This window comes from Nocardia arseniciresistens, assembly GCF_046764875.1.
GTDB lineage: Bacteria > Actinomycetota > Actinomycetes > Mycobacteriales > Mycobacteriaceae > Nocardia > Nocardia arseniciresistens.
Map to the genome: position 1 here is coordinate 57,205 of NZ_JBKORD010000019.1, position 56,615 is coordinate 113,819.

Annotated in this window: 52 protein-coding genes (2 of these 52 only partly in view); 26 read left to right on the forward strand and 26 right to left on the reverse strand. The window is 66.2% G+C overall.

All coding sequences use genetic code 11. The annotated features are described in order from the left end of the window. From ACLMAJ_RS30720 to ACLMAJ_RS30730, 3 genes are all read left to right on the forward strand, one after another. Positions 1 to 19: the final stretch of a hypothetical protein gene (locus ACLMAJ_RS30720; protein ID WP_412017350.1), read on the forward strand. It extends 308 nt beyond the left edge of the window; only the last 19 of its 327 coding nucleotides appear in the window; its start codon lies off the left edge, out of view; it ends in the stop codon at positions 17 to 19. A gap of 197 nt (positions 20 to 216) precedes the next feature. Continuing rightward, positions 217 to 402 (forward strand): SPOR domain-containing protein, encoded by a 186-nt coding sequence (locus ACLMAJ_RS30725; protein WP_412017351.1) that lies wholly within the window; start codon positions 217 to 219, stop codon positions 400 to 402. Positions 403 to 530: 128 nt separating this feature from the next. Beyond that, complete coding sequence (locus ACLMAJ_RS30730) at positions 531 to 1,250, forward strand: polyprenol monophosphomannose synthase (RefSeq protein ID WP_412017352.1); 720 nt, start codon at positions 531 to 533, stop codon at positions 1,248 to 1,250. A 66-nt stretch (positions 1,251 to 1,316) separates the two neighbouring features. Here ACLMAJ_RS30730 and ACLMAJ_RS30735 read toward each other — a convergent pair whose 3' ends face one another. From ACLMAJ_RS30735 to ACLMAJ_RS30745, 3 genes are all read right to left on the reverse strand, one after another. Next, on the reverse strand, positions 1,317 to 1,766 hold the full coding sequence (locus ACLMAJ_RS30735) for a DUF6069 family protein (RefSeq protein WP_412017353.1): 450 nt from the start codon (positions 1,764 to 1,766) through the stop codon (positions 1,317 to 1,319). A 131-nt stretch (positions 1,767 to 1,897) separates the two neighbouring features. After that, complete coding sequence (locus tag ACLMAJ_RS30740) at positions 1,898 to 3,337, reverse strand: HAD-IB family hydrolase (RefSeq protein ID WP_412017354.1); 1,440 nt, start codon at positions 3,335 to 3,337, stop codon at positions 1,898 to 1,900. Beyond that, complete coding sequence (locus ACLMAJ_RS30745; RefSeq protein ID WP_412017355.1) at positions 3,337 to 5,796, reverse strand: glycerol-3-phosphate 1-O-acyltransferase; 2,460 nt, start codon at positions 5,794 to 5,796, stop codon at positions 3,337 to 3,339. The genes ACLMAJ_RS30740 and ACLMAJ_RS30745 overlap by 1 nt, the downstream gene beginning before the upstream one ends. 118 nt (positions 5,797 to 5,914) lie before the next feature. Between ACLMAJ_RS30745 and ACLMAJ_RS30750 the strand changes: the two genes are divergently transcribed. Together ACLMAJ_RS30750 and ACLMAJ_RS30755 are read left to right on the forward strand one after the other, a co-directional pair. Beyond that, on the forward strand, positions 5,915 to 6,679 hold the full coding sequence (locus ACLMAJ_RS30750) for a DUF2127 domain-containing protein (RefSeq protein WP_412017356.1): 765 nt from the start codon (positions 5,915 to 5,917) through the stop codon (positions 6,677 to 6,679). Positions 6,680 to 6,784: 105 nt separating this feature from the next. Next, positions 6,785 to 8,095, forward strand: coding sequence for a salicylate synthase (locus ACLMAJ_RS30755; protein WP_412017357.1), 1,311 nt, complete (start codon positions 6,785 to 6,787; stop codon positions 8,093 to 8,095). Between the two features lie 55 nt (positions 8,096 to 8,150). On the opposite strand, the gene ACLMAJ_RS30760 is transcribed toward ACLMAJ_RS30755, so the two are convergent. Next, positions 8,151 to 9,764 carry a (2,3-dihydroxybenzoyl)adenylate synthase gene (locus ACLMAJ_RS30760; protein ID WP_412017359.1) on the reverse strand — a complete coding sequence of 538 codons (1,614 nt, stop codon included), beginning with the start codon at positions 9,762 to 9,764 and terminating at the stop codon, positions 8,151 to 8,153. 153 nt (positions 9,765 to 9,917) lie between these two features. Between ACLMAJ_RS30760 and ACLMAJ_RS30765 the strand changes: the two genes are divergently transcribed. Together ACLMAJ_RS30765 and ACLMAJ_RS30770 are read left to right on the forward strand one after the other, a co-directional pair. Continuing rightward, entirely contained in the window at positions 9,918 to 13,529 is a 3,612-nt protein-coding gene (locus ACLMAJ_RS30765; protein WP_412017360.1) for a non-ribosomal peptide synthetase, read from the forward strand. Positions 13,530 to 13,590: 61 nt separating this feature from the next. Beyond that, positions 13,591 to 14,469: an oxidoreductase gene (locus ACLMAJ_RS30770; protein WP_412017361.1), complete on the forward strand. Its 879-nt coding sequence runs from the start codon at positions 13,591 to 13,593 to the stop codon at positions 14,467 to 14,469. Positions 14,470 to 14,529: 60 nt separating this feature from the next. Here the strand turns inward: ACLMAJ_RS30770 and ACLMAJ_RS30775 are convergent, their stop codons facing one another. The 3 genes from ACLMAJ_RS30775 to ACLMAJ_RS30785 form a co-directional block, all read right to left on the reverse strand. Next, a complete protein-coding gene (locus ACLMAJ_RS30775) occupies positions 14,530 to 15,153 on the reverse strand; it encodes a disulfide bond formation protein B (RefSeq protein ID WP_412017362.1) in 624 nt (207 codons plus the stop codon). Then, the gene (locus tag ACLMAJ_RS30780; protein WP_412017363.1) at positions 15,153 to 15,317 is read right to left on the reverse strand and encodes a DUF5993 family protein; all 165 of its coding nucleotides are present in this window, start codon (positions 15,315 to 15,317) and stop codon (positions 15,153 to 15,155) included. Before ACLMAJ_RS30780 ends, ACLMAJ_RS30775 begins: the two co-directional genes overlap by 1 nt. 232 nt (positions 15,318 to 15,549) lie before the next feature. Beyond that, positions 15,550 to 17,049 carry an MFS transporter gene (locus ACLMAJ_RS30785; RefSeq protein ID WP_412017364.1) on the reverse strand — a complete coding sequence of 500 codons (1,500 nt, stop codon included), beginning with the start codon at positions 17,047 to 17,049 and terminating at the stop codon, positions 15,550 to 15,552. 101 nt (positions 17,050 to 17,150) lie between these two features. On the opposite strand from ACLMAJ_RS30785, the gene ACLMAJ_RS30790 reads away from it, so the two are divergent. The 3 genes from ACLMAJ_RS30790 (at position 17,151) to ACLMAJ_RS30800 (ending at position 20,129) form a co-directional block, all read left to right on the forward strand. Then, a complete protein-coding gene (locus ACLMAJ_RS30790; protein WP_412017365.1) occupies positions 17,151 to 18,188 on the forward strand; it encodes an Lrp/AsnC family transcriptional regulator in 1,038 nt (345 codons plus the stop codon). 88 nt (positions 18,189 to 18,276) lie between these two features. Beyond that, entirely contained in the window at positions 18,277 to 18,747 is a 471-nt protein-coding gene (locus ACLMAJ_RS30795) for a carboxymuconolactone decarboxylase family protein (RefSeq protein WP_412017366.1), read from the forward strand. Between the two features lie 290 nt (positions 18,748 to 19,037). Further along, the gene (locus ACLMAJ_RS30800; RefSeq protein WP_412017367.1) at positions 19,038 to 20,129 is read left to right on the forward strand and encodes a 3-deoxy-7-phosphoheptulonate synthase; all 1,092 of its coding nucleotides are present in this window, start codon (positions 19,038 to 19,040) and stop codon (positions 20,127 to 20,129) included. A 163-nt stretch (positions 20,130 to 20,292) separates the two neighbouring features. Here the strand turns inward: ACLMAJ_RS30800 and ACLMAJ_RS30805 are convergent, their stop codons facing one another. Further along, entirely contained in the window at positions 20,293 to 20,862 is a 570-nt protein-coding gene (locus ACLMAJ_RS30805) for a GNAT family N-acetyltransferase (RefSeq protein WP_412017368.1), read from the reverse strand. A gap of 104 nt (positions 20,863 to 20,966) precedes the next feature. On the opposite strand from ACLMAJ_RS30805, the gene ACLMAJ_RS30810 reads away from it, so the two are divergent. Beyond that, entirely contained in the window at positions 20,967 to 21,890 is a 924-nt protein-coding gene (locus ACLMAJ_RS30810; RefSeq protein ID WP_412017369.1) for a sigma-70 family RNA polymerase sigma factor, read from the forward strand. A gap of 62 nt (positions 21,891 to 21,952) precedes the next feature. Here ACLMAJ_RS30810 and ACLMAJ_RS30815 read toward each other — a convergent pair whose 3' ends face one another. Next, complete coding sequence (locus tag ACLMAJ_RS30815; RefSeq protein ID WP_412017370.1) at positions 21,953 to 22,162, reverse strand: hypothetical protein; 210 nt, start codon at positions 22,160 to 22,162, stop codon at positions 21,953 to 21,955. Positions 22,163 to 22,335: 173 nt separating this feature from the next. Here ACLMAJ_RS30815 and ACLMAJ_RS30820 point away from each other — a divergent pair, with 173 nt between their 5' ends. After that, complete coding sequence (locus ACLMAJ_RS30820) at positions 22,336 to 23,514, forward strand: pyridoxal phosphate-dependent aminotransferase (protein WP_412017371.1); 1,179 nt, start codon at positions 22,336 to 22,338, stop codon at positions 23,512 to 23,514. A gap of 18 nt (positions 23,515 to 23,532) precedes the next feature. On the opposite strand, the gene ACLMAJ_RS30825 is transcribed toward ACLMAJ_RS30820, so the two are convergent. Both ACLMAJ_RS30825 and ACLMAJ_RS30830 read right to left on the reverse strand, forming a co-directional pair. Next, on the reverse strand, positions 23,533 to 24,219 hold the full coding sequence (locus ACLMAJ_RS30825) for a trimeric intracellular cation channel family protein (RefSeq protein ID WP_412017372.1): 687 nt from the start codon (positions 24,217 to 24,219) through the stop codon (positions 23,533 to 23,535). A 100-nt stretch (positions 24,220 to 24,319) separates the two neighbouring features. Next, complete coding sequence (locus tag ACLMAJ_RS30830; protein ID WP_412017373.1) at positions 24,320 to 24,964, reverse strand: LysE family translocator; 645 nt, start codon at positions 24,962 to 24,964, stop codon at positions 24,320 to 24,322. A gap of 139 nt (positions 24,965 to 25,103) precedes the next feature. Here ACLMAJ_RS30830 and ACLMAJ_RS30835 point away from each other — a divergent pair, with 139 nt between their 5' ends. The 4 genes from ACLMAJ_RS30835 (at position 25,104) to ACLMAJ_RS30850 (ending at position 29,625) form a co-directional block, all read left to right on the forward strand. Continuing rightward, complete coding sequence (locus ACLMAJ_RS30835) at positions 25,104 to 26,762, forward strand: DNA repair helicase XPB (RefSeq protein WP_412017374.1); 1,659 nt, start codon at positions 25,104 to 25,106, stop codon at positions 26,760 to 26,762. 40 nt (positions 26,763 to 26,802) lie between these two features. After that, positions 26,803 to 27,471 carry a DUF3239 domain-containing protein gene (locus tag ACLMAJ_RS30840; RefSeq protein ID WP_412017375.1) on the forward strand — a complete coding sequence of 223 codons (669 nt, stop codon included), beginning with the start codon at positions 26,803 to 26,805 and terminating at the stop codon, positions 27,469 to 27,471. A gap of 48 nt (positions 27,472 to 27,519) precedes the next feature. Continuing rightward, positions 27,520 to 28,158 (forward strand): LysE family translocator, encoded by a 639-nt coding sequence (locus ACLMAJ_RS30845; RefSeq protein WP_412017376.1) that lies wholly within the window; start codon positions 27,520 to 27,522, stop codon positions 28,156 to 28,158. A 72-nt stretch (positions 28,159 to 28,230) separates the two neighbouring features. Next, positions 28,231 to 29,625, forward strand: coding sequence for a M1 family metallopeptidase (locus ACLMAJ_RS30850; RefSeq protein WP_412017377.1), 1,395 nt, complete (start codon positions 28,231 to 28,233; stop codon positions 29,623 to 29,625). A gap of 6 nt (positions 29,626 to 29,631) precedes the next feature. On the opposite strand, the gene ACLMAJ_RS30855 is transcribed toward ACLMAJ_RS30850, so the two are convergent. Then, a complete protein-coding gene (locus ACLMAJ_RS30855) occupies positions 29,632 to 30,453 on the reverse strand; it encodes a hypothetical protein (RefSeq protein WP_412017378.1) in 822 nt (273 codons plus the stop codon). Between the two features lie 378 nt (positions 30,454 to 30,831). Between ACLMAJ_RS30855 and ACLMAJ_RS30860 the strand changes: the two genes are divergently transcribed. After that, a complete protein-coding gene (locus ACLMAJ_RS30860; RefSeq protein ID WP_412017379.1) occupies positions 30,832 to 31,359 on the forward strand; it encodes an LppU/SCO3897 family protein in 528 nt (175 codons plus the stop codon). Between the two features lie 16 nt (positions 31,360 to 31,375). Here ACLMAJ_RS30860 and ACLMAJ_RS30865 read toward each other — a convergent pair whose 3' ends face one another. Next, the gene (locus tag ACLMAJ_RS30865) at positions 31,376 to 33,673 is read right to left on the reverse strand and encodes a helicase-associated domain-containing protein (RefSeq protein WP_412017380.1); all 2,298 of its coding nucleotides are present in this window, start codon (positions 33,671 to 33,673) and stop codon (positions 31,376 to 31,378) included. A gap of 193 nt (positions 33,674 to 33,866) precedes the next feature. On the opposite strand from ACLMAJ_RS30865, the gene ACLMAJ_RS30870 reads away from it, so the two are divergent. Beyond that, the gene (locus ACLMAJ_RS30870) at positions 33,867 to 34,055 is read left to right on the forward strand and encodes a hypothetical protein (RefSeq protein ID WP_412017381.1); all 189 of its coding nucleotides are present in this window, start codon (positions 33,867 to 33,869) and stop codon (positions 34,053 to 34,055) included. A 76-nt stretch (positions 34,056 to 34,131) separates the two neighbouring features. Here ACLMAJ_RS30870 and ACLMAJ_RS30875 read toward each other — a convergent pair whose 3' ends face one another. Next, positions 34,132 to 34,767, reverse strand: coding sequence for a transglycosylase family protein (locus ACLMAJ_RS30875; RefSeq protein WP_412017382.1), 636 nt, complete (start codon positions 34,765 to 34,767; stop codon positions 34,132 to 34,134). A gap of 372 nt (positions 34,768 to 35,139) precedes the next feature. After that, positions 35,140 to 35,382 carry a hypothetical protein gene (locus ACLMAJ_RS30880; protein ID WP_412017383.1) on the reverse strand — a complete coding sequence of 81 codons (243 nt, stop codon included), beginning with the start codon at positions 35,380 to 35,382 and terminating at the stop codon, positions 35,140 to 35,142. Between the two features lie 198 nt (positions 35,383 to 35,580). Between ACLMAJ_RS30880 and ACLMAJ_RS30885 the strand changes: the two genes are divergently transcribed. Beyond that, entirely contained in the window at positions 35,581 to 36,006 is a 426-nt protein-coding gene (locus tag ACLMAJ_RS30885) for a cold-shock protein (RefSeq protein ID WP_412017483.1), read from the forward strand. Between the two features lie 265 nt (positions 36,007 to 36,271). On the opposite strand, the gene ACLMAJ_RS30890 is transcribed toward ACLMAJ_RS30885, so the two are convergent. From ACLMAJ_RS30890 to ACLMAJ_RS30900, 3 genes are all read right to left on the reverse strand, one after another. After that, positions 36,272 to 36,862 (reverse strand): DUF2771 domain-containing protein, encoded by a 591-nt coding sequence (locus ACLMAJ_RS30890; RefSeq protein WP_412017384.1) that lies wholly within the window; start codon positions 36,860 to 36,862, stop codon positions 36,272 to 36,274. After that, positions 36,862 to 38,679 (reverse strand): MFS transporter, encoded by a 1,818-nt coding sequence (locus ACLMAJ_RS30895; RefSeq protein ID WP_412017385.1) that lies wholly within the window; start codon positions 38,677 to 38,679, stop codon positions 36,862 to 36,864. Before ACLMAJ_RS30895 ends, ACLMAJ_RS30890 begins: the two co-directional genes overlap by 1 nt. 84 nt (positions 38,680 to 38,763) lie before the next feature. Continuing rightward, positions 38,764 to 39,537: a glutaminyl-peptide cyclotransferase gene (locus tag ACLMAJ_RS30900; RefSeq protein ID WP_412017386.1), complete on the reverse strand. Its 774-nt coding sequence runs from the start codon at positions 39,535 to 39,537 to the stop codon at positions 38,764 to 38,766. An 8-nt stretch (positions 39,538 to 39,545) separates the two neighbouring features. Between ACLMAJ_RS30900 and ACLMAJ_RS30905 the strand changes: the two genes are divergently transcribed. Beyond that, a complete protein-coding gene (locus tag ACLMAJ_RS30905) occupies positions 39,546 to 40,562 on the forward strand; it encodes a DUF3027 domain-containing protein (protein ID WP_412017387.1) in 1,017 nt (338 codons plus the stop codon). Next, the gene (locus ACLMAJ_RS30910; protein WP_412017484.1) at positions 40,559 to 43,501 is read left to right on the forward strand and encodes a sacsin N-terminal ATP-binding-like domain-containing protein; all 2,943 of its coding nucleotides are present in this window, start codon (positions 40,559 to 40,561) and stop codon (positions 43,499 to 43,501) included. Before ACLMAJ_RS30905 ends, ACLMAJ_RS30910 begins: the two co-directional genes overlap by 4 nt. Positions 43,502 to 43,523: 22 nt before the next feature. On the opposite strand, the gene ACLMAJ_RS30915 is transcribed toward ACLMAJ_RS30910, so the two are convergent. Then, complete coding sequence (locus ACLMAJ_RS30915) at positions 43,524 to 44,138, reverse strand: TetR/AcrR family transcriptional regulator (protein ID WP_412017388.1); 615 nt, start codon at positions 44,136 to 44,138, stop codon at positions 43,524 to 43,526. Between the two features lie 127 nt (positions 44,139 to 44,265). On the opposite strand from ACLMAJ_RS30915, the gene ACLMAJ_RS30920 reads away from it, so the two are divergent. Further along, positions 44,266 to 46,332 carry a neutral/alkaline ceramidase gene (locus tag ACLMAJ_RS30920; protein WP_412017389.1) on the forward strand — a complete coding sequence of 689 codons (2,067 nt, stop codon included), beginning with the start codon at positions 44,266 to 44,268 and terminating at the stop codon, positions 46,330 to 46,332. A gap of 10 nt (positions 46,333 to 46,342) precedes the next feature. Here the strand turns inward: ACLMAJ_RS30920 and ACLMAJ_RS30925 are convergent, their stop codons facing one another. Beyond that, positions 46,343 to 46,582: a DUF2530 domain-containing protein gene (locus ACLMAJ_RS30925; protein WP_412017390.1), complete on the reverse strand. Its 240-nt coding sequence runs from the start codon at positions 46,580 to 46,582 to the stop codon at positions 46,343 to 46,345. A 63-nt stretch (positions 46,583 to 46,645) separates the two neighbouring features. Between ACLMAJ_RS30925 and ACLMAJ_RS30930 the strand changes: the two genes are divergently transcribed. Further along, complete coding sequence (locus ACLMAJ_RS30930) at positions 46,646 to 47,083, forward strand: MarR family winged helix-turn-helix transcriptional regulator (protein WP_412017391.1); 438 nt, start codon at positions 46,646 to 46,648, stop codon at positions 47,081 to 47,083. Positions 47,084 to 47,116: 33 nt separating this feature from the next. Here the strand turns inward: ACLMAJ_RS30930 and ACLMAJ_RS30935 are convergent, their stop codons facing one another. Next, positions 47,117 to 47,518: a YccF domain-containing protein gene (locus ACLMAJ_RS30935; protein WP_412017392.1), complete on the reverse strand. Its 402-nt coding sequence runs from the start codon at positions 47,516 to 47,518 to the stop codon at positions 47,117 to 47,119. Between the two features lie 100 nt (positions 47,519 to 47,618). Next, entirely contained in the window at positions 47,619 to 48,824 is a 1,206-nt protein-coding gene (locus tag ACLMAJ_RS30940; protein WP_412017393.1) for a GNAT family N-acetyltransferase, read from the reverse strand. Between the two features lie 232 nt (positions 48,825 to 49,056). Between ACLMAJ_RS30940 and ACLMAJ_RS30945 the strand changes: the two genes are divergently transcribed. From ACLMAJ_RS30945 to ACLMAJ_RS30955, 3 genes are all read left to right on the forward strand, one after another. Further along, positions 49,057 to 49,704 (forward strand): MspA family porin, encoded by a 648-nt coding sequence (locus tag ACLMAJ_RS30945; RefSeq protein ID WP_412017394.1) that lies wholly within the window; start codon positions 49,057 to 49,059, stop codon positions 49,702 to 49,704. Positions 49,705 to 49,715: 11 nt separating this feature from the next. Then, entirely contained in the window at positions 49,716 to 50,414 is a 699-nt protein-coding gene (locus ACLMAJ_RS30950; protein ID WP_412017395.1) for an MspA family porin, read from the forward strand. Positions 50,415 to 50,748: 334 nt separating this feature from the next. Further along, positions 50,749 to 52,449: an ATP-binding protein gene (locus ACLMAJ_RS30955; RefSeq protein ID WP_412017396.1), complete on the forward strand. Its 1,701-nt coding sequence runs from the start codon at positions 50,749 to 50,751 to the stop codon at positions 52,447 to 52,449. 45 nt (positions 52,450 to 52,494) lie between these two features. Here the strand turns inward: ACLMAJ_RS30955 and ACLMAJ_RS30960 are convergent, their stop codons facing one another. The 4 genes from ACLMAJ_RS30960 to lxmK all read right to left on the reverse strand — a co-directional run. Next, positions 52,495 to 53,430: a T3SS effector HopA1 family protein gene (locus tag ACLMAJ_RS30960; RefSeq protein ID WP_412017397.1), complete on the reverse strand. Its 936-nt coding sequence runs from the start codon at positions 53,428 to 53,430 to the stop codon at positions 52,495 to 52,497. After that, entirely contained in the window at positions 53,427 to 54,389 is a 963-nt protein-coding gene (locus ACLMAJ_RS30965) for an LLM class flavin-dependent oxidoreductase (protein ID WP_412017398.1), read from the reverse strand. The genes ACLMAJ_RS30960 and ACLMAJ_RS30965 overlap by 4 nt, the downstream gene beginning before the upstream one ends. Then, positions 54,386 to 55,405, reverse strand: coding sequence for a T3SS effector HopA1 family protein (locus tag ACLMAJ_RS30970; RefSeq protein ID WP_412017399.1), 1,020 nt, complete (start codon positions 55,403 to 55,405; stop codon positions 54,386 to 54,388). Before ACLMAJ_RS30970 ends, ACLMAJ_RS30965 begins: the two co-directional genes overlap by 4 nt. A gap of 76 nt (positions 55,406 to 55,481) precedes the next feature. Continuing rightward, a protein-coding gene (gene lxmK, locus ACLMAJ_RS30975) for a class V lanthionine synthetase subunit LxmK (RefSeq protein WP_412017400.1) crosses the window boundary here: on the reverse strand, positions 55,482 to 56,615 show its 3' portion. Its footprint extends 57 nt past the window's final position; 1,134 of the gene's 1,191 nt are visible here — the last part of the coding sequence; its start codon lies off the right edge, out of view — the gene reads right to left on this strand; its stop codon occupies positions 55,482 to 55,484.

Sequence of the window (56,615 nt, forward strand, 5' to 3'; positions counted from 1 at the left end):
CACGCCTGCGGGCCGGTAAAGACTGCCACTGTGGGGTGCGCCCGTATCGGCCCGCATCGACGCTCTCGATCAGGCTGGGGGCGTCGGTGCCAATCGATATCCATGGTGGGCTAGACGGTCGTTCTCGCCGCTCGACGACTATCTCGTGAGAGCATGGGTAACTCATCGGGTACGGCCGGAACCTGGCCCGTCGAATACGCGGAGAGGCGGACGAGCATGGCTGAGCGCTGGTATTACTGCCTGAAGCATCAGCGGGCCGAGCAGGGCCGGCAGTGCTGGTTCCGGGATCGGATGGGGCCGTATCCGGATCAGACGACGGCCGAGCGAGCGTTGGATATCGTCAAGGCCCGCAATGTGAGTGAGGATGCGAAGGATCGCTCCTGGCGTGACGGTGACAACTGAGTATCGAGCCTCCGGTGCATGCGCTCAGGTGCCCTTTAGGTCGATCAAGTACGGTTTCCTGAAATCAGACGAATACTCGGGGTCCTGTCGTGGGCTCAGGGCTGACAGGTGAGCAGGGAGGGCGACCCTTGAGGGTTACCGTTGTTGTGCCGACCTACAACGAGCGGGAGAATCTGCCGGTTGCGGTGGAGCGGCTGACGGCGCTGCCAGTGCCCGACCTGCATGTGCTCGTGGTGGATGACAATTCGCCGGACGGGACCGGTGAGGTCGCGGACAAGTTGGCGGCGGAGCTGCCCAACGCTGTCGGCGTGCTGCATCGCACCGAGAAGGACGGACTTGGCAGGGCCTACATCGCAGGGATCACGCGTGCGCTCGACGAAGGCGCCGACGTGGTGATCCAGATGGACGCCGACCTATCCCATCCGGCCGAGGTGATTCCGGCGATGCTGGAGAAGCTGACGACAACCGACGCCGGCGTGGTCCTCGGATCGCGGTACGTGCCGGGCGGGTCGACCGCCTCGGAGTGGAAGTGGTACCGCAAGGCGCTTTCGTCGTGGGCCAATTTCTATGTGAACCTGATCCTGCGGCTCGGGGTGAAGGACGCCACCGCCGGATTCAAGGCGTGGAAGGCGGATACGCTGCGCGCGATCGACGTCGCCTCAATCCGCAGCAATGGCTACTCGTTCCAGGTCGAGATGAACTACCGGACGATCCAGAAGGGCATCGAGATCGCCGAGGTGCCGATCCGTTTCGAGGAACGCACCATCGGCGCGTCCAAGATGAGCCTCAAGGTGCAGCTGGAATCGGCCCTGATGCCGTGGAAGCTGCTTTTCGGCCGCAAGGTATAGCCGCACAGTCGAACAGCGCAGGGCCCCGCGATCCATTCGGATGCGGGGCCCTGCGCTGTGTCGGGCTCAGGACGCACTCAGTCCGCGCCGCAACCCCTCCAGGCCGACGACGATGACCGGCGCGAGCACCACGTGCATCATCGACAGCGCGACCGTGGTCGCGGTATCGAAATCGGCGGCGACGGTCAGGCCGATGGTGGCGATGGAGAGCGCCGCGCCGACGATCTCGGCCACCCGAAGCACGCCGACCCAGCGGTAGGACAGCAGCGCGGCGACGGTCAGGCCGATCAGCAGCGGGACGGCCGACATGATGATCACGCCGCCGGGTGCGACGCTCTGCACGTCGGCGCCCTTCATGACCTCGAAGGAGCCGCCCGCCGCTGCCCCGATGAGCCAGACGACGACGTTGGCGGCGACAGCTGTCGCGGCGGCGCCGAGTATCGCGGTCGGACGGTTGAGTGCGGGGATGCGGAGGGTGCCGCGGACGGTGGTGGTGTGGGTGGTTGCGGTTGTCATGACGTTCTCCCTCATCGGAATCTGTGAACTTGTCCGACTCCAGGATGGAACCTCAATAATTGTTCAGGTCAAACTCGCGCGAAGTGAAGCAACCCACAGTGCGGCAGGGAATGAAAACGGATCCCGAAGCGCTAGACCGCGTCCGGTTTCGGCCAGTTCAGCAGGGTGTCGATGTACAGCTGCCGTACCGCTTCGACCTCGTCGTCCATGTCGTCGGGATCCCAGCCGCTCACATCGATGGGTGCGAGGATCGCGACATCCACCGTGCCCTTGCGCGCGATCATCGAATTGCGCCAAGAGATTTCGCCCGCATTGCGGATCACCACCGGGATCACCGGCACACCCGCCTGCAGTGCGATATGGAACGCGCCTTTCTTGAACGGCAGCGGGCTCGGCGTGTACGAGCGGTGCCCCTCTGGCGCGATGGCGATGGACAGGCCGCCGCGCAGGGTCTCGACCACCGGTGCGAGCGCCGCCTTCGCCTGTTCGGTATTGGAGCGGTCGATGAATGTGACGCCGACAAACCGCATCAGCGGCCCGAATACCGGATTGCGGGTCAACTCCTTCTTCCCGATGCCGGTGACGCCACCCTCCAGGACTTTGGGCACGATGATGACGTCGAATTGGCTCTGATGGTTGAAGAGGAAGACGGCGGGCCTCGGCGCGCGCGCATTCTCCGCGCCGGAGACGCGGATTCGCACGCCGATAGCCCCGAGGGTGCCGCGCGTCCCATAGGCCATCAGTCCATCGGCCATCTTCCTGCGCTGCCTCGTGTATGACTTGGCGATCACGCCGAGCAGCGCGCCGCCGAGCAGCGCGACGAAACCCGCCAGCGTGCGGCCATAGTCGGTTGGGCGGGGGATCTTCCTCGGCCGAAAGGACAGCTGCGGCCAATCCTGTTCGGCGGCGATAACACCGAGTCGCCTATCGGGGTTGACCGCCACCGGGTGGCCGACCAGCGACAGCAGTGGCAAGTCGGCCAGTGCGTCGGAATAGGCATAGCTGCGGCCGAGGTCTATGCCTGCCGCGGCGGCGAATTCGCGGACCGCGTCGGCCTTGCCGTTGCGCCACAACGGCTTTCCCTCGACATACCCGGTGAGAACGCCGTCGCTCGTCGCCATCGAGGTGTACAGGACGTGCTCGATGCCCAGCTCGGCGGCGGCGGGCGCCACCTGAAACCGGGTCAGCGAGGTGGCAAGCACCACGGTATGACCTGCGGCCTCGTGGGTCCGAATGAGCTGCCACGCTTCGGGATACAGACGCCCGTAGATGGCCTTCTCGAAGAGTCGCTTGCCGAGTGCGTCGAGCTCGGCCTCCGTCTGCCCGGCCAGTGACTGCATGGAAAGCTGCACGAACCGCCCGTATTCGCCGTCGGTGAGGCCGTTGCGGATACCGCCGAGCAGCGTTGCTGCCGCGGCTCGTGGTGCGTTCGGTCCGAAGGCGCGGCGCGGCAACGACGGCCGGTCGAACCCGTCGACGATGGTGCCGCCGAAGTCGAAGACGGCGGCGATATCGGGTCCCTGCGGTCCGGAGCGAATCGCGGCGATGGCCGATTCGAGATCCGCACTCATCACGGCTCCCGCACTAGTCGGTTCGACGGATCCAATGCGGCCGCCTGCGAAATGCGATGGCCGATGGCGCGCAGCCGGTCGGCGAACTCGATTCTGCGCTTGGTCAATTCGGCCCTCCGCTTGGCCGAATCCTGCTCGACCGGTACCAGCAGACCGTGATTGTCCGCGAGTTTCAGTGCACTGGTGAACAGTTCGGTCGAGACCGATTCCGGGCTGTGCAGCCGCTGTTGCAAGATCATCTGTTTACCGACGCGGACGCATTCGTCGATGAACAGCTTGCGGTCGATCTCCTCGGCGGGGTCACGGGCGGCAAGGCGCTCGGCCACCACCAGCTGCGCGTCGAGGAACGAGCGCAGGGTGCGGTGCGCCATCATGAATCCGGATCCGGTGAGTGTGGCGAGCACGTCCGTGCCGAAAGTGTCCTCGGTGGTGTGGCTGTGCCAATCCTGGTCGAGTACAAGCATTTCCGTGGTCATCTGTTCGGCGAACTCCGACCGTTCGGGGAAGAAGAAGTCGAATTTCAACAGGTCGCGCAGCCGGAAGGCCTCGTCCCAGCCTTCCTTCAGTTGATTCGGAGCGGGCGTATCGACCGCTGTCAGGATGGCGAGTTCGAGGATCGCGCGGTTGATGAACCAGTGCACGGCGCTGTTGCGGTAGAAAGCGGCCTCCAGGTGGGCGCCCGCCTCGATCGAGTAGACCGGTTCCAGGCCGCCGCGATAGACGGTGACCACCTTGGCAAGCGAAAGCTGTTCCAGCACTACCGCGAGACTTTGTTCGTCACGCAACGCGTCGATCTCACCACGCGGCAGATTGCGCTTCTCGATGTAGTTCAGTACCGGAGCGAGCACCGTGCGCACCTCGCCGAGGGTGAGCGCGCGCTCGTGCACGCCCAGCAGTGCGAGGGTGGCCAACGCGTTGACCGTGATCGGGGTGACCGCGTTGATGCCGACCGCGACCTCGAACGCCAACCGCTGCACGGCTTTTCGCTCGAGCTCCACGACCTTGTCCTCGGCTGTGGTGGTGCCGGGGACGTCCGGAGTCGCATCGGTGCTGTGCAGCGGGATGGACAGTGGTGGCGTGGTGAGCGGATCGCCGTAGGCCGCGAGCCTGTCGCGAGCCGAGAGCGGCTCGCCGAATCTCACATAGACGTGTCCGGCCGAATGCTGTTGGCTGCGAATATAACGCGCAAGCCAGCCGAGGCCCTCGGGCTTCTTCTTCCCGCCCGACTGCTCGGTGGCGATGGCGCCGAGCTCGTTGAGCCGCTCGTAGGTGATCGACACCGGAACCAGCATGACGTCGTCGACGCGATTCGAACGCACGGCGGCGGCAAGGTAATTCAGCAACCCGTAACGCGGCGGTCGCAACTTGCCGGTTCTGGTGCGGCCGCCCTCGAAGTACCACTCCAGGTTGAATCGTTTGGCAAGCAGGTAGGCGAAGTATTCCTCGACAACCGCCTTGTAGACCTCGTCGTCACCGAAGCTGCGCCGAATGAAGACGGTGCCGGTGCGCCGCGCGATCGGACCCATCGGCCAGAAGCTCAGGTTGGCGCCGCCGATCACATGGTTCGGTGGGAAATCATTTCGGGCCAGCACATCACCGAGCACGAAGGCATCGACGTAGGAGCGGTGCGATGGCAGGAAGACCAGCGGATGGCGCCGGTTGAGCGCCCGTAGATCGGCCAGCCCGGACTCCTCGGTGTGCACCTTCCAGGTGGAGGCGTGCACCGGCCGCATGGCCTGGGTGAACAGATCCGAGACCAGCCTGCTCTGCGCGGCAACGAGTTCCCGCAGCCCCTTCTCCGCCCTGCGATACACCTCGTGCGGGCTTGCGCCGATCTGATCGGCGATGACGTCGAGCCGGTGCAGGAATTGAGGGGAGTCGAGGATTTCCTCGGCGACCAGTCGTGGCACCTTGTACCGATCGCCGATCACATTGCGTTCGGCGCGCTCGAGCACCACGAGCGCGGCGCGCACGATGGCGCGCGCGAACGGCTCGGCGGAGCCCGCTGTGACCAGCGCGGCGGCCTCGGGATTGTTGTCGCGCAGCTCGCTGAGCAGCGCGGGCTGGCCGGTGAGCACGACATGGCGGTCGGGTGATTTGCCGATGAGCCTGCGCTGGGCGAATCGGTGCGGATTGCGCGGATTGCTCAGCAGTGCCAGATCGGCGAAGGTGACGCGGCGGACGCCGTCGCGTTCGGGTGGCAGCCACAGCACCCGTACCGGGACGACGAGCGGATCGTCGTTGCGGCCGACCAGCCGGGTGGCGATGGCGCCTGCGTCCAAATCGAGCTGGGTGACGGGTGCGTGCACGCCGAATTCCTTGGCGATGCCGCCCTCGGTGAGCCATGCGCCGACGAGTTCGCGCTCGACTCCGGATCCCGCGTCGACGAGAGCAACCACCGACTTGGGTGTCGTTGCTCGCTGAGCTTGCGCGGGTGAGTCCCCGCGGTGATCGATCATGACCAGATCCCTCCGCAACTGACGTTCCCCCTATTCAAGCCCGCCAGCGGATTCCGCGCAGGAACTCCGGCCCGCGAGTTCGCCGTTGGTCGGCTGGTGCGCGCATTAGGCTGCGCGGATGGACTGGGCGTTGCGCGCGTGCGGCTGGCGTGGTCACTACACCTATGCGCCGGACGAGGCCGATCTGCGAGACCGGCTGCGAGTGGCGACGGTCGCGGGGGAGGCATGGCGCTGCCTGCGGTGTGGCACCTTTGTGCCGGGCGACCCGATCGGTTCCGGACCGGCCGATCATGCGCCGGAGGTGCCGCGCGGCAGACTGCTGCGCGACCGCTGGCTGATGCGCGCGCTGGCGATCGAGCGCTTGCTGCGCGGCCTGCTCCTCGTGGTCGCGGCGGTGGTCGTCTTCGAATTCCGTACCTCCCGCGAGACCATGCGGGCGGCGTTCGACGAGGATCTGCCGCTGTTGCGGCCGTTCGCCGATCAAATCGGGTGGGATATCGATCGATCCAAGCTCGTGCGTCTGGCGGGTGAGGCGTTCGACCTGTCGAGTACGGCGTTGATGTGGATCGGGATCGGGATCCTTGCTTATGCGGGCATGCAGGCGATCGAGGCGGTCGGGCTGTGGCTCGTCAAGCGCTGGGGTGAGTACTTCGCGGTCGTCGCGACGAGCATATTTCTACCGTTGGAGATCTACGAATTGACCGAGAAGATCACCGCATTGCGCATCGGCGCGCTGGTGATCAATATCGTGGCCGTGGTGTGGCTGGTCTACAGCAAGCGACTGTTCGGCTTGCGCGGTGGTGGCGCGGCGTATCACGCCGAGCACAGTGCGGAGAGCCTACTGAGCGTCGAAAGGTCGGCGATCGCGCTCCCCGGTAAATGACCCGGTGGCGGGTCAATTGTTGTGGTTGTCAGCACAGTTCCCGCTAAGCCAGGTAATGCTAACCTTACCTCTCAAAGTTAGGTCAGCTTTACCTTTGGAGGATCGTTGTCGACTACGGAACGCTTGCGCCTCGAGTATGTGACCGATCCGGCGGCAGCGATGTCCCGGCTTGCGGCGGCCGGTCTGTTCGGCGAGTACGTCATGTACGAGCGCCCGGGTGAATGGGTCTTCGCGGCCGACCCGCTCGGCAGCGTGGAACTGGACGTCCACGAGCTGCGCATGGTGTGGGAGGGGCAGACGACAACCAGTGCGTGGGAGGGCAGCCCCGCGAGCGTGATCGACCGCGCGCTCGCCACACTGCCGCTCGACGAACGACAGGCCTACGGCTGGATCGGATTCGAATTCTGCGCGTGGGCGCTCGACGCGACCGCGCACCTGCATCCGCGAACGGCCCTCGCGCACCTGATGATTCCGCGCATCGAGGTGGCGCTCGGTGAATTCGGCGTCCGAATCTCCGGTGCGACCCCGGCCGAAACCTGCGATATCCACGATCTCATCGCCGCCTCGCAGGAAAGCGAACTGCCGCAGCCGCATCCGGCCGATATTCACCTCGACCCGACCGGATACCGCGATCGGGTCACCGAGGCGATCGGCGAAATCCGCTCGGGGCGCTACCAGAAGGTCATCCTGTCCAGGAAGGTCGATCTGCCGTTCGTGGTCGATGTGCCCGCCACCTATCGGCTCGGCCGGGCCAACAACACCCCGGCCAGGTCCTTCCTGTTGCGGCTCGGCGGACTCGAGGCGGCGGGATTCAGTCCGGAGCTGGTCGCTTCGGTCGACGAGGATCGCGTGGTCACCACCGAACCGCTCGCGGGCACCCGCGCCTTCGGCCGCGGCCACGACCTCGATATGGCGGCCAGGGCGGATCTGATCACCGATCCGAAAGAAATTGTCGAGCACGCTATTTCGGTACAGACATCGTTCAGTGAGATCGCCGCGGTCGCCGCTCCGGGCACGTCCGCGGTCTCGGACTTCATGGCGGTGCGCGAGCGCGGCAGCGTCCAGCACCTCGCCTCCACGGTGCGCGGCAGGCTCGCCGCCGACCGCTCCAGCTGGGACGCGCTGGAGATGCTCTTCCCGTCGGTCACCGCCTCGGGCATCCCGAAGCGCGAGGGCGTCGACTCCGTATTCCGTCTCGACGGCGCCCCGCGTGGCCTGTATGCCGGTGCGGTAGTGACGATTTCCCCCACCGGTGCCATGGAGGCCACCCTGGTGCTGCGCGCGGTCTACCAGAACGCCGAGGGCGCCTGGCTGCGCGCGGGCGCGGGCATTGTCGGTCAGTCGGTTCCCGAGCGTGAGTTCGAGGAGACCTGCGAAAAGCTCGGCAGCGTAGCGCCTTACGTGGTGAAGGCATAGCGTCGAAAAGGGGCGCGGCCGAGGGGATCTCGGCCGTGCCCCCTTGTTTTCGCCCTCAGCCTTCGGCGCGCAGAACTTTCTTATCGATCTTGCCGACGGCGGTGAGTGGGAGGGCCTCGGCCTGCCGCAGCACGTCGGGAAGTTTGTAGGTGGCCAGGCCACGGCCGGAGAGGAAAGCCTTGATCTCGGCCAGGGTCGGCATTGCGTTGTCGACTACCAGGACGGCACAGACCTTTTCGCCGAGCGATGCGTCCGGCAGGCCCACCGCGGCGGCGTGGCGGACGGCGGGGTAGGCGAGGAGATGTTCTTCGAGCTCGTCGCAGGAGATGTTCTCGCCGCCGCGGTTGATGACGTCCTTGATGCGGCCGGAGACGATCAGGTGGCCGGTGGGAAGACGGCGGACCAGGTCGCCGCTGCGGTAGTAGCCGTCGGGAGTGAAGGCGCGCGAGTTGTGCTCGGGTGCGCGGTAGTAGCCGCGAATTGTGTAAGGCCCCTTGGTGAGTAGCTCGCCCTCGGCACCGGGGGCGACGTCATTGCCTTCGGCGTCGACGACGCGGACCTCATCGGCGGGCGAGAGCGGGCGGCCCTGGGTGGTGCACACGATATCGGCCGGATCATCGAGGCGGGTGTAGTTGAGCAGCCCCTCGGCCATGCCGAAAACCTGTTGCAGTTTCACGCCGAGTGCGGGCTCCACATCGCGAGCATTGACCTCTGCCAAGCGGGCCCCACCGACCTGTAATAGGCGCAGCGAGCCGAGGTCGGCATCCTCCCATTCGGTTGCCGCGCACCATAACTGAGCCAACGGCGGCACCACCGCGGTGACCGTGACCCGATGCCGTTGGATCATCGCGAAGGCATTCTCCGGACTCGGGTCGGTGAGGAAGGCCATCGCGCCGCCGACACCGACGGTGCCGAGAATGCCCGGGCAGGCCAGCGGGAAGTTGTGTGCCGCGGGCAGCGCCGCGAGATAGACATCTTCCTCGGTCAATCCACAGACTTCCGCACTCGCGGTGGCGTTGTAGACGTAGTCGTCGTGGGTGCGAGCGATCAGCTTGGGCAGCCCGGTCGTGCCACCGGAGACCAGCATCAGCGCGACATCGCTTGGGTCGATCTTCGGGAGCGAATCGCCGTCGCGTGGAATCGAGTTCAGGTCGGTGTGAGTTCCCGGGGCGCCGAGGACCAGCACGTGCCGCACCGCCGGAACGGATTGCCGGACCGTCGCAGCGAGGTCTCGGTAGTCGAAGTCGCCGAGGCGGTCGGCGATGAGATAGGCGACCGCGCCGGAAAGCTGGGCCAGGTGCTCGATTTCGGCCCTGCGGTGCGCGGGCAGGGTCAGCACCGGGATGATCCCCGCGCGCAGCAATCCGAACAGCACCGTCGCGAATTCGGGCACATTCGGCAGCTGTACCACGACGCGATCGCCGGGCGCGATGCCGAGCGCGAGCAGTCCGTGCGCCATCCGGTCGGCATCGGAATCGAGCTCCGCGTAGCTGCGCGCGACAGCGCCATCGAGCAGCGCGGTGCGAAGCGGGTGCTGCCGCGCCGTATCCCGCAACAGGTCGCCGATCGCTCGACCGGTCCAGTACCCGGCCGACCGGTAGGCGTCGGCCTCGGTGGGCGGGAAAGGGACATAGCCGTCGCGATGAGTTGTGTTGTCTGTCGTAGTCACGGATCTGCCTCACAGAATCGGAGCAAGCGGATAGATGCCGCACGAGTCGGGTCTAGTAACAAAGGTTAGGCAACCCTATCTCAATGCGTTAGGCTGCTGCGGAGCAGTCTCGATCCGCCGATGACGGCGGCAACCAAGGAGTGACAGCGGTCTATGGAGCCAGCACAGCGACAGGGTGACGGAGCCGAACGCGCGGGGGTAGCAGCGAACGGCCCGGTGATCGGCCGGGATGAGATCCGTGCCGCGATCGCCGGGCAACTCGACATCACCACCGACGCGATCATCGACGGCGACGACCTCATCGAGCTGGGCCTCGACTCGATCCGAACCATGAAGCTCGCCGGTGCGTGGCGCAAGCGCGGCATCGACATCAACTTCGCACTCCTGGCGGCGAATCCGACGGTCGACGGATGGTACGAGCTGCTCGGCGGCTCGGATCGGTCGGACGATGCGGCACCGCTTGCGACTGCTGGCGGGTCGCTCGAAACAGCACCGCTTGCGACTGCTGGCGGGGCGCTCGAAAACGTTCAGCAGGATGACAGTCAGGTGGCCGGCGCGCAGCAAGACGGTCAGTCCGAGGACGCCCCGTTTCCGCTCGCACCGATGCAGCACGCGTACTGGATCGGGCGATCGGAATCACAGGACCTCGGGGGTGTCGCGGCACATCTGTACGTTGAATTCGACGGCGCCGGTGTCGATCCGGTACGGCTCGAACGCGCCGTCGCCGACCTCGTCGCCGCGCATCCGATGCTGCGCACCAGATTTCTGCAGGATGGGACGCAACAGGCCATGGCCGCACCGGGTCGGCCGGTGTTCAGCGTCGTCGATCTGCGTTCGCACGCCGTCGACGACGCCGAGGCGGAGCTGGCCGGTTTGCGCGACAGCAAGACCCACCAGCGGCTGGCGATCGAGGACGGGCAGGTCCTGGACGTCTCCCTCACCCTGCTCGCCGACGATCGGACCCGCCTGCACCTCGACGTCGACATGTTGGCAGGCGACGCGATGAGCTACCGGGTGCTGATCACCGATCTCGCCGCGCTCTATCACGGTGGCACGCTGGCGCCCCAGACCTACAGCTACCGGCGCTACCGCACCGAACAGCACCTCGACGCCGTGACCTTCGAGCGCGATAAGCAGTGGTGGCGCGACCGGCTCCCCGAGCTGCCCGACGCGCCCGAGCTGCCGACGATCCCGGTCAGCGAACGTACCGAACCGCACCGGACCGTACGCTATAACCACTGGTTGGAGCCCGAGGCCAAGGCGCGGCTGCTCGCCGCCGCGCACGCGCGCGGCATCACGCCCGCGATGGCGCTTGCCGCGGTGTTCGCCGAGACCATCGGCGGCTGGTCGGCGCAAAGCAGGTTCCTGCTGAATGTGCCGCTGTTCCATCGGGAACCGGTGCACAAGGATATCGACCGCGTCATCGGCGACTTCACCTCGTCGATCATGCTCGAGGTGGACGTGAGCGACGATGTGACCGTCACCGAGCGAGCCAGAAGGCTACAGCGCGCCATGCACGAAAGCGGTGCGCACACCGGCTATTCGGGCCTGGAGGTACTGCGCGACCTCGGTCGTCATCGCGGCGAGCCGGTGCTCGCGCCGATCGTCTACACCAGTGCCCTCAATCTGGGCGAGCTGTTCGCCGACTCGGTGACCGGTACTTTCGGTGAGCCGGTGTGGATCATTTCGCAAGGGCCGCAGGTCCTGCTGGATGCGCAGGTCACCGAGGTGCGTGGCGGATTGCTGCTCAACTGGGACGTCAGGGAGTCCGCGTTTCCGGCGGGGGTGGTCGATGCGATGTTCGCCAGTTACACCGATTCCATCGGCCGACTCGGTGCGGGCGAGGCTGGCTGGAACGCCGAAGCCGCTGTGCGCCTGCCGGTTTCGCAGGCTTCCGTGCGTGCGTCGGTGAACGCGACGGATGGACCGGTGACCGGCCGCGCACTGCACCAGGGCTTTTTCGAGCATGCCGCCGCGACGCCGGACGCACCGGCCGTGCTGTGGCGCCGCGACGGCCTCGACGGGGCATGGAGCTATCACGAGTTGTCGGAGCAGGTGCTCGCGGTGGCGGGTGCGTTGCGGGACAACGGGGTTCGGCCCGGTGCCACGGTGGCGGTACAGCTGCCCAAGGGGCCGGATCAGATTCTTGCGGTGCTCGGCGTGCTCGCCGCGGGTGCGACGTATGTCCCGATCGGCTTCGATCAGCCTGTCGGACGGCGGGCCGAGATCCTGCGCACGGGTGAGGTGGTCGCGGCGCTCACTGTCGACGGTGCCGACATGGGACAGTCCGACCTCACCGTGGTGCCGTTGTCGGTCGCGCGCAAGCATTCGAATCCGCTGCAGGACCCGGTGATACCGGAGCCGGACGCGATCGCCTACGTGCTGTTCACCTCCGGCTCCACCGGGGTGCCCAAGGGAGTCGATGTGCGCCACAGCGGCGCGATGAACACCATCGACGCGGTGAACATCTGGTTCGATGTCGGCCCGAATGACCGGGTGCTCGGCCTTTCGGCGCTGGAGTTCGATGCCTCTGTGTACGACATGTTCGGCATGCTGTCGGTGGGTGGCGCCGTAGTCGCTCTGAGCGTCGAACAGCGCGAGGAGGCGACGAGCTGGGTGGATCTGCTTCGCCACTACCGGGTTTCGATCCTGAACTGCGTGCCGAGCATGCTCGACATGATCCTGGAGATCGGCGGCGACCAGCTCGGGGATTCGCTGCGCGCGGTGACCCTCGGCGGCGACTGGGTCGGTGCGGACCTGGCGCGCAGGCTGGCCAGGCAGGTTCCAGGGTGCCGCTTCTCCGGACTCGGTGGCGCCACCGAAACCTCGATCCACAACACCATCTGCGAGGTGACCGACCCGCCGGAGCACTGGGCGACGGTGCCTTTCGGGGTACCGCTGCGCAATGTGCGGTGCCGAGTGGTCGGCCCCACCGGCCGCGACCGGCCCGATTGGGTGGCAGGCGAGTTCTGGGTCGGCGGTGCGAATGTCGCTGCGGGATACCGCAACGACCCCGAGCGAACCGCCGAACGATTCGTCGACCACGACGACATCCGCTGGTACCGGACCGGTGATATGGCCCGCTACTGGCCCGACGGCACCATCGAATTCCTCGGCCGCGCCGACCATCAGGTGCAGATCCGTGGCTACCGAGTGGAATTGGGCGAAGTGGAAAGTGCCCTGCGTACCGCACCAGGCGTCCGGCATGCTGTTGCAGCGGTGGTGGGCAGCGGCGCGCCTAAGCTGGTCGCCGCGGTGTCCGGTGATGCGGGAGCGACCGTCGACCTCGTCGGCGCGATCTCGGACCTGTTGCCCGGCTACATGATTCCGACGCGGATCGAATTTCTCGAGTACATGCCGCTCACGGCGAACGGGAAATTGGATCGTCGTGCGGTAATGGCGCTGCTGGAACCGGTTGCCGATGAGACACCGGATATCGCACCGCGTAGTCCTCTGGAGGCGGCGCTGGCCGCCGTTGTCGCCGAGGTGCTCGGCGTCGAACGCATCGGTGTGCACGATGACTTCTTCGGTCTCGGCGGTGACTCGGTGCTGGCGACCACCGCCGTCGCGAGAATCCGCGAATGGCTCGACGCCGACCACGTTCTTGTCGCCGATCTACTCATCGGCCGCAACGTAGCGGGTTTGGCCGAGCGCCTGGTCATACGCGAGGAGCGCCAGGGTGCGACCGGGCGGCTGGACGCTGTCGCTGGTATGTACCTGGAGGTCGCCGCGATGAGCGACGACGAGGTGCTCGCTCAGGCATGAGGGCTGTGATCCGCTGCTCGGAGGGGGTGCGATGGTGCCGCATCGGACTAGAATCCAGAGTATGAGCAGGTGGGATACCTCGAATATTCCTGACCAGAGCGGCAGGACCTTCATCGTCACCGGCGCCAACAGCGGGCTGGGGGCGGCGGCGGTCCGGGCGTTGGCCGGCGCGGGGGCGCAGGTGATCTTGGCCTGTCGGAATATGGCCAAGGGCGAGCGGGTGGCCGCGGAGATCGGGCCGCGCGCGCAGGTCCGCAAGCTCGATCTCGCGGACCTGGCCTCGGTCAGGGAGTTCGCCGATTCGGTGGACAAGGCCGATGTGCTGATCAACAACGCGGGCGTGATGGCGGTGCCGCAGGGGCGGACCGCCGATGGCTTCGAAATGCAGGTCGGTACAAACCATCTCGGGCATTTCGCATTGACCGGGTTACTGCTGGACAAGATTTCGGATCGAGTCGTCACCGTGTCCAGCGGTGCGCACCGCACCGGCAAGATCGATCTGGAAGATTTGAACTGGGAGCACCGCAAGTATCAGCGCTGGCCTGCCTACGGCCAGGCGAAGCTGGCCAATCTGATGTTCGCCAACGAGCTGCACCGCAGGCTGACCGCGGCGGGCTCGCCGAAGATCTCGGTCGCCGCGCACCCCGGCTACGCCTCGACAGAGTTGCAGTCGCACACCGAGTCGATCCTGGACACGATCATGAAGTACGGCAACCGGTTGCTGGCGCAGAGCGCCGAGATGGGCGCGCTGCCAGAGCTTTTCGCGGCTACAGATAATGTCGAGCCGGGCGCTTACTACGGACCGGATGGCTGGTTGGGCATGCACGGATATCCGGCACGCTCCAGTTCGAGCGCGGCGTCGAAGGACGAGGAAGTCGCCAGCGGTCTGTGGGAGTTGTCGGAGAAGCTGACCGGCGTCACCTTCAGTATCGGCAACTAGCGGACAGCCGGACATCCTGATGCACTGTGGCATCCGGCCGACTACGTTCGATGGCGACGCTCAGCCCAGGATGTGCAGGTCGTAGAAGAGTTGGTATCGGTTCGGATCGTCGGGCAGGAACCAGTGGAGTCCCTCGAGGAAGAAGACCACTACCAGGTTGACGGCCAACACGATGCCGAGGAACCACAGCGCGATCAGTCCGGCCATGCGATGCGGCATCGCGGGAATCGCCGGTGCCGCGGTGTTATGCGAAAACGACAGCACGACACCGATTGTCGCGATCGCGACGACGAAAAGTATCCAAGCCCAGACATACAGGTGCAGACCGAGCATCGGGTCGCCGTAGCCGGGATCGCCGGGCAGGATGTGCAGCACGGTCTGCCGCCAAGAGGCGAATCCGCCTGCGACGCAACCGACTATCGCCAGCCCCCAGCCGGTCGTGTAGTCGGGGGCCTCGATGGTTCCGTTCATGCCCTCGCGCACGATGAACGCCGCGCCCAGCGCCGCGAGCGCCATGAACATGCGCTGCACGATGCACAGCGGGCACGGGTATTCCCATGCGCCGAACTGGAAGGCGAGCCCGCCGCAGATGATTGCGGTCCAGCCGATCACGAAGATCACCGCGAGCCAGTACTGGATCTGGCCGAGCGCTGTCCGAACCGTCGAAGCCTCGGTGGCGACCATCAGTAATTCAATCCGAGTCCGAGACCGCCGGTGATGTGGTGCGCGAGCAGCAGCACCGTCGCGACCAGCAGCACCCACCACGCACCGATCACCGCCCGCCGGGAACGCTGCTGGAATAGGGCGACCATCGTCGCTAGCAAACCGCCGAAGATTAGCGTGTCCATGGAAAAACGGTACTTGTTTCCGGCTTCTACCTGTCCGAATAGAGCGCTGACACGCCGCTTGTGCGCATTGCTCGACAGTTCGGCAATTATTTAGCACCGATTGTTGGAGCAGTCGACAATCGCCCTGCCGAACCGACGGACGCTTGCCCGACGAACCGCTCGGCCGTCCGGTCGATTCATCGCGATGTCAACGGTCCCGCCCCAACGTGGGCAGCGGGACCGTGGAACACCGCTACGCGCCTGTGGACTCGCGCGCGAGTTCCGCATCGATGATGTCGGAAGGGGTCCTACCTGCGGGTCGGATCAGCGCCATGGTCAGTGCTCCACCGAGTAGGCCGACCACCCCCGAGACGGCGAGGGTCCCCTGCACTCCCGCCACAGCGGCCGCGTGTATCGCGTCCTGCATCGGCAACGGCGCCGAGCGCCCACCCGCCACGGCTTGCGCCGCCGTCGCCGCGCCTGGCACGCCGCGGTCGGCGAGCACATCCTGCGCACGCGCGGTGAAAACGCTGCCGAGCACAGCGATTCCGAATGCCATGCCGAGCTGTTGCGCGGTATTCATCGCACCGGTCGCCATGCCGCCGCGCTGCGGAGCAACGGCCGACATCGCTGCTGAACCCAATGTGGCGGTGGCCAATCCGACACCGGCGCCGACAGCCAGGTAGCCGGGGATCAGCGCAGTCCACCCGGCATCGCCGTGCACGAGCACCCCGCCGAGCAACCCACCAACGCCGATGGCGAGCAGTCCGCCACCGATGATCCGCCCGGGATTCCCACCGTGCAGGTAACGGCCGAGACCGCCGGACACCACAAAAGCCATGGCCGACAACGGCAGTCCGACCAAGCCGGCCTGGACGGGGCTCATCTTGAGTACCGACTGTAGCCAGATCGAGGTGTACATCAGTGCCGCGAAGGCGGCGAGAAACAGTGAAACCGCGGCAATCAGCACACCTACGAAGGCGCGCTCGCGCAGCAGCGAAAGATCGAACATCGGCTCCTTCGAACGTCGCTCGATGGCCACGAAGGCCGCGAGTGCGAGCCCGGCGGCCACCAGCATCGACCAGGTCCCGGTGTCGGACCAGCTGTGTTCGTTGGCGCGGATCAGCGCGTAGGTCGCCGCGGCCGCGGAAAACGCGAACGTCACCATTCCCGCCAGATCGACTCGGGCTCGGTGGGTTTCGGCCACATCGGTGAGCGCAACCGCGCACAGCAGTAGCGCGACGACGCTGACGGGCAGGTTGACGAAAAAGATCCAGCGCCACGACGCCGCCTCGGTGAGTACGCCGCCGATGATGGGACCGATGGCGGAAGAGGCCCCCGCGATCGCTCCCCACATGCCGTAGGCGACCCCGCGATCGCGGCCGGAGTACGAGCTGTTCAGCAAGGGGAAGGTTGTCGCGGCCATGGCGGCGGCACCGACGCCCTGTAGCACGCGGGCGACTATGAGTACCAAGGGATTCGGCGAGATCCCACAGATCAGCGACGAGGCCGCGAACAAGACGAGCCCGCCGATATAGATGCGCCGGTGACCGGCGAGATCGGCGATCGAACCCGCCCCGAGCAATAACGCGGCCATGGCCAGCGCGTAGCCGTTGACGACCCATTGCAGCGAGCTGAACGACGCGTCGAGGTCACCCGCCATATCCGGTAGGGCGACGTTCACGATCGTCACGTCGATCAGCAGCATGAAGGTGCCGAGGCAGATCGTCAGCAGCGGAAGCCACTTGCGCATATGCCGTTGTCCTCTCTCGAGAGCCGGTAGGTGGGCGTCGAGTTTGCGTCCTAGGGTTGATCGAAGTCGTGTGCACGAGAGTTCGGCGTAAATTTCCTCCTATGGCCACGGTGACGCCGAAAGAAACCTCCATTCTCGACCCGGTGGACAAGCAGATCGTGCATCAGATGCAACTCGATCCACGGGCTTCGTTCAGTCACATCGCGGCGGAACTCGGCGTCGCGGAGCAGACGATCGCCCGCCGTTATCGACGGCTGCGCCGCGACGGACTCGTCCGTGTGATCGGTTCGGTAGACGCACCGGCCGTCGGCGAGAACGACTGGCTGGTCCGGGTGCGCTGCCGGCCGGACGGCGCGGTGCAAGTGGCCGAGGCACTGGCGCGCCGTGATGACGCGGCGTGGGTCAGCATCGCGGCCGGCGGCGCCGAGGTCACCTTCTCGCTGCATCCGCGCACCCAGCAGGATCGCGACGACCTGCTGGTGCAGCGGTTGCAGCGCAGCGCGCCGGTCATCGACATCACCGCGTCGATGATCCTGCACCGTTTCGTCGGAAGGAATGCCGTCGACTGGCGCGGCCGCCGCGACATCCGCACCTCCCAGCAGCCCGGGCAACCAACGATCGAGTCCCCTATCGACATTCAGCTCGAAGACGGTGACGGCGCGCTGTTGGAATTGCTGGCTCGCGACGGACGAACCAGCTACGCGGTGCTCGCTCGCGCCACCGGGATGACTATCGGGCGCGTCATCCGACGGGTTGCCGCGTTGCAGGCGGGTGGCATCCTCTACTTCGACCTCGATATGGCCCCTGCCGCACTGGGATCGGGGCTCGCATCATTCTTGTGGCTCAATGTCGGTCCCGCGCACCTGGATTCGGTCGGTCGCGCGCTGGCCGACCACGACGAGACGACCTACACCGCCGCGGTCACCGGCCCGTTCAATCTGTTCGCGACGGTGTTCTGTGAAAGTGCCGACCACCTGTACCGCTATATGGCCACCGAGATGGCCGCACTCGACGGCGTGCACAGTTTCGAACTCTCACCGGTATTACGACGTCTGAAGCAGGCGGGATCGCTCACCGACGGTGACCGTCTCGCTCAGCCTGCCCCGGCTCCGGTCCGCCGCCGACGTCGACAGCCCTGAGTGGTCGAGCTCATATTCGGTGGTGTCACACGTGGTCGCGCTGCGTCGTCCTCTTTCCGAAGCCGACAACAGCAAAGGAAGTCACATCATGGACGCTCGAATGAATCTCCACAGCAACCCCGTCGCCACCAGCTTCATCAAGCGACTGAACACGGCGGGCCAGGTCGTCGGCAATTCCACGCTGCCAGCGGCCACCTACGAGCTGGTCAAGATTCGCGCCAGCCAGATCAACGGCTGTGGCTACTGCACCGATATGCACACCAAGGATGCGGCGCACGCGGGCGAGACCTCTGTGCGGCTCAACCTCGTCGCCGCGTGGCACGAGTCCACCGTGTTCACCGAGGCCGAGCGGGCCGCGCTCGCGCTCACCGAGGAGGCCACCCGGATCGGCGACGGCCGCGGGGTCAGCGACGAGGTGTGGGAGCAGGTGCGCAAGCACTACGACGAGGACCAGACCGCCGCGCTCATCGCCGCCATCGCGATGATCAACGCCTGGAACCGCATGAACGTCATCGTCCGCACTCCGGCGGGCGACTACGAGCCCGGTCAGTGGGGGTGACGGGAGCTTCGGGTCCGCGTGGAATCGAACGTCACGGTTGGTAGCGTCAGGTTGCCGATCGTGACGTTCGGCTCATCGGGTGCGATCGCGCGGCGCCACGCGTTCACCGATTGGTACATGCCTGGTACAGTCACCGACGTGCAGCGAGTGTATTTCTGGTTTAGCAAGTCGGCCCCGGGTGGGTCGGTCTGCGGCAACCTCCTGCGCTGATCAACCTTCCACCTCGAGCCGGATAACGACCGGCTCGACGGGTTTCCGTCAGTGAGTCGGCCTGACGTAAAGGAACCATTATGACTACCGCTGCTGATATCGACGCGCGGCATTCCGATCTCGATGATCAACGCACTCTCAGCGTGAGCCCGTTGCGCTCGCCGGCCGAGGTACGTCGGGTGCATCCGATCACCGATGAACTCGCCGACACCGTCCGCGCGGGCCGTAAGGAAACCGTCGACGTCCTCGACGGCGACGACGACCGCCTGATGGTGATCGTCGGTCCGTGCTCGGTGCACGATCCCGCCGCGGCGCTGGATTACGCGCGCCGACTTGCCGCCAAGGCCGCCGAACTCGACGACCGGCTGCATGTGGTGATGCGGGTGTACTTCGAGAAGCCGCGCACCACCCTCGGCTGGAAGGGGCTGATCAACGATCCGCACCTGGACGGCTCCTTCGATGTCAACACCGGTCTCGGATTCGGACGCAAGCTGCTGGCCGACATCACCGCGCTCGGCCTGCCGGTGGCGTGTGAGTTCCTCGATCCCATCACCCCTCAGTACATCGCGGACCTGGTGTCCTACGGCGCCATAGGCGCGCGCACCGCGGCGAGCCAGGTGCATCGCCAGCTGAGCAGCGCGCTGTCCATGCCGGTCGGCATCAAGAACGGCACCGACGGCGACGTGCAGGTCGCCGTCGACGGCGTGCGCGCCGCGGCGGCGAGCCACGTGTTCCCCGGTACCGACCTCGATGGTCGCGCCGCGCTCATCAGGACCTCCGGCAACCCGGACTGCCATGTCATCCTGCGCGGTGGCAGTACCGGAACGAACTACGACGCCGTCTCGGTCGCCGAGTCGTGCAAACTGCTCGAGAAGGCAGCGCTGCCGCAGCGGATCGTGGTGGACGCCAGCCACGGCAACAGCAAAAAGGACCACAACAAGCAGGTCGACGTGGTCACCGATATCGCGACGCGACTGGCCGCCGGTGAGCGGGGCGTCGTCGGTGTGATGCTGGAGAGTTTCATTGTCGCGGGTCGTCAGGACCTGACCCTCGGTCGCGCCGCCGAGCTGACCTACGGTCAGTCCATCACCGACGCCTGCCTCGATTGGGAGACCACCGCCCGCCAGCTCGATCACCTTGCCGAGGCGGTCGCGCTGCGTCGCGACAGCTGACGTCGGCGCACCGGTTGCTCCCGGCGAAATCCATCGCGGGCCCCGGCGAAAGCCGGGGCCCGCGATGGATCTCGGAGTTCGTTGCGACGGTGGGTGTGGCGGCGGCCGAGAAGTGTTGCAGCTGTATCGAACTCTGCCGCCGATGTGCCGCCGACCGATCGGATCAGACTCCCGGTGGCCAGTCGTCCGCGAAGTCCGGTGGGTCGGTGGCCAGGCGTGCGGCCAACCAGCTGTCGCGCCGGACACCACGCTGCATATTGCCGAGCCTGGCCAGACCCTCATAGCGAAAACCGTTGCGGCGGACCGCCGCTGCCGAAGCATGGTTTCCCGCGAAGGCGTGCCAGCCGATGCGGGCAAGGGCCAGGCCGTCCTCGGCGAAACCGAAGGCACAGACCAGCGCGATCGCGCGTGACATCAATCCGCGTTCGCGATATTCGGGTACCAGCCAGAAGCCGATCTCGCGCGCCGACTCGTCTACCGCGCCGAGGGCGATCATGCCGATAACCGGACCGTCCGCACGCAACCGAAGCGCCCATGTGGGGTTGTCCGCAGCCCAACCGCGCGTCACGAACTCATCGACGAACCTCTCGGCGTGCCCCCGGTGATACGGCACCGGAATCGTCACCCATTCGCCGATGGACGGGTGCTGGCAGCATTCGACGATGGTGTCGATGTCGGCCGTTGTCGGCGGCGACAACCACACCATTTCGTCGAAGAGTGGGCGTTCCTCCATGCGAGCATGGTGTCACGCGGGGCGCACCCGATCATCCGGTTTTCGCATCACCCGCCCCGGAGCCGTGGTAATGGGGCCGTGATGCAGACCGTAGAATCGGACCGGTGGTTGCCGCTCTTCTCGCCGACTCGTTCGAATCGCATCGGGCACATTTGCTTTCCGTCGGGTATCGACTGACGGGCAGTGTCGGCGATGCCGAGGATGCCGTGCAGGAGAGTTGGCTGCGTCTGGCGGGTGCGCACCAATCGGAGATCGAGGATCTGCGCGCTTGGCTGACGACTGTGGTGAGCCGAATCTGCCTGGACCGTTTGCGCAGTGCGGCCGTCCGCAGGGAAAGCTACGTGGGGCAATGGCTACCGGAGCCGATAGTGACTGCCGTCACACCGTCCGGTGTGCCGGACCCCTTGGACGCGGTGGTTCGCAAGCAGGAGTATCGCTTCGCCGCCATGGTCGTACTCGACACTCTGACGCCGCCGCAGCGGGTGGCATTCGTTCTGCACGATGGTCTTTCGGTGCCGTTCGACGAAATCGCCGAAATCCTCGGTGTCACGGCGGACGCGGCGAGGCAGCTCGCGGTGCGTGCGCGCAAATCCGTGGCCAACACTCCTGCGCCCGTGTCCGACGGCGAGCACGATGCTGCGGTGCAGCGTCTGCTGGCGGCGTTGAGTGCTGGCGACATCACCGCGGTTACCGCTGCGCTGCACCCGGATTCGGTGATGATCGGCGATGCGAACGGCACCACGGCGACCGCGGTCAACGTGCTCGGCGGTGCGGATCGCATCGGCCGCTTCCTGCATGGCCTCGCCCGCAAGTACGGGCTGGACGGATCGCAGGAGATTCCGGCGATCGAGCTCGAATTCGCCGTGGTCAATGGGCAATTGGGTCTGGTGATGCGGTGGACTGTCGCGGGTGATTGGCCGAGCACGCATCGGACCAGGGTCATGGGGTTCACGGTTCGTGACGGATTGGTCTGGGGCGCTTACGATGTGGCCAATCCTGCCAAGCTTTCGGGAGTTCATCTCGGGTGAACGACGCCAGACCGGGCCCTCATCGCCGGGCCTGGCGCCGCCGGGTCAGTGCGGCCCTGTCATCACGGCGTAGGCGAGCCGTTGAACCAGTTTCCCGTAGACGAGCCGTTGAACCAGTTCCCGGTGGAGGACCCGAGGCCGCCGCTGCCGGTCGATGAGCCGAGGAAAGAGTCGCCGATCAGCAGGTGTGCGATATCGCGAAGGAGACCAAGTGCTGATCCGGCGACCTCCGACGCGGCCGGATGCAGCAATAGGTCGAGGTACGCGGCCATAATCGCCCCTTTCGAGGATCGCCGAGCGGCGATACCTGAGCTAGAACACGGGGGACGCTAGCTGCGGCCGAGGCAACGCACAACTGTGCAGGTAGACGGCTCGAATGCAAAGTGAAACATAGCCATTCGCTATCTAATGGCAACGATAGCGACCGGTGGGCTACCCTCCGAATATGCCCACGCGTTCCACCACCGTCGCCCGCCTGCGCCCCTTTGCCTCGACGATCTTCGCCGAGATGACCGAACTCGCCGTCCGTCACAACGCGGTCAACCTCGGCCAGGGCTTTCCCGACACCGACGGGCCCGCCGGGATGCTCGAGGTCGCTCGCCGCGCCATTGCCGATGGTCTGAATCAGTACCCGCCGGGGCGCGGCATGCCGGTCCTGCGGCGCGCGATCGCCGACGATCGGGCGCGCCGCTACGGCACCCGGTACGACCCGGACACCCAGGTGCTCGTCACCGTGGGCGCGACAGAGGCGATCAGCGCCGCGATGCTCGGTCTGGTGGAACCCGGCGAGGAAGTCGTGCTGATCGAGCCCTATTACGACTCTTACGCGGCCGCGGTCGCGCTGGCGGGTGCGCGGCGGCGGACCGCGCGCCTCGTTCCCGAGGGTGACCGGTTCGTCCTCGACTTGGACAGCCTGCGCGCGGCGATCACGCCCGCCACCCGGATGCTGGTGGTGAATTCGCCACACAATCCGACAGGAACGATTCTCGACCGCGCCGATCTCATGGCGATCGCCGAAATCGCCTGTGCACATGACCTTCTGGTGCTCACCGACGAGGTGTATGAACACCTCGTCTACGACGGCGCCGAGCACATCAGCCTGGCCACACTGCCGGGTATGGCCGAGCGGACGATCGTGGTATCCAGTGCGGCGAAGACTTTCAGTGTCACCGGATGGAAAACCGGCTGGGCATGCGGCCCGGCCGATCTCATCGACGGAGTACTTGCCGCCAAACAGTTCATGACCTTCGTGGCAGGGGGCCCGTTCCAGCCCGCCGTCGCGCACGCGCTGAACAACGAGCTCGGCTGGGTGGCAGGACTGCGAGACACGCTGTCGGAGAAGAGACTTCGGCTCTCGGCTGCGCTCGCGGACACCGGGTTCGAGGTGAAGTACAGTGCGGGCGGCTATTTCGTCTGCGCCGACATCACGCCGATGGGGGCGACCGATGGGCTGGCCTTCTGTCGGCAACTTCCCGAACGAATCGGCGTCGCCGCGGTTCCGGTCAGTGCGTTCGTGGATAACACCGACGACTGGAATCGGCTGGTGCGCTTCACCTTCTGCAAGCGGGACGAAATCCTGGACGAGGGTGTCCGGCGTCTGCGTGCGGGCGTGCGCGTGAGCTGAGGGCGCAGTCCGGAGCTCTCAGCCCAGCGTTCCGTCCGGGCGCATGGTGTGCCTCGCCAGCGGCGCGCGCCATTGAAAACGGCGCGCCAGCAACCGCACCGCGATGGCGACCAGCGCCGCGAGGAAGCCGGTCCAGGCGCGGTACGCGCCGAAATGCAGCAGCGCGGCGGTGGTCGCCGCGCCGAAAAGGGCCGGCACCGCATACAACTCCTGATCCGGGCGCAGCACGCTGGGCACCTGTCCGCTGAGCACGTCCCTGATCACGCCGCCGCCGATGGCGGTGACCATGCCGAGCAGTGCCGCGGTCGGCGCGCCGGTGCCGTGGGAGTAAGCGACGACGGTGCCGGTCACGCAGAACAGTCCGAGCCCGATCGCATCGGCGACCTCCAGGGGGCCGCGGGTCAGCCTGCTCGTCGGGTGCCGGAAGAAAATGACGAGCGTGATCAGCAGTGACGCGCTGAGGTAGGTCAGGTCGGTGAAGGCGGCGGGCGGCGTGCGGCCGACGAGCAGATCACGGATTACGCCGCCGCCGAGCGCGGTGCTGCAAGCCAGCACGGCCATGCCGAAGATATCGAGGTTCTTGCGGACCGCGAGCAGCGCACCGGAGGTCGCGAAGGCGATCACGCCGAGCAGCTCACCGATCCGTTGCGCGGCATTGACCGCGGAGTCGAGCTGTGTCGCCATGATGTCGAGTTCGGGCCCCATGAATCCGTTCCTTCCGCGTGCACTCTGCTCGAGCAGGTTTGCACGACGGGGGAGGTGTGAGGTCCGCGACACCCCCTGGTTACCGATCAGCGGGGCGCGATCACGCCGGGGTCGGCCGAGCGCGGTCGGTCGCGAGCAGAATCGCGATGGCGCCGAGCAACGAGCCCATCACATACCGCTGTGCGCGCAGCCACAACGGTCTGCCGGTCAGGAAGGCGGCGATGCCGCCCGCGCCGAGCACGATAAGGCCGTTCACCGCGAGCGCAACTGTGATCTGCACCATGCCGAGGCACAGACTCTGTAGCCACACCCGTCCGTGGTCCGGCGCGACGAACTGGGGAATCAAGGCCATGTACATGATCGCGATCTTGGGATTGAGCAGATTGGTGACCATGCCCATGGTGAACAGCCGCCGCGTCGGATCGGCGGGCAGCGCGGCAGGCGCGAACACCGAGGCGCCACCGGGGCGCAGGGCCTGCCAGGCCAGCCATCCGAGGTAGGCGGCGCCGGCCGACTTCACCGCCAGGTACAACCCCGGTACCACCGCGAACACCGCGGTGACGCCCACCGCCGCGGCCGCGAGGTACACCGCGAACCCGGCCGCCACTCCGCTCAGCGACACCAATCCGGCCCGACGTCCCTGTGAGACGGTCCGCGAGACCAGGTACATCATGTTGGGACCCGGTGTGAGCACCATGCCGAGTGCCGCCGCCGCCACCCCGAGAATCGCTGCCGTCTCGATCATGGTTCTGATCGTCGCCGATGAGCCACGTGCTCGTCTCGGTCCAGTTCGATGCCACTGGACATGTGAGCAGGACCGTTCCGCCCGCCGAGCTGTCGGTGGGTTCAGGGAGAATGGTCGCCGAGCCAAACAAGGAGGCACCGTGACCGACGGTCCGCTGATCGTTCAGAGTGACAAAACCCTGCTGCTCGAGGTCGACCACGAGTTGGCCGATGCGGCGCGGCAGTCCATCGCGCCGTTCGCCGAGTTGGAGCGCGCGCCCGAGCATGTGCACACCTACCGGGTGACGCCGTTGGCGCTGTGGAATGCGCGGGCAGCGGGCCACGATGCCGAGCAGGTGGTGGACGCTCTGGTCAATTTCTCGCGGTATGCGGTGCCGCAGCCGTTGCTCGTCGACATCGTCGACACCATGGCCAGGTACGGGCGACTGCAATTGGTGAAGCACCCCGCGCACGGACTGGTCTTGATCAGCCTGGATCGCGCGGTGCTGGAGGAAGTGCTGCGGCACAAGAAGATCGCGCCGATGCTCGGCGCCCGCCTCGACGACGACACGGTGGCGGTGCACCCGTCCGAGCGTGGGCGGATCAAGCAGATGTTGCTGAAGATCGGCTGGCCCGCCGAGGACCTGGCCGGTTATGTCGACGGCGAGGCCCATCAGATCGACCTGGACTACTCCGGCGGCAAGTGGCACCTGCGCGACTACCAGCAGATGGCAACGGATTCCTTCTGGGCCGGTGGCTCCGGCGTCGTGGTGCTGCCGTGTGGCGCGGGCAAAACGATGGTCGGTGCCGCGGCGATGGCCAAGGCGAAGGCGACGACGCTGATCCTGGTCACCAACACGGTGGCAGGCAGGCAGTGGCGAAGGGAACTGCTCGCGCGGACCTCGCTGACCGAAGAGGAGATCGGCGAGTACTCCGGTGAGCGCAAGGAGGTCAGGCCGGTCACCATCGCGACCTATCAGGTGATCACCCGCCGTACCAAGGGTGAGTACAAGCATCTGGAGCTGTTCGACAGCCGCGATTGGGGCCTTGTCATCTACGACGAGGTGCACCTGCTGCCTGCCCCGGTGTTCCGGATGACCGCGGATTTGCAGTCGCGCCGCCGGCTCGGCCTCACCGCGACGCTGGTGCGTGAGGACGGCCGCGAGGGCGATGTGTTCTCGCTGATCGGTCCGAAGCGCTACGACGCGCCATGGAAGGACATCGAGGCGCAGGGCTGGATCGCACCGGCCGACTGCGTCGAGGTCAGGGTGACGCTGACCGACGCGGAGCGGATGTCCTACGCCACCGCGGAGCCGGAGGAGCGCTACAAGCTGTGCTCGACGGCGCGCACGAAAATTGCCGTGGTGGAATCGATTCTGGCCAAGCACGCGGGCGCACCGACGTTGGTGATCGGCGCCTACTTGGATCAGCTCGACGAATTGGGTACCGCCTTGAATGCTCCGGTGATCCAGGGATCGACGAAAACCAAAGAGCGCGAAGAGCTTTTCGATGCATTCCGGCGCGGTGACATCCCTGTCCTCGTGGTGAGCAAGGTCGCCAATTTTTCCATCGATCTGCCGGAAGCATCTGTTGCGGTGCAGGTTTCGGGAACATTCGGATCGCGTCAGGAAGAGGCGCAGCGCCTCGGCCGATTGCTGCGGCCGAAACAGGATGGTGGCCAAGCCCACTTCTATTCGGTCGTCGCGCGTGACACGCTTGACGCCGAATACGCCGCACACCGCCAGCGTTTTCTCGCCGAACAGGGGTATGCCTATCGCATCATGGATGCCGACGACTTGCTGGGACCGGCCATCGGTTAAGCGGAGGCGAATACTCCACAACGTGTGTTAGGAATGGGACGTGCGACGCTTCGAATTCGTGGTCGACCGCGGGCATGCCCATGCGGTCAACGAGGTCTTCGCCGACCTCCGTCGACTGCGCGTTATGGCAATCGCGGCCGCGATCATCGCCGCGACCGCTACGGCCTACCTGATCTGGCTGAACCACCCGTGGGCCTACCTGCTTGCCGTCGCATTCGCGCTGGGTGCGGTGACCGCGCTGTGGGTGGGGCTGTGGGCGCCACGCGGGTCGACCATCGACAAGCTGTACGCCGACGGTGAGCTCGTCCCCGCCGTGATTTCCGAGATGCACCCGAGCGGAGCGGTGCTGCTCGCGCTGGTAGACGTGTCGAAACCGGAGGCGACCGATCCGCACTATGCCTTGGTGATCAGGAAGGTCCGCGATCTGCCCGGCCACGAGAAGCGCGTCGGCGAGCGGGTGCCGTCGGTTGCGGTGCGCACCGAACGCGCACCACGGCAGGTCGGCGAGCGATGGCAATCGGTCAACGCCATGCCGATCGCGTGGGGCACCCGCGACGACACGATCATCGAACGGGCACGCGCCACGATCAGCGAGGCCGAATGGCGGCTGCTCACCGACAATCTCGGGCTCGCCGACAAGTTGCGCCGCACCTCGGCCAAACGCCTGCTGCTCGACCCGCATCAGCTACCCGACGATCTCGGTGCGTGAGTCGATCTGCTCCGGAATTCGGCTTGCGCGGGCGCCTAAACTCGGAAGATGGTGCCCACAACCAATCTGCTGGCGTTCTGTGCAGCATCGCTCCTGATCATCGTCATTCCCGGCCCCGGCGTCCTGTTCACGATCGGCAGGGCGCTCGCGCTCGGCCGAAGGGCCGCTCTTGTCTCTGTGCTCGGGCACGCGGCAGGGGTTTTCGTCTCGCTGCTGCTCGTCGCCGTCGGCCTGGGCGCACTTGTCGCGGCGTCGGCGCTCGCGCTCACCGTGGTGAAGGTCGTGGGCGCGCTGTACTTGATGTATCTCGGGATCCAGGCGTTCCGGCAGCGCAAGGCGCTGCGGGAGGCATTGGGTGCGCGGGTCGATCCGTCCTCCGGCACTCGGGTATTCCGGCAGGGCGCACTCGTCGGGTTGACCAACCCGAAGTCGATCGTCTTCTTCTCCGCGGTGCTCCCGCAGTTCGCTGATCCGGACGCGGGCGCGATGCCGCTACAGTTCCTGATCCTCGGCTGCATCTTCCTCGGTATCGCATTGGTCTCCGACAGCGCTTGGGGATTGCTCGCCGCCACCGCGCGGTCGTGGTTCGCGCGCTCGCCGCGGCGGCTCGAAGCGGTCGGCGGCGCGGGCGGGGTGATGATCTTCGGTCTCGGCGCGTCGGTGGCGCTCAGCGGTACCGCCGACTGAAGCGACTACCATCCACCGAGGTCGGTACGCCGGTACCGGAATCCGGGGGTGGTGGAAAGGGGTGGTGGTCGAATGAGGTTGTCCGGCATGGTGTGCGTCGCGGTGGTCGGTGCGCTCGTCACGGTCTCGCCTTCGCCCGCCAACGCGGACCCGCTGTCGGGCGCACCGGGTCTCGGCGATCCGTACTACCCGCTGGACGGCAACGGCGGCTACGACGCCCGCCACTACGACGTCACCCTCGACTACGACCCGCCGAGCAGGCAGCTCACCGCGACAACCAGAATCGATGCGACCGCGACACAGCCGCTGCGGCTGTTCAACCTCGACTTCAACGGCCCCGATGTGCGAATGGTTTCGGTGAACAACCTGCCCGCCGCCTTCGACCGCAACGGCGAGCACGAGTTGACCGTGACACCGCTGCTGCCGCTGCTGCCCGGCCTGCCGTTCACGGTCACCGTGGACTACGCGGGCCCGGCGGGGGATGTCGTGGGGGAGGGCTGGACGGCCGCGGCGAGCGGCGGCGCGTTCGTCGCCGGTGAGCCGCATTCCGCGGCCACTTGGTATCCGCTCAACGACACACCGCTCGACAAGGCCACGTTCGCACTGCACGCGACAGTGCCCGCGGAGTGGGAGGTCGTCTCCAACGGCGTCCGGACGCAGAACGCCGTCACCGGCGCCGAGCGGACGGTGACCTGGGAGTCACATCAGCCGGTGCTCGGCTACCTCACCACCGTCGCCATCGATCGGTTCACCTACCTCGAGCAGCGTCGAGCCAATGGAACACCGCTGCTCAGCGCATTCGCGCCGGACGCGGAGGGCAGCAGGGAGACCGAGCAGCGGTTACCCGAGATCCTCGACTTCATCGAATCGCTGTACGGTCCCTATCCGTTCGAGGCGGCGGGCGGGATCTACGTCGACACCGACCTGGAGTTCTCGCTGGAGACCCAGACCAGGCCGATTTACGCACCGTGGACCGACCTGCAGACCGTGGTGCACGAAATCGCCCATCAGTGGTGGGGTGATTCGGTATCGGTGCGCCAATGGTCCGACATCTGCTTGAACGAATGTTTCGCCAGCTATACCGCCGACTACCTGTGGCCGGAGCGGATGGAAGGCGCCGATGTCGACGCCGATTACCGTGAAACCATCCAGAAATACCGTGATAGGCAGAGTTTCTGGGATATTCCGCTGGAAAACCCCGGTGTCGGGAACGAATTCACCTCCGTCTACTACCGTGGCCCGCTATTTCTGCACGCCCTGCGCAAGCAGCTCGGCGATGACGTATTCTTCGCCGCCGTCCGGGAATTCAATGTCGCCCACGCCTACGGCAACGCTTCGATGCCGGAGTTCCGCACCTTTATGCAATCGAAGTCCGCGAGCGATCTGACCGGCTTCTTCGATGCCTGGCTCAACCAGCAGGCAGTGCCGCCGGAAGAGTATCTCTTCCCCGGGGCGCTGCGCGGCTGAGTGGCGTCACTCCGAGTCGAGGTGCTCGCGTGCCTTCTCCACCCGACGCTCCACTCGGTCGAGTTGCTTTTGCGCCGAACGCAATTGATCCTGCGCGGCCCGCTCCGCGGTGCGCGCGAACCGCTTCTGTTGTTCGGCGTGCGCCAGCTCATCACGCAGGGCCGTGAGCCGAGATTTGCTCTCGGCCAGTCGATTTACCGCGGCGTCTGCATCAGATCGAGCTGAATCCCTTGCTGTGCGAGCGGATTCGAGTGCTTCGAGCGTCTCGTCGAGTTCTCGGCGTGCGGTGTCGGCTGGTGCGTCGGCCACGGGTTCGGTGGCCGCGGCGTCTGCGACCGCGGCCAGCGCCGGGCCCGAGGGGCCGAAGCCCTCGTAGGTCGCCGAGGTCGCCAGCGTTCCGGTGCGGACCTGCTCGGCGATGTCGGGATCGGCCAGCGCCGCGTTCAGCGTCTGCCCCACTGCGCGCAGCACTGCCTCGCCGACCGGATGCCCCCGCTCGGCGGCCAGCACCCCCGCCTGCTTCGCGAGGGCATTCACCACCTGCTGACGCTGTGCGGTGAGGCTGCGCAGCTGGTCAGCGGACAACTCCCGCTGCGCGGTGCGCAGAGCGGCGCCCAGGCGCAGCAGTGCTTCGACATCCGTGGGAACCGCGCGGGCCAGCAGGTTCACCGTCCATGCCGCGACCGTCGGCCTGCGCAGCTTGCCGATGGCCGCGGCGAGCTCTTTCTCGCCCGCATCCTTGGCGGCTGTGACCCGATCGGTCCGCGCGGCCACGAACGCAGCGGGGTCGAGCCCGTACAAGTCGACGGCAACGTCCTCCAGGGTCATACTTTCCAAGCGTAACGACCTAGCCTCTTCGGGCGACACAGTGCTCGGATTGCTCGATCGTCCACAAGGTGGGCGAACTGCGAAAGGCATTGACAGTGGACTATTTTGGGATTCAAATCCTCGGTCGCCTGCTCCCATCCATCCTCGGCTATTCGATGCTGGGGATGCACGGCCTCGGGATGTACTGACCCGATGGGCGCAGTCGGATGAAGCCCGTCCCCGGATTGCGCATGGCCGGAGCGAAGGCGGAGGTACGCCTCGGCCCGAAACCGGTTGTACCGAAGATCGTCCGAAGTGTAGATGCGTTCCGGTAATCGTGCGGGTATCCTCACCGCGTTCACGACTGACGTGAACGCGTTCGGTGAGAGAGGTTTTCAGGTGAAGTTCCCAGGAACGAGGCTGCTGGCACGGATCGTGCTCGGCCTCCTGGCTGTGGTCGCCGTCGCGATCGCGGTGACCGGTTGTTCGGCGGTCAAGGACGCGAGCAAGTCCGATACGGCCAAGTCGCAGGTCGGTGACTGCATCAACGTCATCAAGGGCTCGGCTGTCGACTCCAAGACCGAGCCGGTCGATTGCTCGTCGGAAAAGGCCGTGTACAAAATTGTGCAGACCTACGACAACAAGACCGAGTGCTCGGCGGATTACACCTCCTACGAGGAGACTCTGAACGGCGGCACCACCGCGTTCCTCTGCCTGGCGCCGAACTTCAAGCAGGGTAGCTGCTATATCGACAACACCCTCACCGGATATCAGTTCAGCGATTGCGCCGCTACCGAGGCGACTTTCCGGGTGATGCAGCGGATCGACGGCGAGGTCGACGAACTGCTCTGTGGCGCGGATTCGGAAAAGTTCATCACCGTCGCGGACCCCAAGACCACCTTCTGCCTCGGCAGTCCGAAGGGTTGATCGGGAGCTGAACGTTTTATTCGAGTAGGGCGACCGATGCGATCCGGTGCAGGGTGAAGTGCCGGACCGCGCCGGTTACCGGATCCATCGCATCGAGTTGACCGTTGCCTACTTTCAACGGCTCGACAACGCGCTGGGTCGCGATGCCGGAGGCATCGACATAGCCGATATTGACCGACCGCCGCACCCGCGCCGCCAATTGCAGCAGCGCAAGGGTTGCGGCGGTACTGGTTCGGGTGCCATCGTGGCGCACCGCCTGCCCGTTGCGCGCACTCGCGGCGCGATCACCCGCCCGCAATTCCGCGACAAGCAGTTCCAGTTGCTCGCTGCTCGGCGGGGTCGGCCGATAGGGCTGCCGCGCATTCGGCCGGATCGTGATGCGCGCACCACGCGGCCGCAGGTCGACGATCGTGCCCGCTGAGTCCTCGCCCGCGGGAGCGAATCCGGCCGCGCGTAGCTGCTCCAGCAGTTCGCCCATCGGGGCTTGGGCGATCGCGACGGTGGGAGCGATTCCGCGCAGCGCCAGTGTTCTCGCCACGGGTGCGGCAAGGACCTGCGCCAGCAGCGTCGGGTCGTCGCTGCGCAGGAACGACTGCGCCATCCCGGCCCGCAGCTGTCCGTGCCTGCGCGCCACATCATCGATCAGATAGGTCAGCGCCTGCGGAATCGGCGTGCGCGAGTGGGTGGTGAACAGCGCGTGCAGTTCCGCCGCCGTCATGCCGCCGTCGAGCGCGCGCCGCACCGAGGTCTCCCCGATCCGGTAAACGGTTGCCGCGCCCGCAGATTCGATATCGGCGACCAGCGCCATCTGCTGCTGTAGGTCCGCCGTCAGCGGGCCGGGTGCGATCACCGTCAGATCCGCCTGCACCAGCACATGATCGACGGGAGCGGGCAGTGCCGCCTCCATCGCGGCCTCTGCGTCGGCCGCGCTGGTCGGTGCGCCGTGCAGTAGTGCCCTGGCGGGTGAGCCGAGGGCGCCACGGCCGACGAAACCGAGCGCCGCCGCCTCCAACAGCGTGTTCTCGACCGCCTCCGAGCGAAAATGTCTGCGCCAGCGTGGTTGCCGCCAGGCCATGATCCTGCCGATGTCGGCGGGTTCGAGTGCCGTGCCGGTGGGGTATTCGCCGAGCAGGTCGAGCACGGCGCGTCGATCGCGCGGCGCGTGCGGTGTGCGTAGCTCGATCGCGAGCGCCGCGAGCGGCTTGTCGTTGGCGTCGCGCATCCCGATCATCCACGGCATCCGGTCCAGGTCGAGCCAGGCCAGCGCGAGGGTCACCCAGCGTCGGGACAGCGGTGCCTCGCGCCAGGCGTCGGCCGCAGGCGTCGGCGCCCAGAAGTCGTCGGCGGAGTCGAGATCCGGCGGCGGGTCGGGCAGCCCCTTTTCGATCAGCTTCGCGGCCGCGAGCAGTTCGACGAGCAGCCCCGCTCGCGCTTCGTCTACTCCGGTCTGTTTGGCGATGCGCCGCAATTCCCGCACGCCTAGCCCACCCGCCCGCAACGCCGGTGCGGGCGCCTGGCCGAGCGTCTCCAGTACGTCCGCGCAGTGCCGCAGTAACTCGCCCACTTCGCCCGCCGCGACCGCGTTGACGTCCGAGGGGGTCTGTTTGCTCAGCCGCGGTTGCGGCGGGCTGAGTGCGTGCGGGTGGGTCACCGGCTCGCGGCGAAGCACCTGGCCGACGGTGACCGGCAGTTCGACCGTCTCGTCGTCGATCCAGTGCAGGAGCCTGCGGGTCAGCAAACGTTGGATCGGGCGGTCGGCCTGTGTGCCCGGCGCCGCGTCCTTGCTGCGCCCGCGCGGGCCGGTGGTGGCGAGCTTGTCCAGCAGCGCGCGCTCGGCGGGTGTCGTCTCGGCGAGAGCGGCAACCACCTCCGGTTCTGTGAGCGCGTCCGGGATCTCGGTGGTGCTCCCGATCGGCCACGGCAGTGCATCTGTGGCGGTCGGAATCAGGTGTAGGTCCTCGCCGTCGGTCCAGATGAGCGCACGGTCGGTCAAACGCTCCAGCGCGGCGTCGACGGCCGCGGCGCTGACGCGTTCGCTCAGCTGCACGTGCAGTGCGCGGCGCGGTAGCGGGGTGGCATGCCGGTCGGAGTGAGTGACGCCGTGTACGGCAAGGGTTTCCACGATCGCGAACTCGAGCGTGTCGAGGTCATCGGTGGCACGCAGCACCGACGCACGCTGCTCGGCGCGCGCGGCGAGCACCGCCATAGACGAGGGCAGTGGCACCGCCAGATCGGGCCGGAGTTCGAGGAGGGCCACAAGTTGCGCATCGCTGCGCGCGCCCAGCCATTCGGCCAAGGAGTGGGTCGCGGTCAAGCTCGTCCGCCTCCCTGCGTCTTCTGCCGGCCGTTGGTGCCGCGGAAGTCACGGCGCGGGCCGGGTGTCCGTGCCTGGCTGAGTTCTGGGCGTGCCCCACGAGTTACCCATGTGCTCTCGAAATCAGTCATTGCGAATTCGACCTTAGACGCGGCGGATGAGCGGTGCAGGAGCGGCGTGCCAGAATGAGGGTGTGGTGAATAAATCTAAGAAACCCTACGTCGACAATGGCTGGCCCACGGTGGCCGAAGGTGATCACGCGGTCACCGAACTCTCGTCGACTCGTTCCGGCGGTCTCTCCCCCTACGGTGAAGACACCGAGTTCCCGGTTCCGGCCGAACAGTTGCCGTACATGCACCCGAACACGGTGATCAATCGCTGATCCCGGACCGGAATGCCCGCAGATACGAAAAGGTCCCCGCATCCTGAAGATGCGGGGACCTTTTCGTATCTGAGGTTCAGGCAGGGAGAAGTCCCTTGTTGGCCTCGAAGAAGTTCACGATGGTCGGATCGAGCTTCGTGTTGCTCGACTTTGCGCCGCTCAAGAAATCGAGGGCTTCCTGCGGAATCTGCACACCCTGCGCCTGGACGACGGCAACGGCGCGGTCTACGGCGGAGAAGACCTGCTGCGAGCTGTCCGGCGCTTCTACTTGCAGCGGAGACTGCTCGGCGGGCTGCCAGCGTGGGGCGGCATCGTGCGACTTCGGTGCGGTGCGCTCGCTGGGTCCGCTGCTCAGGCCGAGGTTGGACGAGCAAGAGGGCCAAGCGCCCCAGCCTTGGGTGGCGAGGACCTTCTCGGCGACAACGATCTGCTGTTCGCGGCTGGCCTGGTTGGCGGTCGAGGCGTACTCGCTGCCTCCGTGTGCGGACCAAGTTCCGGGTGAGAACTGCAGCCCACCCTGGAAACCGTTGCCGGTGTTGATGCCCCAGTTGCCGCCTGCCTCGCACTGCGCGAGACGATCCCAGTCGGAGTCCGGTGCCGCAGCAGCGTTGCCGGCGAGGGCTACACCGGCGGTGCCGATAATGGCGCCGGTAACGGCGACCTTGGCAACAGTGCGCCCGGTGGAGGTTGGCTTGCGATGGCGTCCACTCATGTCGGGTTCTTCTGCCTCTCCTACGCACCTGCAAATGGTCCGGACTGAGAGGTCGTCCGTCCGCCCTCACCCCTATTTCCGTCGGGGTCCGGTACCCGCGGGGTGAGGATTTGGTGCGGCGGGCCGGTGGTTGCCGGGTGTCCCGGCTGGGTAAGACCGTACGACGATCTCCGCGAAAAATCACTATTTGGTAACCGGCGGGTCCCCGAGGGTCTCGGAGCGGTCTCGGTGCGCACCCGAATGCTTTCGCGCAGATGAGAAGTGGTGCGAACCGGCCGATAGAGGTCCGTCACCACTCTGTGATCTCGCCGTTATGTGACGAGGATCACACTGTTGATTTGGTAACGATCGACTCGGGTAACCCATCTCGCGTCACCGGGATCGGCGACCGGACCACAGCGCGTACACCACGCCGACCAGGAATCCGAGCGGTGCGAGCATGGCGACGAGGTACAGCCAGAGCCCCGGCGAGGAGTCGCTGAGGATCGATGTCAGAAAAATCGCGACGATCGCCAGCAGTCCGATCGCGAACAGGCCGAGTGCGAAGTGCAGTAGCCCGTCGCTCGAGCGACGCGCGGGCCCGCTCGGTGGCGGCGGCGTGGAAGGATTCGTCACTCGAAGACCGTAAAACTCAGGTGCTTGCGATATCGGCACCGGGGTAGACTCGGTGCCTATCGCGTCCTGCATGCTGTGGGGCGCGTTCTTTTCGCAAACTGAGCGGATCTCCCTCGCGACACCTCGCGGTGGGGTCCGGGCAGATGGATGTGCTCGGACCGCCAGGGTTCGAGTTTCGATGATGAACGGGTGATGGCAGTGCCTACCGGCAGGGTTAAGTGGTACGACGTCGAAAAGGGCTTCGGCTTTCTTTCCCAGGAGGAGGGTGAGGACGTCTACGTCCGTTCCTCCGCGTTGCCCGAGGGCACCGAATCTCTCAAGCCTGGCCAGCGTGTCGAGTTCGGGATGGCCGCGGGCCGTCGCGGACCGCAGGCGCTGAGCCTGAAGGTGCTCGAGGCGCCGCCATCGGTCCGTCAGGGCCAGGAGCGCGAGCGTGGCGCACACAGGGAGCCTGTTGTCCGCAAGCACACGCCGGACGAGCTACACGGGATGGTCGAGGACATGATCACCCTGCTCGAGGCGAAGGTGCAGCCGGACCTGCGCAAGGGTAAGTACCCGGATCGCAAGACCGCGCAACATATCTCCGAGATCGTCCGCGCCGTAGCGCGCGAACTGGATCACTGAATCTTCGGCAGCGCCTGCGGCGCTGCGTGTTCGCGGCCCTGAGGGCTCGCTTCCGAGCACTCGAGACTCGCGCCTTCGGCGCATGCGCTTCGAGTGCTCGGAAGCGAGCCGGCCGCGAACGTCGCTCGTAAGACTCGCTCCGTGGTGGTCCGGTCAGTCGGTACGGTTCAGTAGGCACGGCTACTGGCTACCGGCTACTGGCTACTGGCTACTGGCTACTGGCTACTGGGGGCCGGGGGCCGGTCTGTCGGGGAATCAGTCCGAGTTACAGCGTGCTGATCGACCAGGCTGCGTGCGGGAGGTAGAACTCCTGGCCTGTCTCGTCTTTGGCGAGAATGGGGAGCTGCATTTCGACGCCGATGAGGCGCAAGTCCGGTTCCGGCGTCGAGTCGATGGTCAGGTTGAGCGCGCCGTCGGGGTAGTCGTTGTGGCTGACGACGCGGTCCACTGTGTCGCCGTTGGGCAGCACGTAGACCAGTCGGGCGATCCAGGGTGCGTCCGCGATCTGTTTCGGCAGCGACATCTGCAACGGGTATCCCGCGGGCACCTCTAGTCGAACCGTCTTGCCGCTCTGGCATTCCGGCGTCGCCTCACCGCAGGGGAGCCGAGAGAAGATCGAGCCCGAGTCGGCCTCCGCACCGCGCTCGGGCAGGATCCGGCAGTCCTGCATCAACGGTGTGCAGTACCCGTACGGCCGCACGGTGACGGCCGTCCCGTGTGCGTAGGCGGTGATCTCCGGCTCCCGCTCGGGTGCGTCGCGAATCAGCACCGCCAGGACACCGACGAACGCGGCCACGAACACCAGCCCGGCGGCTGCGCCGAGCGCGACGATGGTCCGGGTACTGGGCTTGTTCACTAGATGGGATCTCCTATCCCTCGTTGAATGCGTTGGGTGTCTCCACCACGTTGTCTGCGTGTCTCCTGGGTGTGCGGCCGATGCGGAACTTCCTGCTCCGCGTGCTGCGGTCGATTACCGCCGAGCCCTGGCAGCAGCGAGTGACCTCGGAAGCTCACGAAAGTCTGCACCAGTCCGACAACGAGTATCGCCGACACGACCGCGAAGCCCTTCCAATAGTCGGTCGGCAGCAGCACACCGGCTGCGCCACCGACGACCCAGCTCAGCTGCAGCACGGTCTCCGACCGGCCGAAGCCGGAGGCGATGGACTCCGGCGGCAGGTCGTCCTGGATCGAGGCGTCGAGCGATACCTTCGCCAGCGCGCTCGCACCGGACGCGACCAGCGTCGCGATCGCCGCGCCGAGCAGATTGTTCGCGAACACGGCGACCAGCGCGACGAGGGTGCACGCGGCGGTGCAGTTCAGCACGATCAGCGAGGGCTTGCCGAGCTCGATACGGGCGCCGGTGGCGTTGCCGGTGAAGTTGCCGACGGCCGCCGAGACGCCGACCACGCCGAGCATGGCCGCCTGCTGCACGCCACCATGCTCGGTCGCCTTGGCGACGAAGGCGATATAGAAGGTCAGGAACCCGGTCAGCACCCGGATCGCGCTGTTGCCCCACAGCCCGGTCACGACCGTTCGTCCGAGCGGTTGCCTGCGTTTGCGCGGCGGGATGGCGGATTCCGTTGCCGGATCGAGTACTTCGGTGTTGGCGTGGTAGCTGAGGGTCGCGGGGACCTCGCCCTCGGTGACCTCGACCCACCGTGGGATGCGCAGACTCAGATAGGTTCCCGCGATGGCGATCGTGGTGGCGAAGATCAGTGCGCCGGTGGAGCTTGCGATCGCGGCGGCGATCGCGGCGATCGCGCCCGCACCGATGGTGCCGCCGACAAGACCGAACACGGTGAGCCGAGAGTTGGTGCGCACCAGATCAATATCCGGTGGCAGTACGCGCGGCGTCACCGCGCTCTTGAGCACCGAGAACGATTTACTGCCGACCATCATGCACAGCGCGAGCGGATAGAGCGCCCAGGTGTCGAAGGTCACGATGAGCGCGACGGTGACTATCGCACGCAGCGCGAACGAGGTGGCGAGCGCGAGCCTGCGGCCGCGCTGCAAACGGTCGAGCATCGGACCGATCAGCGGCGCGATCAGCGCGAACGGCGCGATGGTTATCAGCAGATACAGCGCGACTTTCGACTTGCTCTCCGCGCTCGCGCTCGCGAAGAAGAGCGTGTTGGCCAGCGCGACGGCGATCGCCGCGTCGAGGGCGAAGTTCGCGATCGTGGCGTAGGTCAGCGCGGTGAGACCCGACTTGTCCGCGCCGTCGGCCTTCGCGGCGCGCTGGAAAGACGCGATACCGCGTTTGGTCAGCTCTTGGCCACGCATGGCCGCGACTCTGGTGACGGTCAGTTTGCGGGGGATGTGTTGTGCGTCTGGTCCGCTCGCTGCGGTGCTGTCTTCCACCGGTTCGGCGTACCCGTCTCGGCGCTCGCTATGCGGCGGTTTACCCATGTCGGGCGCGGAGTGGTCGGGTTCACCGTGCGCGCTGGGCATGCGGCGGGTTTCGAAGTCGGCGGGGTCGGCGGGTTCCGGCCGTGTCTCGGGTAGTCGTCTGGTGCCGGATTGCGGTCGGCGGTCGCCGCGCGCCTGCTGTCGCGCTGTCGGTGCGTTGGCGGGCGGATATCGGTCGAAGCCGGGGTGGCGTTGGATCGGAGGAGCCTCCCCGCCGTCCCACGGGCCATTGTCAGGACCGGAGGGATCGCGAGGAGTAGTCACGCATTCAATTCTGACTCATCCGCCGCCGCGCGTCTCAGGCCGGACGTCGGGTGCGTCGGAACCGTGGTGTCCTGAGGTCCGCGTTCACGCGGGCACGAAGCGGACTTCGAACATGGTCGGCCAGTATTTGCCGGTGAGCAGGAAGCGGTCGGTGCCGGGGATTTGCGCGATGCCGTTGAGTACGTCGGTGTGCGCGCGGGTGGTGGGTGCGAGCAGGCCGCCGGCAGCTATCTCGTCGAGCACCCTGCCGGTGTCGGGGTCGATCCGCAGGATGGTGTCGGTCGGGTAGTCGTTGGCGTACACCGAACCATCTGCGGCGCAATCGAGCTCGTTCAGGTGCGCGGTGCGGCGATTGCGGAGGGTCACGGTGCCGGTCGGCGCGAAGGTGACCGGGTCGCGAAAGGTGAGCTTGCCGGTGCCGTCGCTCATCACGAGTCGGCCGGCACGGGTGCAGATGCCCCAGCCCTCGCCCTCGTAGGGCACCCGTCCGCGCTCGACAAGGGTCACCGGGTCTCGGGCGAAGGCGACGTGGTTTCGCCAGGTGATCTGCCAGAGCGTGTCGCCTGCCAGCGTCACGCCCTCGCCGAAGTACGGAGCGGGCAGATCGACGCGGGCCAGTTCGGCTCCGGTGTTCAGGTCGGTCGCGCGGATACTCGACGCGCCCGGCTTGCCGGTGCCTTCGTAGCGCACGGTGCCGTCGATCTCCAGGCCCTGGGTGAACGCCGCCGAATCGTGCGGACCGGTGCCGATGACCTCGATTTTTCTGCGTTGTGGTTGGTCGTCCGCGCCGCCACAGCCGGTCATTGTGAGCACGCTGACCAGTACTATGGCGGCCAACGAACGCTGATTGCGCTCCATACGGCAAAATGTATGCCGTGAGCGCAGTTTCTGTTTCGGAGTCCGGCGTGTGGCCGATCCTGGCCGACGCCGTCGACGTGGCCCGTCGAGCGCTCGTGGCGTTGGAGCCCGCCGGGGTCGGCGCGCATTTGGGGGTGACCGCGGAGGGCGAAAGTGCGGCGACGCATCGCTTCGAAGCCACCCTCGCCGGCTACCACGGCTGGCAGTGGGCGGTCGTCGTCGCGGCCGCACCAGGTGCGGCCTACGCCACGGTGAGCGAGTCGGCGTTGCTGCCGGGACCGGACGCGTTGATCGCGCCCGATTTCGTGCCGTGGGATCAGCGGGTCCGCCCTGGTGATCTCTCGCCCGGCGACCTCCTCACTCCCGTGCCCGACGATCCACGGCTGGTACCCGGGTATGTCCTCAGCGGCGACCCTGCGGTCGACGACGTCGCCCGCGAGATCGGCCTCGGCCGCACCCAGGTGCTCAGCCTCGAAGGCAGGGACGAGGCGTCCGAGCGCTGGTACTCCGAGTTCGGCCCCGACACCGATATGGCCAAGGCGGCGCCGTCGACCTGCGGCCTCTGCGGCTTCTACCTGCCGCTGGCGGGCGCCATGCGGGCCGCTTTCGGCGTCTGTGGCAATGCGATGGGCGCAGACGGCCGAGTAGTGCACGCCGAGTACGGCTGCGGCGCACACTCCGACACCATCGTCCCCACCGGCGGCGGCTCCCCGCTCTACGAGGCATACGACGACGCGGCATTCGACGTGATCCAGCAAGCCCCGCGCAAGCAGGTCGAACAGGCGCCGGTTGCCGACGCGGCCGACGCGGGCACCGTCGCTGATGACTCGGCGGGTGGCGTTGTGGTCGAGCCGAACACAGTCCCCGAGTCGAACGCTGCGGCATCAGTGACTGCTGAGGCGACTGCTGAGGCCGAGCCGAGCTCTGAGCTGCCGAGTGATGTCGCGTCCGAGGCGTCGCGGTCGGGCACCGATCCGATCGAGTCGGAACAGGAAAAGGGTGCCGAATCATCGGCACAGAGCTGAGCGACGCCGCCGAGGCGTCCGATCCGTTCGGTACCTCGGCGCTGCGCGCTGCGGTCATCGCCGCATGGCGTGATTCGCCGACCCGGCTGCGCGAGGATTGCGCCACCGAGGCGGATCTGGTGCGGGCCGGGTATCGGGATCGGCTGCTGACCGAGCTCGCGCAGAACGCCGCTGACGCCGCCGCGAAGTCCGGTGCTCATGGCCGCCTGGTTGTCCGGCTCGACGGCAGAACCCTGCATATTTCGAATACCGGTGCGCCACTGGAGCTTTCCGGTGTCCACGCGCTTACCGCGCTGCGCGCCTCCGCGAAGGCGAACCCGGCGACGAGCGTCGGCAGGTTCGGTGTCGGCTTCACCGCGGTCCTCTCGGTGAGCGACGAGATCGAGGTGCGTTCGACGACCGGCTCCTTGCTGTTCTCGCGCGAGAATACGTGGGTCGCATTGCGCGACAACGCAATCGAGGTGCCGAATACAGCAGAACAGTTCGCCCCACCGGTTCTTCGACTGGCGTGGCCGATCTCCACTTCCCCTGCCGACGGCGACACCGAAGTGGTCCTGCGCCTGCGTGACGGCATCGACGAGCAGGCCCTGCTCGCGGGCATGCGCGCCGAAGCCGTCGACCTATTGCTGGAACTGCCTGCCCTGCACAGCATCCGAATCGGCGACGATGAGCTGACCAGTACGGCAATAGATCTCGGCGCCACCGATCCCGAGCGGACCGGCCTGCGCGAGCTGCGCATCTGCGGCCAGGACATCGGACATCGAGTGTGGTGGGAATACCGCACTGCACGCGCGCGCTGGCTGCTGCCTGTTCGCAACGGCAGGCCGGTAGCCGCCGCCCCCGACGTACTGCGTGCCCCGACCCGATCCGACGAGGAGCTATCGCTACCGGCCCTCCTGATCGCCGACATCCCCATGCAGCCGGACCGCCGCCGCCTACTTCCCGGCGCCCGACTCACCGAACTCGCCTCGGGATACGGCGATTTCGCCCGCGCCCTCCCGTCCCGCGATCGCCTCACCCTGGTCCCGGCCCCTGGCTTCGCCCGCGGTGAGGCCGATGGTCTACTCCGCGAAGCCCTGGTCCGCGAACTCCGATCCCAGTCCTGGCTCCCAGTGGAAACCGGGCCCTCCGGTGCGCCCGCGTTCGACTTCGATGACCCGGAATCGCTGTGGGCGGAGCCTCTCCCGGACAGCGCCGCGCTGGGGCCGGCGGTTGCGCGCGAACATGCAGCTGCTGAGAGCGCGGAATTCGAAAGCCGGTTACCGGCGCGCGGGGCCGCGGCTACGGCGGTGCCGACTCGGGCGAGCGTATTCGCAGGGCTGACAGCGGAATTGGCCGGGCTGATCGATGATGTGGTCGGGCCGTTGGTGATTCCGGAGTTGTCCGGGCGGGCGCACAGCGAGGCGCTCGGTGTGTTGGATGTGCACCGGTTGGGGCTGGCTCGGCTTGCGGAGCTCTCCGGTGGGCTGGAGCGGTCGCCGCAGTGGTGGTATTCGCTGTATGCGGCGCTGGAGTCGTTCGTTGTCGACCCGTTGACTGCCGAGGAGTTGGGGGCGCTTGCGGTGCCGCTGGCCGATGGGCGGCTCGTGACCGGGCCGCGCACAGTGGTTTTGGATGATCGGCTCGAGGATCCCATTCCCGTGCACTGGGCGCGGCTGGTGCACCCGGAGGCGGCGCATCCGCTGCTGGCTCGGTTGGGTGCGCGCACCGCTACCGCCGAGGATCTATTGAGCGATCCAGGGTTGCGCGCCGAGTTGGAGGATCAGCCCGGCGATCCGGACACCGCCGACGCGGTGCTGCGGCTGGCCGCGAACGCCGATCCGCTCGCATTGCCGTCCTGGCTCGGGATTATCGAATTGCCTGATAGCTCAGGGGGATTGCTGCCCGCCGACGAGCTGCTACTGCCCGGCGCTCCGCTGCGTGATCTGCTGGTCGAGGATTCGCCGTTCGGCACCGCCGCAAAGGATCTGGTGGAGGGCTACGGCATTGCGGCGCTGCGTGCGGTCGGTGTCGGCTGGGATTTCAGTGTCGTCGTCGAGGAGGATCCGACCGGCCCCGACCATCATCTGGACGACGAGGACCGCTGGTGGGCGAGCCTGTCGGAGGATCCGCCGGAGCTGGCCGCCGTCCGCGACCTGGACTTGGTTGCCGAGTCCGCGTGGCAGGAAGCGTTGCGGCAGTTGGCTTCCGGTGAACGCACCCGACGGCTGCTCGCCGACCGTGACGGCTACACCGCATGGTGGCTGCGCAGACACGCCCGTATCGATGGAACGGTGCTGGGCCTGCTTCGCCACCCGGCGGATACCGAATTCGCCGGCCTGCTCCCGGAATTCGCCGCCCCCGGCCTCGGCCGCCACGACGTCGATGCCTTGCGCTCGGTACTGGCGAACCCCGATGCCCTCACCGAGGAGCTGGCCACCGCCCTACTCGCGGCCCTCGCCGATCCGGCGAAAGCTCCTTCACCCGAGGTGATTTCCCGGACCCACGCGCGATTGGCGGCCGCGGTCGCCGCGGATCTGTTCGACCTGGCCGATCTCGACCTGCCCGTCCGCGTGCGCGCGTTGTCAGGTGCGGTGGTCGACCCCGCCGACGCTTTCGTGCTCGACCAACCCTGGTTCGGCCTGGCTCTGCCCGCTGACCGCCTGGTTGTCGGGAACATCGAGACGGCTCCCGCTTTGGCGACGCTGCTCGATCTGCCGCTCGTATCGGAATCCGTCACTGCCGAGGTGATCGGTACCGGCCGTCGGACAACCTGGTCCGCCGAACCGCTCGGTGTTGTACTGCGCCAACTGTTCACACTGCCCGCGCAGCACGGGGACCTGGTTGTGCACGATGACCTTCGGATACGTCTGCGGGGCGGCGTGGCCGGCACTGTCGACGTGCCGTGGTGGTGGGATGGCGCGACGACGCACATCCGGATCTCGCGATCGCGGGACTGATCGCCCTTCGGTCGAAGTCCGCCTAGCCCACGTAGTTCGAGACCATCTCGCTGAGCAGGTCCAGCTGTACCCGGACGCTCTCGCTGTCGTTGTCGACCAGCCAGCGCAGCACGATCCCGTCGATCACATTGAGCGTGAACCGGCTCAGGTCGTGCACCGGGACCGTGAACCGGCTGCCGGTCGCATCGCGCGCGTGATCGAGGATATCGGCGACGGTGGAGTCGTTGAACGCGTACTGTTCTCGCGCAATCGCGAGTTTCGCCGGTGTTTGTTCGCCTTCGCGAAGTGCGTAAGTCGTCGTTTCGTAAGTGAGGAGCTGTCGCTCCGGTGTGGCTTCAATGTTGAGCCACATCAGTTCCAGTCCGGCGCGCACCAATTTCTGAAGCGCTTCTTTTCCACTTCCGACGTCTTGCCAAACTGTTTCATTGGCATCGACAGAATCGCGCAATTCCATCGATAACGCTTTGACCAGCTCGGTCATCAGCGCGTCCTTGTTTTCGAAACAGTAATGCACCACACCGAGCGAAACGCCTGCCGCCTGAGCCACATCGCGCGTGGTCACGCCCGCCACGCCTTTTTTCTCGGCAAGGCCGATGGCTGCCTCGATAAGGTGGGCCCGTCGTTCTTCGACGCTCAATCGGGAGGACACCTCAGCGAGTTAAGCGTCCAAGAAGCGTGCAGTCAATTCGCGTGGCGAAAAATCTAGACTGGACGAGCGTCCAGTTGTGTGGTTCGCTTCACACCGGGATCGAAGGGAGACGCGTATGCCCGTGTCACGCAGAACGGTTTTAGCCGGCGCCGTGACGAGTTCGGCCACGCTGGCCACCGCGGCAGCGGTGACCACTGTGCCGGGCGTAACTACGGCATTGAGCGCGCCCGCCGCGGCAGCGCCGCAGGCCGGCGGATATCTCATCGGCATCGGCCTTTCCGATATCACGGGCCCGGCCGCCGACTGCGGGATGATGGGCTATTCGCAGTTCGAGCAGCAGACCGCGGGCATCCACTTGCGCCCACGTGCTCGCGCGTTCGTCATCGCCACCGACGAGCGGCGAATCGTGTTCGCCGTCGCGGAGAACGGCATGATCTTCCAGTCCGTGCACCGCGGTGTCATGCTCGAACTCGCCCGCCGCTTCGGTGACCTTTACACCGAGCAGAATGTGCTGCTCACCTCGACGCACTCGCACGCGACCTGCGGCGGCTCCAGCAACGATTACGCATATAACCTGTCGATCCTCGGTTTTCAGCAGCAGGTCTACGACGCCGAGGTGAACGGCATTGTGGAGGCGATCGCCGCCGCGCACGCCGATCTCGGGCCAGGTTCGCTCGCCCTCGGTCGTAGCGAGCTGCACGACGCGAGCGTCAACCGCTCGCGAATCGCCTTCGACCGCAACCCCGATGCGGACAAACAGCATTTTCCGCAGGCCATCGATCCAGCGGTCACCGCGCTGTCGATCATCAAGGGCGGCAGGCAGGTCGGCGCCATCACCTGGTTCGCGACCCACAACACCTCGATGACCAATCAGAACCGGTTGATCAGCGCGGATAACAAGGGCTACGCGTCCTTCTCGTTCGAGCACACCGATCACGGCGTCCGATACCTCGACGGCGCTACCGATTTCATCGCCGCCTTCGCGCAGACCAACGCGGGGGACATGTCACCGAATCTGAACCTGCGCCCGGGCTCCGGCCCCACCGAGGACGAGTTCGAGAACACTCGCATCATCGGTGAGCGGCAGTACCACGCGGCGAAAGCCGCACTCGCCGACGCGAAGTCGCTGAGTGGACCGGTCGACTCGATGCTCTGCTACATCGACCTGGCCGACACCGTCGTCGACGGTCGTTTCACCCCTGACGGTCAGCCGCGCCACACCGCACCCGCCGCCGCGGGCGTCGCGCTCATCGCGGGTAGTACCGAGGACGGCCCCGGGCTGCCGGGGATCCCCATTCCGGAGGGGGTGCGCAACCCGTTCGTCGACGCACTCGGTGACCCCAACGTCCCCGCGCCTTCCTGGCTCGCGGATGCCCAGGCGCCCAAGGCGATTGTGGCGCCGCTCGGCCTGTTGCCACCGGTGCCGTGGGTGCCGAACGTGGTGCCCATCCAGATCGTGCGCATCGGTGAGTTGTACCTGGCGGGCGGTGGCGGCGAGTTCACCATCGTCTCCGGCCTGCGGATCCGCCGCGCGGTGGCGACAGCGCTCGGTGTCCCGCTCGAGCAGGTGCTCATGCAGGGTTACGCGAACGCCTACCACGAATACGTCACCACCCCGGAGGAGTACGACTCCCAACAGTACGAGGGCGGCTCAACCCTGTTCGGGCGCTATACGTTGAGTGCATACCAGCAGGAATTCACTCGCCTGGCAACGGCTTTCGCCGCCCGCTCGCAGGTTCCCCGCGGCCCGGCCCCTCGTGACGTATCGAACTTGCAGCCGAATTTCCAGCCACCACCGGGTCCCGACACCACGCCACCGGGCCGCAACTTCGGTGATGTGCTGAGCCAGCCCGTGGCCACCGCTTCCCGCGGCACCCGGGTCGCCGCCGAATTCGTCTCCGCCCACCCGAAACACAATCCGCGCCGCAACGACACCTTCCTGGAAGTGCAGCGGCGCAACGACTCCGGCGAATGGGTGCGGGTGGCGAACGAGGGGGAGTGGGCGGTGCGCTTCCACTGGAGCAAGCGCGGCATCACCGAATCCGTTGCCCGCTTCACCTGGGATGTTCCCGCCGACGCGACGCCAGGCCGACACCGGTTACAGCACTACGCCGACAGCCTGAGTCCGAATGGCGCGCTGCACCCGTTCACCGGGACGACCGACGAGTTCGAGGTGGTCTGACCGCCGGACGCTATAGGCCCGTTTGTGCACCCTTGTCGCCACGCCTGGCGCCGCGGCGCTGGATGGCGAAGATCGTGTAGCCGAGCAGGCCTACCGCCACCCCCATGAGACACACCGGGCGGGCCGACTCCCAGTGATCGCCACTGGCCCACACCACGACCGCGGCGATCAGCCACAGCGCGCTGCCGACAGCCAGGACCGGTCGTGGATCGGTCAGCCGCTGCGGGATCTCGGGCACTTTCTGCGTCACAGCCCTAGGGTAGCTGCGGGAACAGTCATCCCGCAGCCAGCGGGTCCCGTATCGTTTGCCACTGTGACAAGGCCATCGGATGTTCGAGCTCTCGCTGGTGAGCTGTCGCTTGCGGTCGTGCGCTTGACGCGGCATCTGCGGGGTCGGCGTGCCGACGCACAAATTTCGCTGACCCAGCTGTCCGCGCTGGCCACCCTGCACAGAGACGGCGCGATGACGCCCGGCGCCCTCGCGGCGAAGGAACGTGTGCAGCCACCGTCGATGACGCGGGTGATCGCCTCGCTGTCGGATCTGAAGTTGGTGGAACGCAAGCCGCACCCGACCGACGGCAGGCAGATCATCATCTCGCTGTCGGACGCGGGCCGTGCGTTGATCGCCGACGAGACCAGCGCCCGTGAAGCCTGGATGACCGAGCAGCTGTCCACGCTGACCGACGAGCAACTGGTCGTGCTGACGAAGGCCGTCGGCATCATGAAGCAGCTCGTCACCGAGTCCGAATAGCGCTGGTAGCGGTCAGTACCTGGTGTCCTGCGGTTACCGTGCGCCGAACGGCTGGTCACTGTCGACGATCTCGCGGCCGAGCGGGAACAGCGACAGCGGGATCAGCTTGAGGTTGGCCCAGCCGAACGGGATGCCGATGATCGAGATGAACAGCGGGATGCTGGTGAGCAGGTGGCCGAGCGCCAACCACCATCCCGCGACGATGAACCAGATGATGTTGCCGAGCAGTGAGCCCGTGCCCGCCCCTTGCTTCTCGACGGTTGTCCTGCCGAAAGGCCACAGCGCGTAGGACGCGATACGGAACGACGCGATACCCCAGGGGATCGTGATGATCAGGATGCAGCAGATTATCCCGGCCAGGATGTAGCCGAGTGCCATCCAGAACCCGACGAACACCAGCCAGAGCACGTTGAGTATGAGCTGAATCGGCTTCATTGCTCCAGCATGCCAGCAGCCCGGCGTTTCGAGCATCACTCCTGGGGACTACATCGTTCTCAGGGCCGACCCTGATATGGCATCGGCGGGCCCGCCGATGTCAGAAGAACCAACCGGGCACCGCGTCGCGCTCCGCACCGAATGCCTCGTCGATAGCGCGCACCTGCCAGGAATCCTTGGCGTGCAACCGGTTCGCGGTCGCGAACACTCTGGCGGGATACGCGCCGAGGTACATGCTGCCGAGCACGTCGATGCCGAGTTCGATATCGGCGGCGCGGGTGGTCGGCGTGCAGTCGGCGATGCCGTCGCGCACCCTGAGCGCGAAGGCGCCGCCCGCGTTCCTGAACGGATCGGTCACTGCGAGTACGACATCCAGATCGCGCTGGTATGAGCGAGCGTTCAGCGCGGCGGGCACATCCATGAGTCGCAACCAGAGCCCGTCGAAGCGTTTGGCGGTCCGCACGAGCCGAGGATCGGTCAGCAGGTAGGGGAGCGGATCGTTATCGGTGAGTTCGGCTTCGATACGGGTCACGAGATCCAGCCCGCAGAGTGTCCGCCACAGTGCGGCATGCGCGTCCGCGGTGACCGTGCGAATCTCGACTACCTCGGCGATCTCGACGGAGTCGGAATAGCGATACCGATACAGCACGTACCCGTCCGGATGCAGGAGCGCGAAGAGGTCGGTGCCGCCGCCCCGGAAACGCTCAGGGTCGAGGAAGGTGATCTCCCACTGTGCGTCAGGACGCACCTGCGCACCGGGCGTCAGCCTGCGCCAGCGGTCATAGATCGCTCGCACCTGTGCGGTCGCTTCGGTGAGCACGGCGAGTTCCACGCCGCCGGGATCGGGTGCGGTCGGCAGGAATTCGGCGAAGCGCCGATCAATGCTCACCGCGCTTCCCCGGGTCGTCGGTCCATATCCGAACCGTCCGTAGATGTTGCCCCTGCTCGCGGTGAATATCGTCAATGGCAGACCGGCCGCTTCGATGCGTTGATGCTGCTCGGTATACATCGCGCGCAGAATCCCTCGGCGCCGATGCGTCGGCGCCACCGCGACCCCCGCGATCCCGCAGGCGTCCACCGTCCGCTCGCCCGGCACCGTCAACGTAAACGTCGTCGACTCCACATGCCCGACCACCCGCTCGCCGTCGACCGCGACTATCGCCTCCTGCGGCGGAAACAGCCGTCGATATGGCTCCTGCAACGACTCTTCCGGCCGCATACCGAAGGCCGTCTGGACCACGAGCCCGATCTCGGCCGCATCGCTCTCGACAGCCGATCGAATGGTGATACCGGGTATCAGCGTCATACCTGACCATCCCACGGATAGCCGCCCGCTCGCACTCGAATTTCGGGCGGTACAGCCCGATGCAGGTGTCCGGTCCGTACACCTGATTCGAGACGTTGACCTGCTGTCTCACCGATCTCGGCAGCGTCACCCGTTGTCCATCGGGAGAACGCTCGAATAGCGTTCCGCCCGGTAACCCGATCGGACCACCGTGAGGTCTCGATCGGCGGAATTCGATTGTGGGGGATCCCTAATGCGTTTGAATATCCTGTTTTCTGCTGCCGCCGCGACGACGGCGGTGATCGCCGGTATTCCGAACGCACACGCGGATCTGTTGCAGATGGCGCCGCATGAGCAGAGTATCGTCATGCCCGATGGGTGGAAACTCACCGTCGGCCACCGCGCGGAAACGGCCAATCGGGTGGCGCCGCTCAATACCATCGGAACCACCCGCGAAGTCTTCGTGACGAATCAGGCGTTCGGTAGCGTCGGTGGGTCCGGATCTGCGCTGAAGGGCGTGGTGCTAAAGACCGGATATCACCTCGGGTGCGCCATGGATATCACCGGAATAACTCTCGGCGGCACCCTCAGCCTCGGAATTGTGCCTTCGATAAGCATTACGCCGACTGTCCCGATGCCCACCATCGGTGCGAACATCGGCCCCAGTGCCAGCATCGCCCCGAGTTTCAGCGTGTCGCTCGTTCCCGGGAAAGTGGTCGACCTGTCACTCGGAGAGAAGCCGTTGGAGGGCGCGCAGGCGTTTATCACCAACAGGGACGCGCATGTGAAGATCGACGGCTGCACCGCTCCCGCGAGCATCCGCTCCTACACGATCATCGCAGGTAAGTCCGCCATGGCCGACGATTCAGTCGCCGTATACGGCGATCCGGTCGTCCTCTGATCGGGCAATTGATGAGAATCGGCATCTTTGTGCGCCCAGCTGCCTGGGTACTGATCGCGGCGGCGCTGCTGCTGGTTTCGGTCAACGCACCGGACGCGAGCGCCGACGTGGTCCCGGCACGGCCGCATGAGCGGACGGTAACGGCGGTGGACGGGCGAAAGCTCGTCGTCGGGCACCGGAACGAGACAGTGACCCGGCTCGGAATGGTGGACGGCAATCCGACGAATCGAGAGGTGTTGATCGACAACGACGCATACGCCGCGGTCACGAGCCGGGCCTCCGCCAAGTTGGGCCCGGCGACGCTTACTGTCGGATATCACGTCGGCTGTGCGATCGACTTGCGAACAGTTCTGGCGGGTATCGGAGCCACCTTCGGGCTGACACAAACACAATTGACGGGCATCAAGACCAAGATTACGGTGACCCCCAAAGAGAACGCCCCGCCCGAGGTGAACCTGCCGACTCTCGTTCCCGGCGCCGAGATCAAGCCCACGGTGTCGATAGATGCCATCGTCGGCTCGATCATCGATATTCCCTTGGCTACCGCACCCGTAGGAAAAGCTCGCGCATCGATTCCGCTGCGGCGCACCAGTATCAGAGTCGAGGGATGCCTCGCGCCGGCAACCATCCGGTCCTACGTGGCCTTGACCAGCAAATCCGCACTCTCGGATGAGTCGGTTGTGGTCTATGGCGATCCGATAGTCATGTAACTCCCGATGCCGACGGTCTCTGGCGGCATCCGAATGGTCCCGGCGGGCGTCATCATCGGCGTCAACCGGGGCCCTTCGCTGTTGGTGGGCGGACTGGATCCGGACGTTGCCATGTCCCGCCCGGCCGCTTCGCCAATACTCCTGCGAGACAGATCGGTCGCACCTGCAACGACAGTGGCAGCCGCCCAGCCGATCCCAGCTAGTCCCCGCGAAAAACATTGCTGTGCAAGGGAACCAATCGTGAGTACGCCGCGTCCAATGGGTTGTTAGGTAGTTAAAACATCGGTGCGTGCTCGATGATCGGCGCCGATGAATCCGTTTGGGGGGTTTCGAGATGGCTGCGACCAGTGTCATTGGATCGATCGACAACTGTAGTCACCAGTCGCCACGTCAGGACTTCGCTCTGCGTTTCAACGCACTGTATGCGGCGGGGGGCGGTCCGCCGCTCCGATTGCTCGCGTCTGCCGCGCGCAAGCGCGCGCATGTCGTCAGAGGCACCGCGCAACCGGTGCCGGTATCGGTGTCGGCGCAGCGGATCAGCGATTGGAAGGCGGGACGGAATGTGCCGTCCCGCTTCGAGGCACTGCTGCCGGTGTTGCTGGTGCTTGTCGACGCGGCGCGGCGGCGTGGGCAGGTGTCACGAGTGGAACTGGTGAACCTGCGACTATGGAAGCAACTGTGGGGACAGGCGCACGCGAGTCGGCCGAGGCGCACCACCCTGAACGTCACTTGCCCATTCCCAGGGGCCGCACCGTATTCGAGGTCGGACCGGGCGGAGTTCACGGGGCGAGACGACGCGATCGGTCACCTGGTCCGGTTGGTGGGTAATGCGGCGGTGGGGAAGGGGCCGGAACGACTCGTCGCGCTGACCGGAGCGGCGCGTGTCGGTAAGTCCTCTTTGCTCCAGGCCGGGCTGGTGCCCGTCCTTGAGGCACGATCGTGGACGGTACAGACGGTGGTGTTCGGCATCGATCCGGTGCGACCACTCGCGGAGGCGCTCGGGCGCTTGGAATCGGCCGACCCTCTCGACGGCGGTTCGCGATTGCTGGTCATCGATCAGTTCGAGCGATTCTTCTCCGCACGCATGGACGATGACGCTCGCAAGGTCCTGCTGACGCTGATCGAGCGCCTCACCGCCGTCTCGGTTGTGCTGATTTCACTTCGCTCGAGTTGTCTGGCGAGCTGCTCGGACTATCCGCTCCTCGGTGATATGGCCGAACATCGCGGATACCTGCTCGAAGCGATGCGGTCCGATGATCTGCGCACCGTCGTCACCGAACCCGCCCGCCGGCACGGCATCAAGGTCGAGGCCGGGCTCGAAGAGTTGCTGCTCGCCGCTATCGGTCGCGTACGCGGTGACGGCGCCAGGATCCGTAGCGAACCAGGCGAGCTGCTCATTCTGTCGCGCGCATTGCACGCGATGTGGGGCCAGCGCGAAGGGGTGCGACTGACTGTTTCGGGCTATCGGAAGGCCGGCGGCGTCGAAGGCGTTGTTCACACCGCGGCGACAAACATGTGGGATCGGTTCACCTCCCCCGAGCGCGCGATCGCGCGCCGCGTTCTGCTCGCGCTGGTATCGGTCCGCGGCGATGCCGCCGATACCCGCCGCCGTGTCCCGCACCGCGAACTGGCTCGCCTGGCGGGCAGTGAGCCGATCGGTGTCACGGTGTTGGATACCCTGGTGGACGAAGGGATGATCATCGTCGGCGTCGACGACGCACATCTCAGCCACGACTTGATACTGACCTGGCCGCCATTGGCGGAATGGGTAGATCGAGAACGCCCCGCCATGCTCGTCCGGCTCAGAACGGCCGCGGATGCCGCTGAATGGCTTGCCGCACAGCGACATCCATCACTGCTCTATCGCGGTATGCGACTGTCGACGGCAATGAATTATCTCGACAGCAGCGACCCGGCGGTTCTTGATTTCCTCGAGGCGTCCTCGACCGAGGAGAGCGCCATCGGTTCGATCGAAACCTGCCGGAACGAGTCCGCCGAAGAGGGGTCGGTCCGGACGGCGAAGACAATGTTTTGACCTGCCGAGCCGCGGCTCTCACCACTCGAGCTACGTGGCAGTGCTTCAGTGCATCGCGGAGTTGTATGAAGGGGCCGATGGATCGATTCCCGCCGAACGCAATTCGGTGGCGATGCGGGTGTGCGGGTCGTGTTCGGTGCGGGCGGCGGCGATCACGGCGGCGGCGAGTGCTGTTGCCCGGTGCTGCCCGAACGTGAGACGACCTATCGCGGGCCGGGGATCTTCGGGGACGACCCCGACCGCGATCCCGTCGCCGATCCTCCGGGCAAACGGTGAAGTGGGGCCGGCGATGCCAGCAACGTTCCGCAGCAGTCCTGTCAGGGCGCGCAGGCTGGTCTCGTCCTCTCGGTGGAGACTGATGATCAGGCCGTTCCGGCGGGGGTACGCCGCCGGATGGTCGAGAATCTTGGCTCGATAGCAGGCGCGGGAAACCTCGAGGAATTCCAGGACACGAGCCCAGGCGTCAGCCGCCGAATGCGAATTCGCCAGGTGGACATAGACGGGAACGTGTACGGCATCGGCGGGAGATCCGTGTGACCCGTGGACGGTCATGTAGCCGGATGTCAGGGCCGGACGCAGTGCCGAAGTCTGGAGTGTGACGAGATCGCCCGGTGCGTAGGCTGTTTCGCGGATCCTGTTGGCCGGAACGCGAATTCGCAATTCATCGTGCTCGACCAGCACCGTTTCCTGCCCGGCGGCGGTTCCGTCGCGGCTCGGGCAGACCCGCACCGGCAGCCGATAGTCCTTATGCGGAATCGATTGCGTCAGGATTCGTTCGAATGCCGCATCGCGTGTCCGTGGCAGGGGACCGGTGACACCGGCGTGGAACTCCTCGTAGATCGCCACCGCGAGCAGCCTGCGCAACTGGCGGGGATCGTCCTCCCGCACCTTCCGCACCGCCACGAGGGCGGTCCCGGCGCTCAGATCGACCGATATCTGAGCGAGGACGGTGAGCAGCTCCCGCCCGAGTGGTGAGCTCATCGAGCCATCTCGGACAGCACCGTCTCGATCTCCTGCAATGCCGCCTGGGTGCCGTAGGTGAAGGCGACGCCGGTGACATTGAGGACGATCTCGTCCACTCCGGCCGCGGCATACTCGGCGAGCCGTACGGCGATCTCCTGCACCGTCCCGAACAGGTAGGCGCCGCCATCGATGATCGCTCGGCCGCTGGCCCGTTCATCCGCCATATCGATCGCGATACCCGCGCCGGCCAGCATGTCCGTGTAGTGCTTCAAGCGAAGATGGCCGGAATTGCTGGTCAGGGCGAGGTCGACACCGTCGCGATCGGGTCCGGCAAGCCCGAGCGGAACCACGGCAACCACCTTCGGCGCCGGTCTTCCCGCGACCCGCGCGCCGGTCCGCAGCTCGGGCACGATCACATCCCGGATATAGGAAGCCGGTGTGAGCCAGGTGATGGCGACGTCGGCCACCTCGCCGACCAGCTGTGCCATGGCCGGGCGGAGCACACCCGCACCGACTTCGACCGGCGGACCGGGAAAGGACGGGAGTGTGTTGAAACAGGTGAAGTATTCGCCGCTTGTCCGTACCTCCTCACCGTTGAGCAGTGCTCGGACGATGGTCAGGTATTCGCGGACCGCGCCGAGTTGGCTGGCATAGGGCTTGGCCAGCAACGACTTCTGCAGGGGGATCGCCCCTGGGCCGAATCCGGCGATCAGGGGATGTCCCATGGTCGCCGCGGCGGACTGCGCCTGGAGTGCGGCCTCGTACGGGTGGCGGAACGGCATCAGCGTGACGCCGAGTCCGATCGGTACGCGGAATCCGCTCGCCGCCGCGTGCGCGAAGACCTGATAGGGGTCGCCGGCAACGCTCTGGCCCTGCCACAGCCGAAATGCCTTGCTCCACTGGGTGAGCGCCGCGAAGGGCAGAATCTGCTCACCGCGCGGCGTGCCGAACGGCATCAGGATCGAGTAGTGGGTCATCGCTGGCTCTCGTCGGGCTGTTCGGTATCGGAAGTGTCGGCGGGCAGCCGACCCACGGTCAGGTTTCGAGCCGGATGCGCGGGATCGATTCCGGCGGCGATGAACTCGGCAGTGAGCAGTTCGTAGAGGTCGCCTATGCCGCATGCCGCGTCGAGGAGTGCGCCGGCGATGGCGGATGCGCGGTGCTGGCCGAAACTCAGTCCGGTCATTTCGGGGCGCGGATCCCGTGGCTCCCAGGCGATGGACACTCCGGGGGCGATGCGTTCCGCGAACAGCGACGTTTCTCCGCCGGTGCCGTTCGTGCCCGTCACGAGTTCCGCCAATTCGGTGACGACATCATCGAACTGCGGGGCGAGGTATACGACCAGCGCGTCACGCCGGGAGTAGAGCAGGGGTGAGGACAGTACCTTCGCGCGATAGCTCACCTCGCGTGCTTCCAGGAATTCCAATACCCGTCGCCAGATACGCGGGGCCGCGTTCGAATCCGAGATGTGGATGTATACGCGTAGCAGGTCCGGTCCGCGCCGGAACGGCGTGGTGCCGTGCACGAAGAAGAATCCGGGAGATACCGCGGGGCGGAGTGCGGATGCCTGCATGAGCACCTCGTCCCCGGCCGTGTACGACTCGGTGTCTATCCGTTCGACCGGCACCCACATCCGTACGCCGTCTCGACCGACCAGGATCCGGGTTGTGCCGTCGGGACGCTCCTGTGCGAGTTCCCGCACCCGTACCGACACCTGGAAATGCCGCTGCGGAGTGTTCTCGGTCAACATCCTCTCGAATTCCGTGTCCCGGATCCGCCGGGGCAGGCGCTGGTCGGGATCGATTTCACGACCGGCGTGCAGGGTGCCGTAGATCGCGTCCGACAGTCTGACCCGCAGGACGCGCCGATCGGTGTCCTCGATGCGATAGCCGGCAATGACGGCCCAGTCGGCGTCGGGGCCGATTTCGATGTTGTCGATGGCCGCGCGCAGCGAGCGGGGAACCTGATATACGGCGGGTACAACGGCGGTCATGCGATATCCTTCGGATTCGGCGCGGACGCGGCCAAGTAGCGCGCAGGGCGCGAAGAGTGCTGGCGTGCAGTCGGACTCATGCGAGTCCGATAGCTTCAGCGAACCGATCGGGGGCCAGTAGCGCTCCGCGTCCGATGCCAGCGGCGGCCCGCGATATGCCATTGAGTCGTGCCGCCATGTCAGCGATGGCCAGCAGCCGGTCGAGCAGATGCCACCCTGCGAAAGCGGTTGCTCGCGTGATGAATTGATCGTCGAGTTGGGGGCGGACGTCCTGATATGCCGCCCAGAAGGCTTCGGTCAGCGGTACCAAGCGCGCGAGCTTCTCGGCGCCGCGTTCGAGGATTGTCTCGTGGGTCAGTTCGAATTCCGCGAATTCCGAATCGCCGCGAATGGTGACGATGTCGAGCACCGAGCGGTACAGCCATTCGCCTGCGAAGGCGCCCACATCGCGCGCACCGTCCGCGACGCGGAACTCCTCCCAGTCGGTGATGTGGACACCACGATCGGAGATGAGCAGCTGATCTACGCGGAAATCGCAGTGCGCCGGGACCTTCGGTGCGGCGGCTTCCCAAGTTCGTAGCTGTCGTACCCCGTCGATCAGTTCGGCGTCGTTCTGCAGCAACCGCCAGGTTTCGATGGTTCCGGCACTGGAGTTCTCGAATACTTCGAGCGGAATTCCCTCCAGCATGGTCACCGACGGGAACGGCACGACCGACCGATCGAGATCCTCCGCGTCGGTGGCGCCGGTGTGCAGCATCGCGATCTTGCGTCCCACCTCGGCGGCGAGATCGGTGGAGAACTCCTCGTCCACCATCAGTTCGGCGCCGGTGCGCGCATCCTCGACGAGGTCGAACGCCACGATGCGGGCCTCGGAGTCCGACCCGAGCAGTGCGGGACTCAGCAACGCACCTTCCGGAAGGCGGGTGGAGAAGGATTCGAACGCAAGAATTCTCGCCATCCGCCGGTCAAGATCCCTGGCGGATCCGATCAGTTGTTTGACGAAGACTTCGCGCCCCTCGACTGTCCGGCCGGACCAGGCATTGTTTCGTCCGACGGGCGCACTCACCGAGGTGGGGTCGAAGGCGCCGATGCCTATGCGCTCGAGCAAGGCGTTCACTGCCGGCACGCGGTCGAGATCAATCGGTTCGTACCCACCCTTGGCGGGATCTTTTCCTTTCGAACCCATCGGTTCCGAAGTCGGCGTGACGGC

Coding starts and splice junctions, on each gene's coding strand:
- ACLMAJ_RS30725 (WP_412017351.1), top strand. CDS start 217: ATGGCTGAGCGCTGGTATTACTGCCTGAAGCATCAGCGGGCCGAGCAG.
- ACLMAJ_RS30735 (WP_412017353.1), bottom strand. CDS start 1,766: ATGACAACCGCAACCACCCACACCACCACCGTCCGCGGCACCCTCCGC.
- ACLMAJ_RS30740 (WP_412017354.1), bottom strand. CDS start 3,337: ATGAGTGCGGATCTCGAATCGGCCATCGCCGCGATTCGCTCCGGACCG.
- ACLMAJ_RS30745 (WP_412017355.1), bottom strand. CDS start 5,796: ATGATCGATCACCGCGGGGACTCACCCGCGCAAGCTCAGCGAGCAACG.
- ACLMAJ_RS30750 (WP_412017356.1), top strand. CDS start 5,915: ATGGACTGGGCGTTGCGCGCGTGCGGCTGGCGTGGTCACTACACCTAT.
- ACLMAJ_RS30765 (WP_412017360.1), top strand. CDS start 9,918: ATGGAGCCAGCACAGCGACAGGGTGACGGAGCCGAACGCGCGGGGGTA.
- ACLMAJ_RS30770 (WP_412017361.1), top strand. CDS start 13,591: ATGAGCAGGTGGGATACCTCGAATATTCCTGACCAGAGCGGCAGGACC.
- ACLMAJ_RS30775 (WP_412017362.1), bottom strand. CDS start 15,153: ATGGTCGCCACCGAGGCTTCGACGGTTCGGACAGCGCTCGGCCAGATC.
- ACLMAJ_RS30780 (WP_412017363.1), bottom strand. CDS start 15,317: ATGGACACGCTAATCTTCGGCGGTTTGCTAGCGACGATGGTCGCCCTA.
- ACLMAJ_RS30785 (WP_412017364.1), bottom strand. CDS start 17,049: ATGCGCAAGTGGCTTCCGCTGCTGACGATCTGCCTCGGCACCTTCATG.
- ACLMAJ_RS30790 (WP_412017365.1), top strand. CDS start 17,151: ATGGCCACGGTGACGCCGAAAGAAACCTCCATTCTCGACCCGGTGGAC.
- ACLMAJ_RS30795 (WP_412017366.1), top strand. CDS start 18,277: ATGGACGCTCGAATGAATCTCCACAGCAACCCCGTCGCCACCAGCTTC.
- ACLMAJ_RS30800 (WP_412017367.1), top strand. CDS start 19,038: ATGACTACCGCTGCTGATATCGACGCGCGGCATTCCGATCTCGATGAT.
- ACLMAJ_RS30805 (WP_412017368.1), bottom strand. CDS start 20,862: ATGGAGGAACGCCCACTCTTCGACGAAATGGTGTGGTTGTCGCCGCCG.
- ACLMAJ_RS30815 (WP_412017370.1), bottom strand. CDS start 22,162: ATGGCCGCGTACCTCGACCTATTGCTGCATCCGGCCGCGTCGGAGGTC.
- ACLMAJ_RS30820 (WP_412017371.1), top strand. CDS start 22,336: ATGCCCACGCGTTCCACCACCGTCGCCCGCCTGCGCCCCTTTGCCTCG.
- ACLMAJ_RS30825 (WP_412017372.1), bottom strand. CDS start 24,219: ATGGGGCCCGAACTCGACATCATGGCGACACAGCTCGACTCCGCGGTC.
- ACLMAJ_RS30830 (WP_412017373.1), bottom strand. CDS start 24,964: ATGATCGAGACGGCAGCGATTCTCGGGGTGGCGGCGGCGGCACTCGGC.
- ACLMAJ_RS30845 (WP_412017376.1), top strand. CDS start 27,520: ATGGTGCCCACAACCAATCTGCTGGCGTTCTGTGCAGCATCGCTCCTG.
- ACLMAJ_RS30850 (WP_412017377.1), top strand. CDS start 28,231: ATGAGGTTGTCCGGCATGGTGTGCGTCGCGGTGGTCGGTGCGCTCGTC.
- ACLMAJ_RS30855 (WP_412017378.1), bottom strand. CDS start 30,453: ATGACCCTGGAGGACGTTGCCGTCGACTTGTACGGGCTCGACCCCGCT.
- ACLMAJ_RS30875 (WP_412017382.1), bottom strand. CDS start 34,767: ATGAGTGGACGCCATCGCAAGCCAACCTCCACCGGGCGCACTGTTGCC.
- ACLMAJ_RS30900 (WP_412017386.1), bottom strand. CDS start 39,537: ATGGAGCGCAATCAGCGTTCGTTGGCCGCCATAGTACTGGTCAGCGTG.
- ACLMAJ_RS30905 (WP_412017387.1), top strand. CDS start 39,546: ATGTATGCCGTGAGCGCAGTTTCTGTTTCGGAGTCCGGCGTGTGGCCG.
- ACLMAJ_RS30920 (WP_412017389.1), top strand. CDS start 44,266: ATGCCCGTGTCACGCAGAACGGTTTTAGCCGGCGCCGTGACGAGTTCG.
- ACLMAJ_RS30935 (WP_412017392.1), bottom strand. CDS start 47,518: ATGAAGCCGATTCAGCTCATACTCAACGTGCTCTGGCTGGTGTTCGTC.
- ACLMAJ_RS30940 (WP_412017393.1), bottom strand. CDS start 48,824: ATGACGCTGATACCCGGTATCACCATTCGATCGGCTGTCGAGAGCGAT.
- ACLMAJ_RS30945 (WP_412017394.1), top strand. CDS start 49,057: ATGCGTTTGAATATCCTGTTTTCTGCTGCCGCCGCGACGACGGCGGTG.
- ACLMAJ_RS30950 (WP_412017395.1), top strand. CDS start 49,716: ATGAGAATCGGCATCTTTGTGCGCCCAGCTGCCTGGGTACTGATCGCG.
- ACLMAJ_RS30955 (WP_412017396.1), top strand. CDS start 50,749: ATGGCTGCGACCAGTGTCATTGGATCGATCGACAACTGTAGTCACCAG.
- ACLMAJ_RS30960 (WP_412017397.1), bottom strand. CDS start 53,430: ATGAGCTCACCACTCGGGCGGGAGCTGCTCACCGTCCTCGCTCAGATA.
- ACLMAJ_RS30965 (WP_412017398.1), bottom strand. CDS start 54,389: ATGACCCACTACTCGATCCTGATGCCGTTCGGCACGCCGCGCGGTGAG.
- ACLMAJ_RS30970 (WP_412017399.1), bottom strand. CDS start 55,405: ATGACCGCCGTTGTACCCGCCGTATATCAGGTTCCCCGCTCGCTGCGC.